The 55,930-nt window shown below is 66.9% G+C and carries 55 protein-coding genes and 2 tRNA genes (1 of these 57 running past the window's edge); 20 read left to right on the forward strand and 37 right to left on the reverse strand.

From position 1 onward, the window contains the following. Positions 1-97: 97 nt before the first annotated feature. The 5 genes from gltX to folC form a co-directional block, all read right to left on the reverse strand. Positions 98-1,522 (reverse strand): glutamate--tRNA ligase, encoded by a 1,425-nt coding sequence (gltX, locus tag ASE28_RS06995; RefSeq protein WP_057265780.1) that lies wholly within the window; start codon positions 1,520-1,522, stop codon positions 98-100. A 215-nt stretch (positions 1,523-1,737) separates the two neighbouring features. Further along, positions 1,738-3,243, reverse strand: a complete 1,506-nt coding sequence (gene purF / locus ASE28_RS07000) for an amidophosphoribosyltransferase (RefSeq protein ID WP_057265782.1) — start codon at positions 3,241-3,243, stop codon at positions 1,738-1,740. A 72-nt stretch (positions 3,244-3,315) separates the two neighbouring features. Then, entirely contained in the window at positions 3,316-3,804 is a 489-nt protein-coding gene (locus ASE28_RS07005) for a CvpA family protein (protein WP_057203839.1), read from the reverse strand. A gap of 23 nt (positions 3,805-3,827) precedes the next feature. After that, the gene (locus tag ASE28_RS07010; RefSeq protein ID WP_057265784.1) at positions 3,828-4,727 is read right to left on the reverse strand and encodes an SPOR domain-containing protein; all 900 of its coding nucleotides are present in this window, start codon (positions 4,725-4,727) and stop codon (positions 3,828-3,830) included. Positions 4,728-4,751: 24 nt separating this feature from the next. Further along, on the reverse strand, positions 4,752-6,080 hold the full coding sequence (gene folC, locus ASE28_RS07015) for a bifunctional tetrahydrofolate synthase/dihydrofolate synthase (protein WP_057265786.1): 1,329 nt from the start codon (positions 6,078-6,080) through the stop codon (positions 4,752-4,754). Positions 6,081-6,137: 57 nt separating this feature from the next. Here folC and ASE28_RS07020 point away from each other — a divergent pair, with 57 nt between their 5' ends. From ASE28_RS07020 to argG, 4 genes are all read left to right on the forward strand, one after another. After that, the gene (locus ASE28_RS07020; RefSeq protein ID WP_057265788.1) at positions 6,138-6,527 is read left to right on the forward strand and encodes an arsenate reductase; all 390 of its coding nucleotides are present in this window, start codon (positions 6,138-6,140) and stop codon (positions 6,525-6,527) included. A 146-nt stretch (positions 6,528-6,673) separates the two neighbouring features. Continuing rightward, positions 6,674-7,297 (forward strand): glycine zipper 2TM domain-containing protein, encoded by a 624-nt coding sequence (locus ASE28_RS07025; RefSeq protein WP_057265790.1) that lies wholly within the window; start codon positions 6,674-6,676, stop codon positions 7,295-7,297. A gap of 212 nt (positions 7,298-7,509) precedes the next feature. After that, the gene (locus tag ASE28_RS07030) at positions 7,510-7,827 is read left to right on the forward strand and encodes a pyrimidine/purine nucleoside phosphorylase (RefSeq protein WP_057203602.1); all 318 of its coding nucleotides are present in this window, start codon (positions 7,510-7,512) and stop codon (positions 7,825-7,827) included. A 23-nt stretch (positions 7,828-7,850) separates the two neighbouring features. Beyond that, complete coding sequence (argG, locus tag ASE28_RS07035; protein WP_057265792.1) at positions 7,851-9,191, forward strand: argininosuccinate synthase; 1,341 nt, start codon at positions 7,851-7,853, stop codon at positions 9,189-9,191. A gap of 71 nt (positions 9,192-9,262) precedes the next feature. Here argG and murB read toward each other — a convergent pair whose 3' ends face one another. Beyond that, positions 9,263-10,336, reverse strand: coding sequence for a UDP-N-acetylmuramate dehydrogenase (gene murB, locus ASE28_RS07040; protein ID WP_057265794.1), 1,074 nt, complete (start codon positions 10,334-10,336; stop codon positions 9,263-9,265). Between the two features lie 73 nt (positions 10,337-10,409). Here murB and ASE28_RS07045 point away from each other — a divergent pair, with 73 nt between their 5' ends. From ASE28_RS07045 to ASE28_RS07055, 3 genes are read left to right on the forward strand one after another with little or no spacing between them, the layout of a single operon-like run. After that, complete coding sequence (locus ASE28_RS07045; RefSeq protein ID WP_008906652.1) at positions 10,410-10,895, forward strand: YajQ family cyclic di-GMP-binding protein; 486 nt, start codon at positions 10,410-10,412, stop codon at positions 10,893-10,895. Positions 10,896-10,920: 25 nt separating this feature from the next. Next, positions 10,921-11,574 (forward strand): TIGR02281 family clan AA aspartic protease, encoded by a 654-nt coding sequence (locus ASE28_RS07050; RefSeq protein WP_057265796.1) that lies wholly within the window; start codon positions 10,921-10,923, stop codon positions 11,572-11,574. Between the two features lie 26 nt (positions 11,575-11,600). Beyond that, complete coding sequence (locus tag ASE28_RS07055) at positions 11,601-12,635, forward strand: HD-GYP domain-containing protein (protein WP_057203606.1); 1,035 nt, start codon at positions 11,601-11,603, stop codon at positions 12,633-12,635. A gap of 50 nt (positions 12,636-12,685) precedes the next feature. On the opposite strand, the gene plsY is transcribed toward ASE28_RS07055, so the two are convergent. Genes plsY through ASE28_RS07070 form a run of 3 tightly spaced genes read right to left on the reverse strand, consistent with a single transcriptional unit; the run spans position 12,686 to position 14,843 of the window. Next, entirely contained in the window at positions 12,686-13,339 is a 654-nt protein-coding gene (gene plsY / locus ASE28_RS07060; RefSeq protein WP_057203607.1) for a glycerol-3-phosphate 1-O-acyltransferase PlsY, read from the reverse strand. A 48-nt stretch (positions 13,340-13,387) separates the two neighbouring features. Next, on the reverse strand, positions 13,388-13,879 hold the full coding sequence (locus tag ASE28_RS07065; protein WP_057265799.1) for an aminoacyl-tRNA deacylase: 492 nt from the start codon (positions 13,877-13,879) through the stop codon (positions 13,388-13,390). 25 nt (positions 13,880-13,904) lie between these two features. After that, positions 13,905-14,843 (reverse strand): LysR family transcriptional regulator, encoded by a 939-nt coding sequence (locus ASE28_RS07070; RefSeq protein WP_057265801.1) that lies wholly within the window; start codon positions 14,841-14,843, stop codon positions 13,905-13,907. 167 nt (positions 14,844-15,010) lie between these two features. Between ASE28_RS07070 and ASE28_RS07075 the strand changes: the two genes are divergently transcribed. Both ASE28_RS07075 and ASE28_RS07080 read left to right on the forward strand, forming a co-directional pair. Next, the gene (locus ASE28_RS07075) at positions 15,011-16,003 is read left to right on the forward strand and encodes a tripartite tricarboxylate transporter substrate binding protein (RefSeq protein WP_057265803.1); all 993 of its coding nucleotides are present in this window, start codon (positions 15,011-15,013) and stop codon (positions 16,001-16,003) included. A gap of 22 nt (positions 16,004-16,025) precedes the next feature. Next, positions 16,026-17,459 (forward strand): M20 family metallopeptidase, encoded by a 1,434-nt coding sequence (locus ASE28_RS07080; RefSeq protein WP_057265805.1) that lies wholly within the window; start codon positions 16,026-16,028, stop codon positions 17,457-17,459. A gap of 33 nt (positions 17,460-17,492) precedes the next feature. Here the strand turns inward: ASE28_RS07080 and ASE28_RS07085 are convergent, their stop codons facing one another. The 8 genes from ASE28_RS07085 to ASE28_RS07120 form a co-directional block, all read right to left on the reverse strand. Continuing rightward, complete coding sequence (locus tag ASE28_RS07085) at positions 17,493-18,554, reverse strand: aldo/keto reductase (RefSeq protein WP_057265807.1); 1,062 nt, start codon at positions 18,552-18,554, stop codon at positions 17,493-17,495. 78 nt (positions 18,555-18,632) lie between these two features. Beyond that, the gene (locus ASE28_RS07090) at positions 18,633-19,517 is read right to left on the reverse strand and encodes a LysR family transcriptional regulator (RefSeq protein WP_057265809.1); all 885 of its coding nucleotides are present in this window, start codon (positions 19,515-19,517) and stop codon (positions 18,633-18,635) included. A gap of 77 nt (positions 19,518-19,594) precedes the next feature. After that, positions 19,595-20,680, reverse strand: coding sequence for an ABC transporter ATP-binding protein (locus ASE28_RS07095; RefSeq protein WP_200963917.1), 1,086 nt, complete (start codon positions 20,678-20,680; stop codon positions 19,595-19,597). Between the two features lie 13 nt (positions 20,681-20,693). After that, positions 20,694-22,439: an iron ABC transporter permease gene (locus ASE28_RS07100; RefSeq protein WP_057265813.1), complete on the reverse strand. Its 1,746-nt coding sequence runs from the start codon at positions 22,437-22,439 to the stop codon at positions 20,694-20,696. A gap of 80 nt (positions 22,440-22,519) precedes the next feature. Then, positions 22,520-23,845 (reverse strand): ABC transporter substrate-binding protein, encoded by a 1,326-nt coding sequence (locus tag ASE28_RS07105; RefSeq protein WP_057265815.1) that lies wholly within the window; start codon positions 23,843-23,845, stop codon positions 22,520-22,522. A gap of 133 nt (positions 23,846-23,978) precedes the next feature. Continuing rightward, the gene (locus ASE28_RS07110) at positions 23,979-25,199 is read right to left on the reverse strand and encodes a dienelactone hydrolase family protein (protein WP_057265817.1); all 1,221 of its coding nucleotides are present in this window, start codon (positions 25,197-25,199) and stop codon (positions 23,979-23,981) included. 36 nt (positions 25,200-25,235) lie between these two features. Next, positions 25,236-26,780 carry an NAD(P)/FAD-dependent oxidoreductase gene (locus tag ASE28_RS07115; protein WP_057265819.1) on the reverse strand — a complete coding sequence of 515 codons (1,545 nt, stop codon included), beginning with the start codon at positions 26,778-26,780 and terminating at the stop codon, positions 25,236-25,238. 12 nt (positions 26,781-26,792) lie between these two features. Beyond that, positions 26,793-27,593 carry an SDR family oxidoreductase gene (locus tag ASE28_RS07120; RefSeq protein ID WP_200961145.1) on the reverse strand — a complete coding sequence of 267 codons (801 nt, stop codon included), beginning with the start codon at positions 27,591-27,593 and terminating at the stop codon, positions 26,793-26,795. Between the two features lie 246 nt (positions 27,594-27,839). On the opposite strand from ASE28_RS07120, the gene ASE28_RS07125 reads away from it, so the two are divergent. Continuing rightward, positions 27,840-28,883, forward strand: a complete 1,044-nt coding sequence (locus ASE28_RS07125; RefSeq protein WP_057265821.1) for an AraC family transcriptional regulator — start codon at positions 27,840-27,842, stop codon at positions 28,881-28,883. Between the two features lie 7 nt (positions 28,884-28,890). On the opposite strand, the gene ASE28_RS07130 is transcribed toward ASE28_RS07125, so the two are convergent. From ASE28_RS07130 to ASE28_RS07175, 10 genes are all read right to left on the reverse strand, one after another. After that, positions 28,891-29,961 carry a CDP-6-deoxy-delta-3,4-glucoseen reductase gene (locus ASE28_RS07130; protein WP_235514705.1) on the reverse strand — a complete coding sequence of 357 codons (1,071 nt, stop codon included), beginning with the start codon at positions 29,959-29,961 and terminating at the stop codon, positions 28,891-28,893. Between the two features lie 17 nt (positions 29,962-29,978). Next, positions 29,979-30,698 (reverse strand): ABC transporter ATP-binding protein, encoded by a 720-nt coding sequence (locus ASE28_RS07135; protein WP_057265823.1) that lies wholly within the window; start codon positions 30,696-30,698, stop codon positions 29,979-29,981. Next, positions 30,695-31,453 (reverse strand): ABC transporter ATP-binding protein, encoded by a 759-nt coding sequence (locus ASE28_RS07140; protein WP_057265825.1) that lies wholly within the window; start codon positions 31,451-31,453, stop codon positions 30,695-30,697. The genes ASE28_RS07135 and ASE28_RS07140 overlap by 4 nt, the downstream gene beginning before the upstream one ends. Then, on the reverse strand, positions 31,450-32,439 hold the full coding sequence (locus tag ASE28_RS07145) for a branched-chain amino acid ABC transporter permease (protein WP_057265827.1): 990 nt from the start codon (positions 32,437-32,439) through the stop codon (positions 31,450-31,452). The genes ASE28_RS07140 and ASE28_RS07145 overlap by 4 nt, the downstream gene beginning before the upstream one ends. Positions 32,440-32,445: 6 nt before the next feature. Further along, positions 32,446-33,366, reverse strand: coding sequence for a branched-chain amino acid ABC transporter permease (locus ASE28_RS07150; protein WP_057265829.1), 921 nt, complete (start codon positions 33,364-33,366; stop codon positions 32,446-32,448). Positions 33,367-33,403: 37 nt separating this feature from the next. Further along, entirely contained in the window at positions 33,404-34,618 is a 1,215-nt protein-coding gene (locus ASE28_RS07155; protein ID WP_157412596.1) for an ABC transporter substrate-binding protein, read from the reverse strand. Between the two features lie 63 nt (positions 34,619-34,681). Then, positions 34,682-35,044, reverse strand: coding sequence for an anthranilate 1,2-dioxygenase ferredoxin subunit AndAb (andAb, locus tag ASE28_RS07160; RefSeq protein ID WP_057203623.1), 363 nt, complete (start codon positions 35,042-35,044; stop codon positions 34,682-34,684). A 9-nt stretch (positions 35,045-35,053) separates the two neighbouring features. Continuing rightward, entirely contained in the window at positions 35,054-35,572 is a 519-nt protein-coding gene (andAd, locus tag ASE28_RS07165) for an anthranilate 1,2-dioxygenase small subunit AndAd (protein ID WP_057203624.1), read from the reverse strand. A gap of 13 nt (positions 35,573-35,585) precedes the next feature. Beyond that, the gene (gene andAc / locus ASE28_RS07170) at positions 35,586-36,866 is read right to left on the reverse strand and encodes an anthranilate 1,2-dioxygenase large subunit AndAc (RefSeq protein WP_057265831.1); all 1,281 of its coding nucleotides are present in this window, start codon (positions 36,864-36,866) and stop codon (positions 35,586-35,588) included. 207 nt (positions 36,867-37,073) lie between these two features. Further along, entirely contained in the window at positions 37,074-38,078 is a 1,005-nt protein-coding gene (locus ASE28_RS07175) for an AraC family transcriptional regulator (RefSeq protein WP_082607969.1), read from the reverse strand. Between the two features lie 198 nt (positions 38,079-38,276). Between ASE28_RS07175 and ASE28_RS07180 the strand changes: the two genes are divergently transcribed. The 9 genes from ASE28_RS07180 (at position 38,277) to ASE28_RS07220 (ending at position 47,744) form a co-directional block, all read left to right on the forward strand. Then, positions 38,277-39,203 carry an alpha/beta fold hydrolase gene (locus ASE28_RS07180; RefSeq protein ID WP_057203627.1) on the forward strand — a complete coding sequence of 309 codons (927 nt, stop codon included), beginning with the start codon at positions 38,277-38,279 and terminating at the stop codon, positions 39,201-39,203. A gap of 221 nt (positions 39,204-39,424) precedes the next feature. Further along, positions 39,425-40,529 (forward strand): peptide chain release factor 2 gene (prfB, locus tag ASE28_RS07185; protein ID WP_157412597.1). Its coding sequence is split into 2 segments (ribosomal slippage): positions 39,425-39,505 and positions 39,507-40,529, totalling 1,104 coding nucleotides; the frame shifts between segments, so codons are not numbered across the junction. Next, on the forward strand, positions 40,529-41,263 hold the full coding sequence (locus tag ASE28_RS07190) for an HAD family phosphatase (protein WP_082607963.1): 735 nt from the start codon (positions 40,529-40,531) through the stop codon (positions 41,261-41,263). The genes prfB and ASE28_RS07190 overlap by 1 nt, the downstream gene beginning before the upstream one ends. After that, positions 41,247-43,961 carry an aminopeptidase N gene (gene pepN, locus ASE28_RS07195; RefSeq protein WP_057265835.1) on the forward strand — a complete coding sequence of 905 codons (2,715 nt, stop codon included), beginning with the start codon at positions 41,247-41,249 and terminating at the stop codon, positions 43,959-43,961. Before ASE28_RS07190 ends, pepN begins: the two co-directional genes overlap by 17 nt. Positions 43,962-43,976: 15 nt before the next feature. Further along, positions 43,977-44,819 carry a tetratricopeptide repeat protein gene (locus tag ASE28_RS07200; protein ID WP_057265837.1) on the forward strand — a complete coding sequence of 281 codons (843 nt, stop codon included), beginning with the start codon at positions 43,977-43,979 and terminating at the stop codon, positions 44,817-44,819. 36 nt (positions 44,820-44,855) lie between these two features. Continuing rightward, a complete protein-coding gene (locus ASE28_RS07205) occupies positions 44,856-45,863 on the forward strand; it encodes a class 1 fructose-bisphosphatase (RefSeq protein ID WP_057203631.1) in 1,008 nt (335 codons plus the stop codon). Positions 45,864-45,875: 12 nt separating this feature from the next. Further along, a tRNA-Thr gene (locus tag ASE28_RS07210) sits at positions 45,876-45,951 on the forward strand. Between the two features lie 461 nt (positions 45,952-46,412). Then, positions 46,413-47,336 (forward strand): proline dehydrogenase family protein, encoded by a 924-nt coding sequence (locus tag ASE28_RS07215; protein ID WP_057265839.1) that lies wholly within the window; start codon positions 46,413-46,415, stop codon positions 47,334-47,336. A gap of 201 nt (positions 47,337-47,537) precedes the next feature. Further along, positions 47,538-47,744: a hypothetical protein gene (locus ASE28_RS07220; RefSeq protein ID WP_057265841.1), complete on the forward strand. Its 207-nt coding sequence runs from the start codon at positions 47,538-47,540 to the stop codon at positions 47,742-47,744. Positions 47,745-47,828: 84 nt separating this feature from the next. Here the strand turns inward: ASE28_RS07220 and ASE28_RS07225 are convergent, their stop codons facing one another. Then, positions 47,829-48,146: a single-stranded DNA-binding protein gene (locus ASE28_RS07225; RefSeq protein ID WP_057203633.1), complete on the reverse strand. Its 318-nt coding sequence runs from the start codon at positions 48,144-48,146 to the stop codon at positions 47,829-47,831. 568 nt (positions 48,147-48,714) lie between these two features. Here ASE28_RS07225 and ASE28_RS07230 point away from each other — a divergent pair. Next, on the forward strand, positions 48,715-48,933 hold the full coding sequence (locus tag ASE28_RS07230) for a hypothetical protein (RefSeq protein WP_057265843.1): 219 nt from the start codon (positions 48,715-48,717) through the stop codon (positions 48,931-48,933). Between the two features lie 36 nt (positions 48,934-48,969). On the opposite strand, the gene ASE28_RS07235 is transcribed toward ASE28_RS07230, so the two are convergent. The 9 genes from ASE28_RS07235 to infC form a co-directional block, all read right to left on the reverse strand. After that, positions 48,970-49,737, reverse strand: coding sequence for a hypothetical protein (locus tag ASE28_RS07235; RefSeq protein WP_157421908.1), 768 nt, complete (start codon positions 49,735-49,737; stop codon positions 48,970-48,972). 404 nt (positions 49,738-50,141) lie between these two features. Continuing rightward, positions 50,142-50,218 (reverse strand) — tRNA-Pro (locus ASE28_RS07240). 31 nt (positions 50,219-50,249) lie between these two features. After that, complete coding sequence (locus ASE28_RS07245) at positions 50,250-50,669, reverse strand: MerR family transcriptional regulator (protein ID WP_057265847.1); 420 nt, start codon at positions 50,667-50,669, stop codon at positions 50,250-50,252. A gap of 98 nt (positions 50,670-50,767) precedes the next feature. Further along, entirely contained in the window at positions 50,768-51,121 is a 354-nt protein-coding gene (locus tag ASE28_RS07250) for an integration host factor subunit alpha (protein WP_057265849.1), read from the reverse strand. A gap of 40 nt (positions 51,122-51,161) precedes the next feature. After that, positions 51,162-53,609, reverse strand: a complete 2,448-nt coding sequence (pheT, locus tag ASE28_RS07255) for a phenylalanine--tRNA ligase subunit beta (RefSeq protein WP_057265851.1) — start codon at positions 53,607-53,609, stop codon at positions 51,162-51,164. 107 nt (positions 53,610-53,716) lie between these two features. Further along, the gene (pheS, locus tag ASE28_RS07260; protein WP_057265853.1) at positions 53,717-54,769 is read right to left on the reverse strand and encodes a phenylalanine--tRNA ligase subunit alpha; all 1,053 of its coding nucleotides are present in this window, start codon (positions 54,767-54,769) and stop codon (positions 53,717-53,719) included. 104 nt (positions 54,770-54,873) lie between these two features. Further along, positions 54,874-55,233 carry a 50S ribosomal protein L20 gene (rplT, locus tag ASE28_RS07265; protein WP_057203639.1) on the reverse strand — a complete coding sequence of 120 codons (360 nt, stop codon included), beginning with the start codon at positions 55,231-55,233 and terminating at the stop codon, positions 54,874-54,876. Between the two features lie 24 nt (positions 55,234-55,257). Next, a complete protein-coding gene (gene rpmI / locus ASE28_RS31225; protein WP_082604278.1) occupies positions 55,258-55,461 on the reverse strand; it encodes a 50S ribosomal protein L35 in 204 nt (67 codons plus the stop codon). Positions 55,462-55,650: 189 nt separating this feature from the next. After that, positions 55,651-55,930: the 3' portion of a translation initiation factor IF-3 gene (gene infC, locus ASE28_RS07270; protein ID WP_057203640.1), read on the reverse strand. It continues 257 nt past the right edge of the window; the window shows 280 of its 537 coding nt (coding positions 258-537); the start codon falls outside the window, past its right edge; its stop codon occupies positions 55,651-55,653.

Below are 55,930 nucleotides of genomic sequence, written 5' to 3' on the forward strand. Positions count from 1 at the left end.
TTGAAGTGGCCGAAAATCTCTTTTCAACCACCCTTTTCAGACTTCATTCACACTGTGTATGTCGTCATCATCAGAGCCTTGAATTATAGACAGGTTTTTAGCGGTTTTGCAAACGAACGCCAACTTTTTCGCGTCCAACCAATTCCAGCACCGCATCGACCGACGGAGTATGCGCCGTTCCGACCGTCAGCACACGCACGGGCATGGCCAGTTGGGGCATCTTCAGGCCCTGTGCAGCCAGCACCTGCTTGAAGGCGGCGCTGATCGCGGCCTTGTTCCACTCGCAAGTGGCCAGTGCTGCAGCCAACGCATCGATGGCGGGGGCGATGGCCTCGGTCACATGCTGGGTGCGCTCGGCTTCGTTGGGGGTCACGTCGCCATAGAACACCTGGGCCCAGTCGGCCAGGGCCACCGTGGTGTCGCAGCGGTCCTTGAACAGTGCGCAGATGCGGGGCAGGCGGCCATCGGCCAGCTCGGCCGCGGCCACACCGCGCTTTTGCAGCAGGGCCGACACCAGGGCGGCCAGGGCCTCGTCGTCCATGGCCTTGAGGTGCTGGGCGTTCACCCAGCGCAGCTTGGCCTCGTCGAACTGGGCGGCGCTGCGGCCCAGGTGGTCGAGGTTGAACCATTCCAGAAACTGCTGGCGGCTGAAGATCTCGTCGTCGCCGTGGCTCCAGCCCAGGCGGGCCAGGTAGTTGACCATGGCGTCGGGCAGGTAGCCTTCGTCGCGGTACTGGGTGACGGGCTTGGCGCCGTTGCGCTTGCTCATCTTCTCGCCCTGCTCGTTCAGGACGGTGGGCAGGTGGGCATAGACCGGCGGCTCCTTGCCCAGCGCGCGGAAGATGTTGATCTGGCGCGGTGTGTTGTTCACATGGTCGTCGCCACGGATCACATGGGTGATGGCCATGTCGATATCGTCCACCACCACGCAGAAGTTGTAGGTGGGCGTACCGTCGGGGCGCGCGATCACCAGGTCGTCGAGCTCATCGTTGCTGATCTCGATGCGGCCCTTGACCTTGTCGTCCCAGGCGACCACGCCGCCCTGCGGGTTCTTGAAGCGCAGCACGGGCTGCACGCCTTCGGGGATGGCCGGCAAGGTCTTGCCGGGCTCGGGGCGCCAGGTGCCGTCGTAGCGCGGCTTTTCCTTGGCGGCCATCTGCGCCTCGCGCAGGGCGTCGAGCTCGGCGATGCCCATGTAGCAGGGGTACACGAGGCCGGTGGCCTTGAGGTCTTCGAGCACCGCGCGGTAGCGGTCCATGCGCTGCATCTGGTAGAACGGCCCCTCATCGGGCTGCATGCTCAGCCATTCCATGCTTTCCAGGATCACGTCCACCGCAATCTGGCTGGAGCGCTCCACGTCCGTGTCTTCGATGCGCAGGATGAAGTCGCCGCCCATGGCGCGCGCGAAGGCCCAGGGGTACAGGGCCGAACGGATGTTGCCCAGGTGGATGAAGCCCGTGGGCGATGGCGCAAAGCGCGTGCGCACGCGGCCGGTGGCGAGGGTGTTGTTCTGGTCGGTCATAGGTCTTGCTGTGTGGACCGCCCTGCCCTGCCGCGGTAAAGGCAGGCACGAGGGCGGCGGTCAATGCCGGTAATGATAAGTGCCGCGCCACAGGCTCCGGGGTTGCGCCCCGGTTCCGCGCTCCTCAAACGGCATGGGCGCCCCGTTTGATCGGTGCGCCCACGAATGGCTGCCAAGCAGGGATGCAGCCTCGCCCGAGGCTGCATTCAGCGCGCTCAGGCGTCTTGAGCGTTGGGGAGCGCCAGGCGCGAAGTGTCTTCCTCGTTCTCTTCCACACCCACGCGGCCTTCGTTCAGGCGCGCGATGTCTTCGGCGGTGATGTCGCCCGTCACATAGGTGCCGTCGAAGCACGATGCGTCGAAACCGACGATGGCCTTGTTGAGCGAGCCGATGGCGCGCTTCATGCCGTCCACGTCCTGGTAGATCAGGGCGTCGCAGCCGATGACCTGGCGGATCTCTTCCACCGTGCGGCCATGGGCCACCAGCTCGCTGCTGGTGGGCATGTCGATGCCGTACACGTTGGGGTAGCGCACTGGCGGCGCGGCGCTGGCCAGGTAGACGTTGCGGGCACCGGCGTCGCGCGCCATCTGCACGATCTCGCGAGAGGTGGTGCCGCGCACGATGGAATCGTCCACCAGCAGCACGTTGCGGCCCTTGAACTCGCTGGCGATCACGTTGAGCTTCTGGCGCACGGACTTCTTGCGCACGCCCTGTCCCGGCATTATGAAGGTGCGGCCCACGTAGCGGTTCTTCACGAAACCCTCGCGGTACGGCACGCCCAGCAGGTGCGCCAGTTGCGTGGCGCTGGGGCGACTCGATTCGGGGATCGGGATGATCACATCGATCTCGTTGGGTGGCACGGTGGAGACCACGCGCTTGGCCAGGGCCTCGCCCAGGTTCAGGCGGGCCTGGTAGACCGAGATGCCGTCGAGCACCGAATCGGGGCGTGCCAGGTACACGAACTCGAAGATGCAGGGGTTGAGCTGCGGGTTCTCGGCGCACTGGGCCGAATGCACGGTGCCGTCGAGCGTGATGAACACGGCCTCGCCGGGTTCGACATTGCGCTCGAACACGTGCGATGTGCCTTCCAGCGCCACCGATTCGCTGCCCACCATGACGTTGCCGTCCGCACTGCGGCCGATGGCCAGCGGGCGGATGCCATGCGGGTCGCGGAAGGCCAGCAGGCCGTGGCCGGCGATCATGGCGATCACGGCATACGAGCCCTTGATGCGCTTGTGCACGGCACGCACGGCGTCGAACACATTTTCGGGCCGCAGCGGTACGCCTGCGGTGGCGCGCTCGAGTTCGTGCGCGAACACGTTGAGCAGCACTTCCGAGTCGCTGTCGGTGTTGGTGTGGCGGTGGTCGGTCTGGAACAGCTCCGTGCGCAGCGTTTGGGCATTGGTCAGGTTGCCGTTGTGCACCAGCACCAGGCCGAAAGGCGCGTTCACGTAGAAGGGCTGTGCCTCTTCTTCGCTGTACGCGTTGCCGGCGGTAGGGTAGCGCACCTGGCCCAGGCCCACACTGCCGGGCAAGGCCCGCATGTTGCGCGTGCGGAACACGTCGCGCACCATGCCCTTGGCCTTGTGCATGAAGAACTTGCGGCCCTGCTGGGTCACGATGCCGGCGGCATCCTGGCCCCGGTGCTGCAGCAGCAGCAACGCGTCATAGATCAACTGATTGACGGGCGCGGTACTGACGACGCCGACGATTCCACACATAGTTCGTTTCCATCCGTTTGCGGGAACATCCCCGCTGCAAACCCACGACAACCGCTTCTGGCCGTTGCCGCCTCACGAAGGCAAGTGCCTTGTAAATTCTTCCGGAAGCGCCGGTTTCAACCCTTCGAGCACCTGGGTCAATACCGGTGCACCCCGCGATTCCTGCCACCACGCAGCCTCGTGCAGGGGCGTGAGCCCCGCCACCACGGCCACGGCCAGCAGCAGCACCATGCCCCGCAGCACCCCGAAGGCCGCACCCAGCGTGCGGTCCACCGGGCGCAGGCCGATGGACTCCACCAGCTTCTTGACCAGCCACGCCACGAATCCGCACGCAAACACCGCACCGATGAACACCAGGGCAAAGCCCGCCGCATAGCGCAGGCCCGCAGCCGATTCGCCCATGGGCAGCAAGGCCGCCATATCGTCGGCCAGCCACTGCGCCACAAAAAACGCCACCACCCATCCCACCAGGGACAGCACTTCATACACCAGGCCACGCCAGGCCCCCATCAGCATGGAGGCCAGGAGCACGGCCACGAAAACCCAGTCCAGCGCGGCCATCACCGGCGCAGCCTGCTCCGGCATCAGAGCGTCAGCACCGACGCCGACAGTTCCAGCGCGCGGATCTTGCCTGCCGCCTTGTCCGCATCGGCGCGGTTGTTGAAGGGGCCCACGCGCACCCGGGTGCGCTTGCCGTCCTTGGTATCCACCACCTGCACAAAGGTCTTGAGGCCGGAGCGCTCCACCTTGGTGCGCGCCTCGCGGGCCTTGTCCGCGTCGGCGAACGCGCCCACCTGCACGATGAAACGGGCATCCTCGGAGCTGGCCGAAGCCACGGCGGCAGCGGCCGGTGCAGCGGTGCGGCCCTCCAGCAGGGCACGGGCGCGGGCGGCTTCGTCGTTGGCGCGGGCAGGTGGCGCCGCAGGCGTGGGGGCCGGGGCGGGCGCTGCAGCCACAGGCCTGGGCTCCGGCTTCGGCTCGGGCTTGTGCTCGGGTTTGGGGGCCGGCTCGGGCTTGGGCGCGGCGGCCACCACCGGCGGCTTGGGCACCATCGCGGGCTTGGGGCTGGCGATGATCTCCTCGCCCTCGCTCAGGCCATTGCCTGCGCTGGCCTGGCCCACCGCAGCGCGGTTGCCGGAGGGCGTGGCCGGCGCCGCTTGGCGTGCCACGGCCGCAGAGGCTGGCGCAGGCGATGGGGCCTGCGCGGCAGCGGGTGCGGGCACCACCACGGGCGCGGTCTTGTTGCGGTCGGGGATCTCGATGGGAATGTCCACCGCAATGGGGCGCGGCTGGGTGTCGAACAGCAGCGGAAACCCCACCACCCCCAGGGCCACCAGCACCGCCGCACCAATGAGGCGGTGGCGCGCACGCCGGCGCATCGCTTCGATGCTTTCGGCGGGGGGCGCTGCGCGCGAGCGCTTGGCCGGCTTGTCGGCCGGTGCGGGTTCACTCTGACCGGGCCACCGAAACTTGAAAAATGCCATGGAGTTGAGACTCGTGCGGGGTGCTTACGCGCCCAGATGTTTGGCGTGCAGGCGGGGGGTGCCGTTGATCAATACCCCGCCCACCGTGTAGAACGAGCCAAAGACCACGATTCTATCAGCGGGCCCTGCCGCCGCCACGGCGGCCTGCAGTGCCTGCATGGGGTCTTGGTGCACGCTGGTGGCCACCTCGCGGCGCCCGCCGGCCACCATCTGCAGGGCGTTCCACTTCTGCTGCACCGCCGCCCCCGTCTCGGCCCGCGCCGTGGGCAGGCTGGTGAAGTACCAGCGGTCCACCAGCGGGCCCACCTTGGCCAGCATGGTGGCCAGGTCTTTGTCCGCCATGGCGCCGAACACGGCGTGCGTGGTGGGGAAGAAGCCCATCGCATCCAGGTTGGCCGTGAGGGCCGCCACCGAATGCGGGTTGTGCGCCACGTCCAGCACCAGCGTGGGCTCGCCCGGCACGATCTGGAAGCGCCCGGGCAGCTCCACCATGGCCATGCCGGTGCGCACGGCCTGGGCCGTGACGGGAATGCGGTCGCGCAGCGCCTCGAAGGCGGCCAGCACGCCGGCGGCATTCACCAGTTGGTTGGCGCCGCGCAACGAGGGGTAGGCCAGGCCTGCGTAGCGGCGCCCGCGCCCGGCCCAACTCCACTGCTGCTTGTCGCCCGAGACATTGAAGTCGCGGCCCGAGCGCCACAGGTCGGCGCCGATCTCGGTGGCATGGTCCACCACGCTCTGCGGGGCCATGGGGTCGCTCACGATCACCGGGCGGCCGGTGCGCATGATGCCGGCCTTCTCGCGACCGATGCTTTCGCGGTCCTTGCCCAGAAATTCGGTATGGTCGATGTCGATGCTGGTGATGATGGCGCAGTCGGCGTCGATGATGTTGGTGGCGTCGAGCCGCCCGCCCAGGCCCACCTCCAGGATCGCCAGGTCCAGGCGCGCCTGGCTCATGAGCCGCAGGATGGCCAGCGTGCTGAACTCGAAGTAGGTCAGCGAGATGGCCTCGCCGCCCTGCACCCGGGCGGCCTCCACCGCCGCGAAGTGCGGCACCAGGTCGGCGGCGGCCACGATCTCGCCATGCACGCGGCAGCGCTCTTCGAAATGCACCAGGTGCGGCGAGGTGTAGACCCCCGTGCGGTAGCCCGATTGCAGGCCCACGGCCTCCAGCATGGCGCAGGTGGATCCCTTGCCATTGGTGCCCGCCACGGTGATCACCGGGCAGTCGAAGCGCAGCGCCATGCGGCGGGCCACTTCGCTGACCCGGTCCAGGCCCATGTCGATGTTGTGGGGGTGCAGCTGCTCGCAGTGCTGCAGCCAGCCTTCCAGGGTGTCGATATTATTGGTGTGCATACAGCCCGCGATTGTCGCCGAGCCCACGGTCACACACATCCTCAAGCCCTATTTCCCATGACAACTGCACCCACTATCACCGTCTACGGCATTCCCAACTGCGATACCGTCAAGAAGTCGCGCACCTGGTTCACCGACCAGGGCCTGGCCCACGTGTTCCACGATTTCAAGAAGCAAGGCGTGCCGGCCGACCGCCTGCCCGGCTGGCTGGCAGCTGCGGGGCGTGACAAGCTCGTCAACCGCCAAGGCACCACCTGGCGCAAGCTCGACGCAGACACCCAGGCCGCCGTGACCGACGACGCCAGCGCCAGCGCCCTGCTGCAGGCCCAGCCCAGCGTGGTCAAACGCCCTGTGGTGGAGTGGGTGCAGGGCGGCACCACCCGTATTTCGGTCGGCTTTGTGCCCGAAACCTGGAACGAATGGGATTCAGCGGGCTCCAACAGCTGACATCGCAGAGATTGCGTGCACTGAAACCGGAGATATTGCACAAATCTTTACGCAGTTTTACGGCCTGCCCACCCGGTATTGACGGGTTGCGCCTAAACTTTTCAACAGTCTGGTGCGTTATGTACCGACCTGAAAGGAGTTTCTCCATGAAAAAGATCGTCATTTTTTCCGCCATGGCAGCCATTGCCTCCCTGGCCGCGGCCCAGGAACAGGGCCGCGTGCTCTCAACCACCCCCATCGTCCAGCAGGTGGCCGTGCCCCAGCAGGTATGCAACAACGAAACCGTGTACAGCGGCAACCGCACCACGGGTGGCGGCGCAGTGATTGGCGCCATTGCCGGCGGTGCCGTCGGCAACCAGATCGGCAAGGGCAGTGGCCGCGCGGCGGCTACGGCACTGGGCCTGATCGGTGGTGCCGTGCTGGGCAACAACATCGAGGGCGGCCAGCCGCAGTACGAGAACGTGCAGCGCTGCCAGAACCAGACCTACTACGAGAACCGCACCGTGGGCTACAACGTGACCTACGAATACGCAGGCCGCCAGTACACCACCCGCACCCAGTACGACCCGGGCCGCTGGATCCCCGTGAGCGTGCAGCCGGGCCAGACCTACTCCACGGAGCCCTCGTACCAGCAGGGCTACGCCCAGCCCGGCGTGGTCACCTCAACCTACCCGGCACCGCCCCCCACCTATGTGACGCCCCCGGTCACGGTGATCGAGTACGGCTACGACCGCTCGTACCACCACCCGCGCAATCCCTACTGGCGCTAAAAACCGCTGAGTTCGGGCGGGCAGCCCAGGCAGCCGGCGGTATGAACACGCTGCCGGCCCAGTGACCATTGCCGTTGACGGCTGCCCTCCCCTGGCGTCCAGTCCTCCAAAGAGCCCTTCGGGGCTCTTTTTTTTGCCCTGCGCCGTATCGAAAGCTTCCATGCGGCATGGTGGCCTAAAATCAGGGGTTTCCCTCTAACCAACGCGCATCCATGACCACCGAAAAAATCGACGGCGTGTCCGTCACCACCCAGGCCAATGTGTACTTCGACGGCAAGTGCGTGAGCCACAACATCACCTTCCCCGATGGCACGAAGAAGTCGGTGGGCGTGGTGCTGCCCGCCTCGCTGACCTTCAACACCGGCGCGCCCGAGATCATGGAATGCGTGGGCGGCGAGTGCGAATACAAGCTCGACGGCACTGACGCCTGGGTCAAGTCCGCCGCAGGCGAGAAGTTCAGCGTGCCCGGCAACTCCAAGTTCGAGATCCGCGTCGCCAGCGCCTACCACTACATCTGCCACTTCGGCTGAGCCGCCAGAAAGCACTGAACGACATGGCCACCATCCTCCAGAACCTGCCCCTCAACGAGAAGGTCGGCATCGCCTTCTCCGGCGGCCTCGACACCAGCGCCGCGCTGCGCTGGATGAAGAACAAGGGCGCCGTGCCCTACGCCTACACAGCCAACCTGGGCCAGCCCGACGAGCCCGACTACGACGCCATCCCCGCCAAGGCCATGGAATACGGCGCCGAAAAGGCCCGCCTGGTGGACTGCCGCACGCAGCTGGCGCACGAGGGCATTGCCGCCCTTCAGGCCGGCGCCTTCCACATCAGCACCGCCGGTGTCACCTACTTCAACACCACGCCGCTGGGCCGTGCCGTCACCGGCACCATGCTGGTGGCCGCCATGAAGGAAGACGACGTCCACATCTGGGGCGATGGCTCGACCTTCAAGGGCAATGACATCGAGCGCTTTTACCGCTACGGCCTGCTGACCAACCCCTCGCTCAAGATCTACAAGCCCTGGCTGGACCAGCTGTTCATCGACGAGCTCGGTGGCCGTGCCGAGATGTCGGCCTTCATGACCAAGGAAGGTTTCGGCTACAAGATGAGCGCCGAGAAGGCCTACAGCACCGATAGCAACATGCTGGGTGCCACGCACGAAGCCAAGGACCTGGAGTTCCTGAACAGCGGCATCCGCATCGTGAACCCCATCATGGGCGTCGCGTTCTGGAAGGACGACGTGCAGGTCCAATCCGAGGAAGTCTCGGTGCGCTTCGAGGAAGGCCAGCCCGTGGCCCTGAACGGCGTGGAGTTCAGCGACCCCGTGGCCCTGATCCTGGAAGCCAACCGCATCGGCGGCCGCCATGGCCTGGGCATGAGCGACCAGATCGAGAACCGCATCATCGAGGCCAAGAGCCGCGGCATCTACGAGGCCCCGGGCCTGGCGCTGCTGCACATCGCCTACGAGCGCCTGGTGACGGGCATCCACAACGAGGACACGATCGAGCAGTACCGCCTGAACGGCCTCAAGCTCGGCCGTCTGCTCTACCAGGGCCGCTGGTTCGACCCCCAGGCCATCATGCTGCGCGACACGGCCCAGCGCTGGGTGGCCCGCGCCATCACCGGCACCGTGACGCTGGAACTGCGCCGCGGCAACGACTACTCGCTGCTGAACACCGAGTCGCCCAACCTGACCTACGCGCCCGAGCGCCTGAGCATGGAAAAGGTCGAAGACGCGCCGTTCTCGCCCGCCGACCGCATCGGCCAATTGACCATGCGCAACCTGGACATCATCGACACGCGTGCCAAGCTGGGCGTGTACGCGCGCAGCGGCCTGCTGTCGCTGGACGGCAATGCCGCATTGGCGCAGCTGAACAACGAGCGCGGCGAGTAACACCGCTCCCGCACCATTAAGAAAGCCACCCTCGGGTGGCTTTCTTGCATTGGGGGGCGAACAGAAGCGGCCTATACAACCACCGGCTCAGGCTCCAGCCGGATGCCAAAGCGCTCGTACACGCTGGTTTGGATGGCCTTGGCCAGGGTCATCACCTCGCCGCCGGTCACGCTGTGGGCACCGCGCCCGCGGTTGACCAGCACCAGGGCCTGCTTTTCGTACACGCCGGCCTTGCCGATGGACTTACCCTTCCAGCCGCAGGCATCGATGAGCCAGCCGGCGGCCAGCTTGATGCTGCCATCGGGCATGGGGTAGTGCACGATCTTGGGCTCGCGCGCGATGATGTCGGCGCACTGCTCGGGCGATACCGTGGGGTTCTTGAAGAAACTGCCGGCATTGCCCACCACGGCGGGGTCGGGCAGCTTGGCGCGGCGGATATCGCACACCCAGTCGAACATCTGCTGCGCCGTGGGATGGTCGATGCCAGCCTCGGCCCTGCGGCGCTCCAGCTCCACGTAGCCCAGCACCGGCTTCCAGGGGCGCGGCAGTCGGAACCGCACATGCGTGATCACCGCGCGCCCGGCCAGGCCCATGCCGCGCGGCAGGCCACCGGCCACCTCGGGTTGCGAAGGGGCGTGCTTGAACACCGAGTCGCGGTAGCCGAAGGCGCACTGTGCGGCGTTGAGCGTAAAGCGCTCGCCAGTGGCCAGGTCCATCGCGTCCAGCGACTCGAAGCGGTCCTGCAGTTCCACGCCATAGGCGCCGATGTTCTGCACTGGCGATGCCCCCACGGTGCCGGGGATCAGCGCCAGGTTTTCCAGGCCCGGATAGCCCTGCGCGAGGGTCCAGGCCACGCAGTCGTGCCAGACCTCGCCGGCACCGGCCTCGACGATGAAGGCCTTGGGGGTTTCCTCGACCAGGCGCAGGCCCTTGATCTCCATCTTGAGCACCACGGGGCGCACGTCACCGGTCAGAATGATGTTGCTGCCGCCGCCCAGCACAAAGACCGGGCTGCCAGACAGTTCTCTATCGGCCAGGAAGGCCGAAATATCATCGGCCGAGCGCACGCGCACCAGGGTTTGGGCGCGTGCCGCAATGCCGAAGGTGTTGAAGGGCTGCAAAGGGGCGTTTTTCTCGACTACCATTGACCCGATTGTCGCACCCGCGCATCCTGGCGCTGCGGCGAAAACCGTATTCCCGAGAGAGAGAACCACCACCATGCCATCTTTTGACACCGTCTGCGAAGCCAACCTGGTCGAAGTGAAGAACGCGGTCGAGAACACCGCCAAGGAAATCGGCACCCGTTTCGACTTCAAAGGCACGTCGGCCAGCATCGAGATCAAGGACAAGGACATCACGCTGATCGGCGATGCGGACTTCCAGCTCACCCAGATCGAAGACGTGCTGCGCAACAAGCTCACCAAGCGCAATGTGGACGTGCGCTTTCTGGACATGGGCGACGTGCAGAAAATGGGCGGCGACAAGGTCAAGCAGGTCATCAAAGTGCGCAACGGCATCGAAAGCGAGCTGGCCAAGAAGATCCAGAAGCTCATGAAGGAAAGCAAGCTCAAGGTGCAGGCCGCCATCCAGGAGGACAAGGTGCGCATCACCGGCGCCAAGCGCGACGACCTGCAGGCCGCCATGGCACTGATCCGCAAGGACGTGACCGACGTGCCCCTGTCGTTCGACAATTTCCGCGACTGAACGGACCTGAGCGGCCTCGACCTCCATGCAAGCCCTTCGCACTGCGATCTCCCTGGCCCTGGCGGCCGGCCTGGCCATTGCGCTGCCTGCGGTGGCCGCCGACCAGTCCATCGCCCTGGCCGGCGTGCTCGGCAGCAAGGCGCTGCTGGTGGTCGATGGCAGCGCACCGCGCGCCGTCGGACCGGGCGAGACGCACCAGGGCGTGAAGGTGCTGTCCGTGACGCGCGATGAGGCCACGGTGGAAGTCCAGGGCGCCCGCCGGATGCTGAGGCTGGGTGAGTCCCCCGTGGCGCTGGGTTCCAGCGGCAGCGGCAAGCGCATCGTGCTGATGGCCGACAGCCAGGGCCACTTCGTCAACACCGGCACCATCAACGGCAAGCAGATGAAGTACATGGTGGACACCGGCGCGTCCGTGGTGGCCATCGGCAGGCCCGACGCGGAGCGCATGGGCATCCCGTTCCAGCAAGGCCAGGCTGTATTCATGAGCACTGCCAATGGCATGGCCCAGGGCTGGCGTGTGCGACTCGACTCCATGCGTCTGGGCGACGTGGAAGTGCTGGGCGTGGACGCAGTCATCATGCCCGAGGGCATGCCCTTCGTGCTGCTGGGCAACAGCTTTCTGACGCAGTTCCAGATGACCCGCACCAACGACCAGATGGTGCTGGAAAAGCGCCACTGAGCAGGCGCGGCCCCACCAACCCCGCCATGAACGCCACCCCCCACCTGCCCAGCAACAGCAGCCCCCATGAGGGCGAGTACGAGGACTTGCTCGGCCTGTGGTCGGACCTGGAGTCGGCCCTGTCAGTGCTGCTGTCCAAGCCGCTGCAGGTGCAGGATTTTCCGGGCAAGGTGCGCAGTTTCGACCTGTGGCTGCAGGACCTGGTGGCGCACGACATCGATGCGGCGCTGTACCTGATGTTTCAGTTGGCGTCCACCTCGTCGGTGGGCTACAGCGCAGCGCACGCGCTGGTCTGCGGCACCTTGTGCCACATCATGGCGCAGGACCTGCGCCTGGTGCAGAGCGAACGCGACAGCCTGGTGCGCGCCGCGCTCACCATGAACATCGGCATGACCGCGCTGCAGGACGAACTGGCCGAACAGCGCGAGCGCCCCAGCAACGTGCAGCAGGAAGCCATCCGCAGCCACCCTGAGGAGAGCCAGGCCCTGCTGGAGCGTTTGTTCGTGAACGACCCGCTGTGGCTCGAGGTCGTGGGCCAGCACCACACCAACATGGCCGACCAGGTTCCCCTGGCCCAGCAGAACCCCGAGGACCGCCTCACGCGCATCCTGGGCACCATCGACCGCTACGCGGCCATGATCAGCCCGCGCAAATCGCGCGCCGGGCGTAGCGCCACCGATTCGGTGCGCGCCATCGTGGGCCAGGAGGTGGACCAGCGCGACGAGGTCAGCTATACGCTGGTGCGCTCCATCGGCCTGTGCCCGCCCGGCACCTTTGTGCGGCTGGACAACGGCGAGGTGGCCATCGTGCTGCGCCGCAGCGAAAAGGCCAACTACCCGCTGGTGGCCAGCCTGCTCGACCCTGTGGGCCAGCAGCAGAACCTGCCCAACCTGTACCAGACGGCCAGCGGCAAGCCGCGCATCCAGTCGGCCGTGGCCCGCTCCGCGGTGAAGGTGGAGCTCAACCACCGCACCATGGTGCGCCTGGGCCTGTATGCGGCACAGCGCATCTCGAGCATGCGCTCGCTCATCACGGCACCCGCATCCCTCGGAACGCGCTGATTCATTGCAAGGCAGCCCACCGGGCTGCAGCCTTCGCGGTAGTGAAGGACTCAGCCCTTGGCGCCCTTGGCCTTGACCACCTTGCTGCTGCCCAGGCGCGATTCCTTGCCCTCCAGCAGGCGCTTGATGTTCTCCTTGTGGCGCCAGGCCAGCAGCAGGGCCATCACGGCCATGGCGGCCGCAATGCGCCCATCGGCATTCCAGACCACGCCATCGGCCAGCAGGTAGTACACCGGCGCGAACACCGCCGCCACCAGCGAAGCCAACGACGAATAGCGAAAGAAGAAGGCGATGATCACCCAGGTGACCGCCGTGGCCAGGCCCAGCCAGCCGCTCACGCCCAGCAGCACGCCCAGCGCCGTGGCCACGCCCTTGCCCCCTTCGAAACGGAAGAACACCGGCCACAGGTGGCCGAGGAAGGCCGCCAGCCCGACCAGCGCCATGGTGCCCTCTTCCATCCCGTAGGGCTTGCCGAACCAGACCACCAGGGCCACGGGCAGCCAGCCCTTCACGGCATCGAGCACCAGGGTGACGACGGCCGCCACCTTGCTGCCCGAGCGCAGCACGTTGGTGGCGCCGGGGTTCTTGCTGCCATAGGTGCGCGGGTCGCGCATGCCCATGGCGCGCGTCACGATCACGGCAAACGACAGCGAGCCGAGCAGGTAGGCGGCTATGGTGGCCAGAAGGGGGTACACGGCGGTCAAATCAGCTCCTTGGAATGGGGGTGCGCACGGCGGGCGTGCGCAGGCCCGCTATTCTGCCAGCGCGCAGTGCACGGTCTGCGCACCGAGCAGTTGCACGCAGACCTGCGGGTCGATCTGCACCAGGAAACCGCGCCGCCCGCCATTGATGGCGATGCGCGGCAGGTCAAGGATGCTGCCTTCGATGTACACCGGCATCTCGCGCCGCGTGCCAAAGGGCGAGGTGCCGCCCACCAGGTAGCCGCTGTGGCGGTTGGCGACCTCGGGGGCGCAGGGCTCGACCGACTTGGCGCCGATCTGGCGCGCCAGGTTCTTGGTGGAGACCTTGCGGTTGCCGTGCATCAGCACGATCAGGGGCTTGGCGCTCTGGTCCTGCATCACCAGGGTCTTGACCACGGTAAAGGGGTCGAGCCCCAGCACCTCGGCGCTGTGCAAGGCACCGCCGTGTTCCAGGTACTCGTAGGGGTGCTCGGTGAAGGCCACCTGGCGCGCCTTGAGCAACTGGGTGGCGGGGGTTTCGGAGACATGTTCTTTCTTGGCCATGGTGCACCGATGGTACCCGCCCGAATCAGGCAGAACGCCTGCGCCGCCCCACCTTGCGCTTGCCGTACTGTTCGATGGCGGCCACCAGCACCCCGGTGAATTCCTGCACCAGCGGCGGTTGCACGCGCCCATCGAGCGCCAGCACCTGCAGGCGGCGCTGCTGCAGCTGCACGTCCTCGAACGGGCGGGCTGCAAGCACACCCTCTTCGACCCAGCGCGCGGCCGTGAGGTAGCTGGCCAGCGCCACGTCACGCGGCCCCAGCAGCGGCAGCAGCGCCGACGAGAAGTTGCTCACCACGGCCGGCGTGTAGCGCAGGCCCTGCAGCGTGCACGAGAGGTCGAACAGCTGGCGCCCGGTGATGCCGGCCGTGCCCAGCAGCAGCGGGTAACGCACCACGTCGGCCACGCTCACCATGCGCTGCTGCGCCAGCGGATGGGCGACCACCGTGATGGCGAACACCGGGGCAATGGCCGAGTGCAGCACCGCAAGGCCCTTCTCGGGCGCCACGCTGTACTTGAGGGCCAGGTCCGCGTCGCCACGCGCCACCTGCGCCGAGACCTCCTCGGGCACGCCCACATGCAACTGCAGTTCGACCTCGGGGTGAGCACCGCGGAACGCCGCCATCACCAGTGGCATGAAGCCCGCCGCAAAGCCCTCCGTGCAGGCCAGCCGCACGCGCCGCGCCTCCTGCGCGGCCAGGCCCTGCAGCTGCTCCACCAACTGGGCCGACTCCTGCGCATGCGCGCCCGCATGCGCCAGCAGGCGCTCGCCCGCCGCCGTCAGGCGCATGCCGCGCGGCTGCCGCTCGAACAGCGACACACCCAGCGAATCCTCCAGCTTGCCCAGTTGGCGGCTCACGGCTGAAGCGGCCACATGCAGGCGCTGCGCGGCCTGGTTGACCGAGCCGGTGCGGGCCACTTCGAGGAAGTAGCGCAGGGGCAGGCTCAGCAGGGACAGGGACATGAGGCGCTCTTGTATTGCCTTCAAGGCAATGGTTAGTTGCTTATTCTCTATGAATAGCAATGGTAAACCAGCATCGATCTTGCGTGCATCGAGGCTCCAATCAACCGATAGCCACGCGGGTGCTGCGCCTTGCGCTGCAAAGCCCGGCGCCCTACTCTGGAGCTTCCATGAACCACCGCCTTCGAATCCCCCTGCTTCTTGCCGTGCTTGCCACCACGTTGACAGCGGCACATGCCCAAACCACCACTGCCGCCAAAGACCCTTGGCCCGAGCAGAGCGTGCGCCTGATCGTGCCCTTTCCGCCTGGCGGCGGCACCGATGCGGTGGCCCGCGCCCTGGGGCAGAAACTCGGCATCCGGTTGGGCACGCCCGTGGTGGTGGACAACAAGCCCGGTGCCTCGACCATCATCGGCACCGAGGCCGTTGTGCGTGCCAAGCCCGACGGCTACACCCTGCTGGTCTCGGGCTCCACCAGCTACTCGGTGAACCCCGCGCTGCGCAGCAAGCTGCCCTATGACCCTGCGACGGACCTGATCCCCGTGGCCACCGTGGCCCGCGCGCCGCTGGTGATGGTGGTCAGCGCCAGTGCGCCCTACAAGGACCTCAACGCCCTGATCGCAGCCGCCAAGGCCGCACCCAAGACCATCCACTACGCCACCTTCGGCTCCGGCTCAGGCCCGCACCTGGCGGGCGCGCTGCTGGAGCAGGCCGCTGGCATCCAGTTGCAGGACGTGCCCTATCGCGGCAGCAGCCAGTCGCTGATGGCGCTGATCGGCGGTGAAATCCAACTCGGCATCGACACCGTGGCCGCCGCTGCCCCGCAGATCCGCGCGGGCAAGCTGCGTGCCCTGGCGATTGCGGGCAAGAGCCGCTCCAGCATGCTGCCCGGCGTGCCCACGGTGGCCGAACTCCAGCTGCCCGACGCGGCGTTCGACGCCTGGTACGCCATCGCCGCGCCGGCACGCACGCCGCTGCCCATCATCCGCCGGCTGGTGACCGAGGTCGAGGCCGTCACGCGCGACCCCGCCATTCAGGAACAGATGCGAGCCCAGGGCATGGAGCCCGTGCACCTGGGGCCCGTGGCCACGCGTGCCGTGATCGACGACGAGATCGGGCGCTACCGCGCCCTGGCACACCGCGCCAAAATCATTGTGGAGTGATGACAGCATGACGACAACGACGATGAACCCATCCCGCGAACAACTGCTGGCCAGCGTCCAGCACCACTTCGACGGCGGCAGCTTCGAGGCCGACCTGCGCCGCCGCGTGGGCTGGCGCACCGAGAGCGACACCGGCCAGCCTGGCGCCCCCGCCCTGCGCCAGTACCTGACCGACGAGATCGTGCCCGGCCTCGAACCGCTGGGCTTTGCCTGCGAGGTGCTGGACAACCCCGACGCACGCGGTGGCCCGGTGCTGCTGGCGCGCCGCGTGGAGTCGCCCGATCTGCCCACGCTGCTCACCTACGGCCATGGCGACGTGGTCAACGGGCAGGACGCCAACTGGCGCGAAGGCCTGTCGCCCTGGGAACTGAAGATCGAAGGGGACCGCTGGTACGGCCGCGGCACGGCCGACAACAAGGGCCAGCACACGGTGGTGCTCGCGGCCCTGGCACAGACCATCGCCGCCCGCCAGGGGCGCCTGGGCTACAACGTGACCCTGCTCATGGAGATGGGCGAGGAGGCCGGCTCACCGGGCCTGGCGGCCTTCTGCCAGCAGCAGCGCGAGGCCCTCAGGGCCGATCTCTTCATCGCCAGCGACGGCCCGCGCGTGAACGCGGCCCGGCCCACGCTGTTTCTGGGCTCGCGAGGCGCCATCAATTTCTCGCTCAAGATGAGCAGCCGGCCCAAGGCCTACCATTCGGGCAACTGGGGCGGCGTGCTCTCCAACCCCGCCACGGTACTGGCCCATGCAGTGGCCAGCATGGTGGACGCCCGTGGCCGCATGCTCGTGCCCGGCCTGCTGCCCCCACCGCTGCCCGAGAAGCTGCGCACCGCCCTGAAAGACGTGGTGATCGGCGGCGGCGCCGACGACCCAGCCCTGACGCCGGGCTGGGGCGAACCGGGCCTGACCTCGGCCGAGCAGCTCGTGGGCTGGAACACGCTGGAGGTGCTGGCCCTGGGCGCAGGCTTGCCCGCGCGCCCCGTCAATGCGATTCCCTCCAGCGCCGTGGCGCACTGCCAGTTGCGCTTCGTGGTCGGCACGAACTGGAGAAACCTCAAGGACATCGTGCGCGCCCACCTGGACGCACACGGCTTTGCCGACGTGGAGATCGAACTCGGGATGCAGTGCGGCGCCACGCGCCTGGACCTGCACAACCCCTGGGTGGACTGGGCGTTGGCGTCCATGCAGACCAGCGCAGGCAGCCCGGCCACGCTGTTGCCCAACCTGGCGGGCTCTTTGCCCAACGACATCTTCGCGGACGACCTGGGATTGCCCACGCTGTGGGTGCCCCACTCGTACCCGGCCTGTGCCCAGCATGCGCCCAACGAGCACCTGCTGGCCAGCGTGGCCCGCGAAGGCCTGGCCGTGATGGCGGGCCTGTTCTGGGACCTGGGCGAGCCCGGTGGCGTGCCCTGGAAGGAAGGCGCGCTGACCGCCGAAACCACCGCACCTTGAAGGCATGGTGACGGCCGGACCGTCACCATGCCATCACAATGCCGGGTCGCGCAGCTCCAGGCGAATGGCGTCGATGGCCTTGAGCAGCTCGGGGGAGAGTTCCGTGCCCCAGGCGTTCAGGTCTTCCTCCAGCTGCGCCACCGAGGTCACGCCGATGATGGTGCTGGCCACCTGCCACTTGGTGTAGCAGAACGCCAGCGCCAGTTGCGTGGGAGTGAGGCCGTTGTCGCGCGCAAGCGCGTTGTAGCGGCGCGCGGCCACCAGCGACTCGGGTCGGCCCCAGCGCTGCTTGCGCACCGATTCGTAGGACGAGATGCGCGCGCCCTTGGGAGCGTCGGGGCCGGTGGTGCCGCTGTCGTCGTACTTGCCTGTGAGCAGGCCGAAGGCCAGAGGCGAGTACGCCAGCAGCGACACATTCAGGCGGTGGCAGGTCTCGTCCAGCGCGTTTTCCCAGGTGCGGTTGACCAGGCAGTAGGGGTTCTGCACGGTGGCCACGCGCGGCAGGCCATGCTGCTCGGCCAGGCGCACGAATTCGTGCACGCCATAGGCGGTCTCGTTGGAGAGGCCGACATAGCGCACCTTGCCCGCCTTGACCAGGCCCGCCAGGGCTTCCAGCTGGGCGTGAATCGGCGTCTCCGAGGTTTCCTTGGCCGGGTCGTAGTACATGGTGCCGAAAGCCGGCACATGGCGCTCGGGCCAGTGGATCTGGTAGAGGTCGATCACGTCGGTCTGCAGGCGGCGCAGGCTGCCTTCGCAAGATGCAACGATGTCTTGAGGCGTCAGGCCCTTGCCTTCACGCACCCAGGGCATGCCGCGCGAGGGGCCGGCCACCTTGGTGGCGACCACCAGCTTCTCACGCGCGCCCGGGTTCTTCGCGAACCAGTTGCCGATGATGGTCTCGGTGGCACCAAAGGTCTCGGCCTTGGCGGGCACCGCGTACATCTCGGCGGTGTCGATGAAGTTCACGCCCCGGGCCAGCGAACGGGCGAGGATGTCGTGGGAATCGGATTCGTTGACCTGTTCACCAAAGGTCATGGTGCCCAGGCAAATGGGGGTGACGTGCAGATCGCTCTGACCGAGCTGGATGGTTTTCATGCGGACTCCGTTGGCAAGCTGCGCAGTTTACGGGTTGCCGGCAAAGTCTGCAGGCCAGGGCCTGACCACCCACAGCCCTTACCCCGACAGACCCCAGACGCTGCGCAGCAACTGCAGCGTGGCCACGATGGCCGGGTCGTGCTCGGCCGCGCGCGGATAGATGAAGCTCAGAAGCGCCCCCACCCGGGCATGCGGCCAGATCACCACCTCGCCGCGCTCGCTGGCGGGCAGCGCCACGTCCTCGCGCAGCAGCGACAGGCCCACGCCGGCGCGCACCAGGCTTTGCGGCAAAGAGACCTCGTCGGACTCGATCACCTGGTGCGGCGTGAGCCCCTGGCGCGCGAACATGTCGCGCATCAGCGTCTGCACATGGTGCAGCGGCGGCGCACCGATCCAGGGCATGTCAGCGATGTCGCGCCAGCCCGCATGCAGCACCTGCGGCGCCTGGCTGGCCGGTCCGGCAATGCGGTAGTGGATGGTCTGTAGCGCCAGCCCCATCACCTCGCGCGGGATGTTGGGGCCGATGTAGAAGGCACCCTGCAGCAGCCCCGCCGCGACCTGCTCGCGCAGTTCTTCGGCCGGGCCATTGCGCGTGCGTATTTCCAGCAACGGCAAGGTGCGCACCAGCGCGCCGAGCAGCGAGCCCAGGCGCAGGGTGTCGGGGTCGGCCACCGTGCCCAGGGTCAGCGAGCCGGTGACCTCGCCCTGCAGGTCGCGCGCCTTGCCCAGCAGGTGCCCGGCGGCCGTGAGCACGTTCTCGGCATCGGACAGCAAGGCCTCGCCGGCCCGCGTGAGGCTGATACGGCCCGGCCGCCGGTCGAACAGGGCCACGCCCAGTTCCTCTTCCAGAGCCTTGATCTGGGCGGTGATGGCCGGCTGGGTCAGGTGCAGCGCTTCGGCGGTGCGCGTCACATGGCCGAGCTTGGCCGCCGTGACGAAGGCACGCAGTTGGTAGATCTCCATGCCTGTCAGGCCACGGAGAAGCAGAAGAAGAAGAAAGGTTCAGGCATCGGGCTGCATTGTGGCGTGGTCACACCTTCTTACTGGTCCAGAAAGCGCACCTGCGTGGGCTCGATGCCCAGGCGTACCTCCGAGCCGGGCGCGAACATGGCCAGCCCGGCATAGTGCGGCTGGTCGGTGACCATGGCCACCTCCCCCACGCGCACCCGGTAGCGCGAGAACTCGCCCAGGAACTCGGCGCTCTCCACCAGACCGTTGAGCCACAGGCGCGAGGCATCGACCTGCTCGTCGCGCACGCGGATGCTCACCTGGTGCGGGCGGAAGGCCATGGCCGCAGCGCCCACGGCCGGCGGGTCGGCCGGCCGGGGCAGCGTGAGGTTTCCGAGGCCATCGACGCGGAACACCAGCGTCTCGCCGCCCACGGAAACCACCTGCCCCTCGAGCAGGTTGGCCGTGCCCACGAAGCCCGCCACGAAGCGGTTGATGGGAAAGTCGTACAGCCCCGTGGCGGCCCCCACCTGCTGCAGGATGCCCTTGTCCAGCACGGCCATGCGGTCGGCCGTGGTCATGGCCTCCTCCTGGTCGTGGGTGACGAAGATCGTGGTCAGCCCGAGCTTGCGCTGCAGGTTCTTGAGCTCCTCGCGCATCTGCACACGCAACTGCTTGTCCAGGTTGGACAGGGGTTCGTCGAGCAGCAGCAGCTTGGGCTCGATCACCACGGTGCGCGCCAGCGCCACGCGCTGCTGCTGCCCACCCGAGAGCTGCCCGGGCCGGCGCTGCGCGTAGTCACCCAGGCCCACCAGCTCCAGCACCGCGCCCACCTTGCGGCGGATGGCATCCTTGGTCTCGCGCCGCTCCACCAGGCCGAAGGCCACGTTGTCCCACACCGTCATGTGGGGCCACAGCGCGTAGTTCTGGAACACCATGCCCACGTTGCGCGCGTGTGGCGGCGTGCCGGTGATGTCCTGCCCGTCCACCAGCAGCTCGCCGCGCTGGTGCTGGTTGAAGCCTGCGATCAGGCGCAGCAGGGTCGACTTGCCCGAGCCCGAAGGGCCCAGCAGGGCGAAGAACTCGCCGGGTTCGATGCGCAGGTTGACGTCGCGCAGAACCTCGGTGCTGCCATAGCTCAGGCTGATGTGCCGGGCGTCGAGAGAGACTTTGTTCAGATGCATGGAATGTTCACCCCTGTTTGGCCTGCACCGTGGTGCGCGAGCGCTCCACGAAGCGGTGCGAGAAATAGGTACCCAGCCCCACCACCACGACGGCCAGCACACCCAGCGCCGCGCCCGGGCCGCGGCCCGAGATGCTCTGCATGTACAGGTAGATGCCGTAGCTCATGGGCGCCTGGCTTTGTGCCGACGAGAGAAGGATGGTGGCCGAAAGCTCCACCGCCGCCGTGATGAAGCTGGTGACGAAGCCCGCGAGAATGCCGCCCATCATCAACGGCACCATGACGCGGCGGATGGTGGACAGGCGCGACGCCCCCAGGCTCTGCGCCGCCTCTTCCAGCGACACATGCACCTGCTGCAGCGCCGCCATGCACGAGCGCAGCGCATACGGCAGGCGCCGCACGGCATAGGCCAGCATGATCAGCACCCAGGTGGTGACCATCGGCGTGTCGGTGAAGGGCAGGTTCACACCCTTGAACATGCGCAGGTAGCCAATGGCCAGCACCAGCCCCGGGATGGCCAGCGCAGCCGACGCCAGGTAGTCGAGCCAGCGGCGGGCCGGAAGCTGCGTGCGCAGGATCAGGTAGGCGATCGAGGTGCCGATCACCACGTCCAGCCCCGCCGCGATGAAGCAGTACAGCAGCGTGTTGCCTATCATCTGCTTGGAGTCGGTGAACACCGTGGCGTAGTGCTCCAGCGTGTAGGAATCGGGCAGCACCGAGAAGCTCCACACCTTGGAGAACGACATCAGCAAAATGCCGATGTGCGGCGCCAGCGTGACCAGCAGGATGAGCCCTATCCAGCCATAGGCCAGCACCGACTCCCAGGCCGACAGCCGCCTGCGCTGCAGCGAGCTGCCGCCCTTTTGCAGGGTGGCGTAATCCTTGCCCTTCATCACGCGCGCCGCCATCCACAACGCGAGGATGGAGAACGCGATCATGATCACGCTGATCACATAGCCCAGCGGGTCGTCGATGCCCACCGAGGTGATGCGCAGGTAGGCCTGGGGCGCGAGCATGTTGGTCACGCCCATCACCAGCGGCGTGCCCAGGTCGTCGAACACCTTCACGAAGACCAGGGCCGCACCGGCCAGGTAGCCGGGCATGGCCAGCGGAAAGATCACCCGGCGGAACAGCCGCCAGCCGCGCGCGCCCAGGTTCAGGGCCGACTCTTCCATGGCCCCGTCGATGTTGCGCATGGACGCCACCAGGTTCAGCAGAATGAACGGAAAGTAGTGGATGCTCTCGACGAAGGTCACGCCCACCAGGCCATCCATGATGGGAATGGTGAAGCCCAAATACTCATTGAGCAGCAGGTTGAGGGACCCATTGCGCCCGAAGATCAGCTGCAGCGCCACCGCCCCGACGAAGGGCGGCATGATCAGCGGCAGCACGCCCAGCGTCTGGATCAAGAGTGCCCCGCGGAACTCGAAGCGCACCGTGAGGTAGGCCAGTGGTACGGCGATCAGGCTGGCAAAGAACACGCTGGCCAGCGAGACCACGAGGCTGTTGAAGAACGACTCGCGGAACACCGACTGCTCGAAGAAGTTGGCGAAGTGCCCCAGCGTGAGCGCGCCCGTCTCGTTGATGAAGGCGGTATAGACCACCAGCCCCACGGGGATCAGCAAGAACAGCAAGAGGAAGGCCAGGATCAGCCCGAAGGCGATCCAGGGGCCCACGCCCGTGAGGGCATGCAACAGGCGCGGGCGGGCCGCACCGGGCCCGGCGGCGCCGGGTTCGGAGTAGACAGCAGACATGGTGGTGGCTTCCCGGCGCCCCTGCAGGGCGCCTTGGGCGCGATTGCGCCGGGTTGTGGTGTGGAGTGCGTGCCGTCTTCTTACTTGGCCATGCCCTGTGCTTGCTGGGCCAGCGTGCGCGCGCGGTCATAGTTCTCGCGCGCCTTGGTGGCCCACAGCTGCTCCAGCCCCGTGAGCTGCTTGGACACCGCCACATCGCGCCGGTTCTTGCGGAACAGTTCGAGGAACTCTTCGTTCTTCACATTGGCCTCGCCCACCAGCGAGGTGAAGGCCAGGCTGCGCGCCTGCTGCAGCAATTCGGCGCCCTTGGCGTTGGGCTTGGCCTTCAAGGCCTTGTCCGCATCATGGATGGCGCGGGTGGCGGCCTGCAGCTCCTTCAGGCGAAAGGTCACCATCTGGTCGAACAGGCTGGTCACCACCTGGTAGCGGTTCTCGGACAGCACGGCATCGAACTGCACCTTGGCGCGCTGCGCCACCTCCTGCGGCACGGGGTAGCCTGCGGGTGCCTTGAGGCTGCTGTAGGGCAGGATGGGCAGGCGGCTGATCTTGGGATCGAACAGCAGTTGCTGCCCTTCGGTGGACATGCTGAAGGCCATGAACTTCTTGGCCTCGTCCGTGTTCTTGCCGCCCGCGATCAACGCGATGTTGGCTGGCACCACGGCCGTCATGGCCGGGTAGACGAAATCCACCGGAAAGCCCGAGTACTTGCCCGCCAGGCCAAAGAAGTCGATCACGATGCCGATGCCGTACTGGCCGTTGTTCACGCCATCGGGCACGGCAAAGCTGCGGTCGGTCACGGCGGCGGCATTGCCCATCATGGCCAGCAACTGGGCCCAGCCCTTGTCCCAGCCCTCGCCCTGCAAAATCGTCTCCACCGTGAGCTGCGTGGTGCCCGAGCGCGATGGCGAGGAGATGGCCACGTGGCCGAAGTATTCAGGGCGCGTGAGGTCGGCCCACGCCTTGGGCGCAGGCAGCTTGTTGGCCTGCAGGTAGCGGGTGTTCCACATGATGCCGTAGCCCGCCAGCGCCTGGCCGTAGTACAGGCCCTGCGGGTCGTTGAGCGGGTAGTTGCCGATCTTGGCCGGCGCGGCGGGGTTCTTGGTGTCCGGTGCAGCCTGCAGCAGCTTGTTGCGGGCCAGCACCTCGAACGCATCGGGGGCCGAGGCCCACATGATGTCGGGCCGCTGGCCCTCGGGCAGCTCACGCACATAGGCAATCGCCGCCGTGGTGTTCTTGTTCAGGATCTCGATCTTGATGCCCGGGTTCTTGGCCTCGAAGGCTTTCTGGTACGCGGTGGTGAGTTCCTTGGGAAAGGACGTGAGCACCGTCACGGTGCCCGCCTGGGCGCCCTGCACGGCACACAACAAACCGGCGGCCAGGGCCCCCGCACAAAGAATGCGCTGCATGGATGTCTCCTCTATGTTCTAGTGGCCCCAATGTAGGCGGCCCGGTCACCGGCCGCCAATCATTGTTTCTGATGCGGTACATCAGTCGCACGGCCTGTCGGGTTATCACCTAGAACGAGAAGACCCCCTGCATTCAACGCTCCATCAGCCCATTCGACGGCAGCGTTTCATCGAGCAGCTTGCGCCCCGCCTCCACCCCCGCCACGGGCAGACCCTTGGGGTCCAGCAGCCCCACCTGCACCAGCACGCTGGCCTGGTCCCAGTAGATGTGCTCGTGGTAGAGCTTGTCGCCGCGAAACTTCACCACCGCCAGCAGCGGTATCTCCACACGCCGGCCCGTGGGCGCCACGCCGGGCAGCATCCACGGGATCTCGGTGGTGTGGGTGAAGCAAAACAGCATCTCATCGACCACCTGCGTGGCGCCCACCGTGCGCGAGATGGGGGTCAGGCTGGTGTCGGGCGGGTTGCTGTTGACGAAGTGGCGCGTGTAGAAGTCGTGCAGGTGGCGGTAGCCCACGCCGCCCGTCATGGTGGGGATGTGGTTCACATAGGGCTCGGCCACCATGGTGGACATGGTGGCGTCCACGTCGCGCGTGGCGAACTCGTATTCGCAGTGCTTGTCCCACAGGGCTGACAGATCGTAGTGCGGGCCCATTGCGCGCCGCAACGCGGCCACGCTGCGCTGGTGCGCCATGAGGGCCGATGGCTTGTGGAAATGGTCGCCGCCCACCCGCGCAAATGCGTGGTCGGTGCCGGGGTAGACGTACAGCTCCACGTTCTCGCGGCCCGACAGGGCCTGCACGATGGCTTCGCGCGCGGGCGGCGGGCAAAAGCCGTCGAGCTCGGCGATGTGCAGCACCAGGCGGCACTGGATGTCCGTGGCCTCGGCCAGCGCGGCCTCGATGCCCACGCCGTAGTAGCCCACGGCCACGTCGGCATCGGTGCGGCACGCCGCGAGGTAGGCCAGCTTGCCGCCCAGGCAGAAGCCCAGCACACCCACCTTGCCGCCCTGCGCGCGGACCTCGGGGCGGGCACGCAGCACCGTGATGGCCGTCTGCAGGTCCTGCACGCCCTTGGCCTCATCAAAGCCCTGGTAGAGACCAAAGGCGCGCGGCATGTCGCTGGCAGCATCGAGCTCCACGGCCGGCTCCTGGCGCCAGAACAGGTCGGGCACCAGCACCACGTAGCCTTCCTCGGCGTAGTAGTCGGCCACATCGCGCATGGTGGCGTTCACGCCGAAGATCTCCTGCGCGAGCACCAGCCCCGGGCCGCTGCCGCTGGCGGGGGTGGCAAGGTAGGCGCGAAAGCTGCCGCTGCCGTCTGCGGCGTCGAGCGTGGTCCATTGTCCTGGCATGGTAGGGTTCCTTGTGGTCTTGGGTTCGAGGGAGTTTCAGGAAGCGGTAGCACCGGGCACGGCCTGCGACGCACCAGCCGCAGGGGATGCGCCGGCATGCCGCGCCAGCAGTTGCCGCGTGACCACAGCATAGTCCGCCGGGTCCACCGGCCCCAGCCACTGCTTGAAGCGGGTGAGCACGCGCAGGGGCAAACCCATGTCCTGCAGCAACTCGTCGATGTTGTGCACCGAGAACGGGATGATGTTGGTGCCCTTGGAATGCTTGCCGTCGGTGCGCTCCTCCATCCAGGCCAGGCGCCGGTCGATCTGCGCGTTCATCTGGTCTGGGGGTGGCAGCTGCAGCCCGCCGCGCAGGTGGTTGGCCAGCCATAGCGCACCGATCTCGCAGTTGAGCTGGCTGAAGAACGAGGAGTTGTAGCCGTTGAACGCCAGGCGCGGCATGCCCACGGGCAAAATGGAGCGGTACAGCCGGAAGTTGCCGCGCGCATCGGTCACGCGCTGCAGCACGCTGCTGTCCAGAAACGGCACCTGCTGGTGCCAGCCCGTGCCGCAGACCACGAGGTCGGCGGGCACCGTCTCGCCCGTGCTCAGCACGGCCTGGCGGGGCTGCAGCGTACGGATGCTCACGCCCTTGCGCACACCCAATTCGCCGGCAGCCACCTTCTCGTAGAAGCCGTCGGTCACCAGGCTCACGGTGCTGCGGGCGATGGTTTCGAGCGGCGTTCCCGGGTGCAGGCCGATCTCGCGCAATTTGAGCTGGCGCGTGACCACCGACTCCACGCTGCCCAGCATGGAGTTGCGCACCGGCAAGCCCGGGCCGTGCAGGAATTTCTCGAACCCCTTGGGCTCGATGTACTTGAACAGCGCCTCGCCCATGCGCGTGAGCAGCAGGAACTTGAAGTTCAGCACGTTCATGAACTTCTTCGGGATCTTCCAGATCAGTTGGCGCGCGAGCACCGTGGTGCTGGCGCTGTCGGCCGCGATGGCATTGGCCACGTCGCACGACGATTTGCCGTAGCCCACCACCAGCACATGCTTGCCGCGCGCCTCGTTCGCGTCGTTGAACTGGCTGGTATGGCACACGCGCCCGCCAGCAGCCACGAATGCATCCGCGCCCGGGTACTGCGGCACGGCCGGCTCGCTGAAGATGCCGTTGCACACCACCAGGTAGTCGAAGCGGTGCACCTCGGCCGGCAAGGCGCCGCCCTGGCCGGTTGCTGCTCGGCGCGCCTTCAGGGTCCACACGCCGGCCTCTTCGTCCAGCACGGCGCTCTCCACCGTGGTGGACATGCGCAGGTGCGGCACCAGTCCGAAGTGCTCGGCATACGACTGCAGGTAGGCCTGCACCTGCTGGCCCGAAGGCCACTCGGGGTAGCTGGCCGGCATCGGAAAATCCGACAGCGCATAGGTAGTGCGCGGGTTCTGCGTGGTCAGGCCCGGGTAGCGGCGCGAAGCAGCCCAGACGCCGCCCACGTCGGGCTCCTTCTCGAACACCGTCACCTCGAAGCTGAAGGCGCGCAGCACCTTGGCGGTGGAAAGGCCGGCAAAGCCGGCACCGATGATGCCTACGGTTCTGGTCATGGTGGCGCTCCTTCAGGACATGAGTTTGGGAATGGCGGGCTCGTGCGACTCGGGCCCCATGGCGGAGTAGCCGCCGTCGCATGCATAGTCGGCACCGGTCACGAAGCTGGCCAGGTCCGAGCACAGGAAGAGCACCACATTGGCCACCTCGGCCGGGTCGCCGACTCGGCGCAGCAGGTGGAAGGGCGCGGCCACGCGGTCGGTCTTGGCGCGGTCGCCGCCGGTGAGCTGGTCCATGATGGCCGACCAGGTCCAGCCGGGCGAGACGCTGTTCACGCGCACGCCCTCGGCCGCCAGGTCCATGGCCATGCTGCGCGTGAGCTGCACCATAGCCGCCTTGCCCACCGGGTACAGCCAGCGCCCGGTCTGCGCCACGCCCGAGGAGATGCTGGTGAAGTTGACCACCGCCCCGCCCCCGGCCTGTTGGAAATGCGGGCGCACGGCCTTGAGCACCATCACCGCACTGACCAGGTTGACGTTGAGCGAGGCCAGCCAGTCCTCGCGCGGCGAGGCGATGCCATCGTCCAGGTACGAGCAGGCCAGGTTCACCAGGTAGTTCACCCCGCCGTGGCGCTCGGCGGCCAGGGCCACGCAGGCGGCCACCTGGGCGTCATCGGTGATGTCGGTACGGCTGAACAGCACCCCGACCCCCAGCTCGTCCGCCAGCGCCTGCCCGGCCTCGGCGTTGATGTCGGCCACCACCACCCGCACCCCAGCCTGGTGCAGGGCACGCACCACCCCGGCGCCGATGAGGGTGGCGCCCCCGGTCACGATCGCGCTCTTGCCGCGCATGCTGTCGAATCCCTGGACCATGCTGACTCCTGTGTTGTCCGAAACATGTTGCAGTGCATCAGCGGTAACACGCCGTCACATCCGCCCTGTGCACCCGGGTGCTAACGCTCTTGCGCAGCACCCGGGGCCTGCACAAGAATAGAAAGGCAGCCCGCGCATCCGCATCCCGAAAGCGCAGGGCGTATCCCGCAAACGCATGTTTTCGCGCCCCCTGCCGTGGCGTGTTTCGTGCTTGCCCAAGAACCAACACCCCACCGGCCGAACCGCATGCACACCGCCCAGCAGAGCAGCACCGCGCACCCGCTACCGCTGGAGCGCTTTCGCCTGTTCGACAGCCACGACCTGGACGAGGCGCGCGAGTTCGTTGGCCGCGTGTTCTGCCCGCACGAGCTGGCGACCCTGCACCGGGGCGCGCAGCTCGATGCCTGCCACCACAGCGTGCCCCTGCACCGCGATGCCAGCCTGAACTACGTGCAGTACGGCCCGGCCGTGCGCATCGAGCCGGGCCACCTGGGCGGCTTCTACCTGCTGCAGATACCGCTGCGCGGTGGCGCCACGGTGCGTTGCGGCGGCCAGGCGGTGGAATCGCATGCGCTCATGGCCTCGCTGCCCTCGCCCACCGAGCCGCTGTCCATGCGTTGGCACGAGGACAGCCCGCAGTTCATCGTCAAGATCGACCGCGAGGCCTTGCATACCCGCCTGTCGGCCCTGCTGCAGGCACCGGTGCAGCAGCCTCTGGTGTTCGAGCTCGGGGTGGACCTGGCCCAGCCCGCGCTCATGGGCATGGCCAGCTTCATCGCCTACCTGCGATCGGCGGTGGAGACCAATGCCTTCCTGCTGGGCCACCCGGTGCTGGCCGAACAGGCCGAAAACCATCTGCTCACCAGCCTGCTGCTGTCCACGCAGCACAACTATTCACAGGCCCTGGCGGCCGGCACGGCCATGCCGGGCAGCGCACCCGTGGTGCTGCCGCGCGTGGTCAAGCGCGCGCAGGAGTTCATGCACAGCCGGCTGGAGCTGCCCATCACCCTGGCCGAGGTGTGCGCGCATGTAGGCGTCAGCGCCCGGTCGCTGCAGCAGACGTTTGCCCAGTGCACAGGCAAGAGCCCCATGGCCTTCCTGCGCGAGTTGCGGCTCGATGCGGCGCGCGCGGCACTGCAACAGCCCTCTCTGGCAGAGCGTGCGCCGCAGGTCTCGGACATCGCGGCGCGCTACGGCTTCTTTCACCTGGGCCACTTTGCCGAGGGCTACCGCAGGCGCTTTGGCGAGACCCCGTCGGACACCCGCCAGCGCAACGGCCAGCCCCACTGAATCCGGCTCACCCCGGCTGCGCCACGAAGGCATCGGCAAAGAACGCCATGGGCCGCATGCCCGCCAGCGCGGCGAAGTCGTGCCGGGCAGCATCCACCATGGCCGGGGCACCACAGGCATACACCTCGTGCTGCGACAGGTCCGCATGGTCCTGCAGCACGGCCTGGTGCACCCAGCCGGTGCGGCCGGCCCAGGCATCGGCCTCGGGCGCATCCGACAGCACGGGCACATAGCTCAGGCGGCCCTGCAGGGCCTGCTCCCACTCCAGGCACAGGCCGTGCAGGTACAGATCGGCCCGCGCACGGCCGCCCCAGTAGAGGTGCACGCGGCGTTCGCTGCCGGCTGCAAGCAATTGCTCCACCAGCGCTTTCACGGGCGCGAAGCCGGTCCCGCTGGCCAGCAGGATGGCCGGCGCCTGCGATGCGCCATCGTGCATGCCGAAGGTTCCGAACGGTCCCTCGATGCGCAGCACGTCACGCACCTTGAGCTTGCCGAACACCTGGTCGGTGAACAGGCCGCCCGGCAGGTGGCGGATATGCAGTTCCAGCAGCTCCTGCCCGTCACGGGCCGGCGTGGCCAGCGAGTAGCTGCGCCGGCGGTTGCCAGGCAGCAGCACGTCCACATACTGCCCGGCGGCATAGTGCAGGCGCTGGCCTGCCGGGGGCTGCAGCTGCACGCGCATGACATCGGGCGCCAGGCGCTCCATGGCCACCACGCGCACCGGCAGCTTGCGCACGGCGATGCCGGGGATGTGGGGAATCTCGGCGCATTCGATGCGCAGGTCGCTTTTCGCCTGCGTGCAGCACAGCAGGTATACGCCCTGCCCGGCTTCGTCCGGCGCCAGGGCAGCAGGCTGCGCGCCGGGCAGGCACGCCGCCTTGCCACCGACCACCCGGGCACGGCAGGCGCCGCAGGTGCCGGTCTTGCACTGGTGGGGCAGCAAGATGCCCTGGCGCAGGGCGGCATCGAGCACGCTTTCGCCCGCCTGGCTGGTGAAGGCCTTGCCCGAAGGTAACAGGGTGATGGCATGCACAGGCACTTCGGCCACGGCTGCGCCGACCTCTTCGATCATCTGCATGGGAAACCCTTGGTGGCTTAGACGGTGAGGTAGCGCGACCACAGGCTGCGGTCGGCATTGAGCGCGGCGGAATCGCCCTGCCAGACCACGCGCCCGCGTTCCAGGATCACATGGCGGTCGGCCAGTCCCACCAGGCGGTGCACGTACTTGTCGACCACCAGAATGGTCTGCCCGGCGGCCTTGAGCGTGGCCAGGCAGCGCCAGATCTCCTCGCGGATGACCGGGGCCAGGCCCTCGGTGGCCTCGTCCAGGATGAGCAGGCGCGGGTTGGTCGACAGCGCCCGGCCGATGGCCAGCATCTGCTGCTCGCCACCCGAGAGCTGGTTGCCCAGGTGGTTCTGGCGCTCCTTGAGGCGCGGGAACACCCCATAGATGCGCTCCATATCCCAGGCATCGCGCAGGCCGTTGCGGTGGTCGGCAAAGGCCAGCAGATGCTCGCGCACCGTGAGGTTGGGGAACACGTGGCGCCCCTCGGGCACGATGGCCAGGCCCAGGCGGGCGATGGCGTCGCTTTTCATCGCCCCGGTAGCCTGCCCCGCGAAGCGGATGCCGCCGGCCGTGGGGCGCAAGGCCCCTACCAGGGTCTTGATGGTGGTGCTCTTGCCCATGCCGTTGCGACCGAGCAGGGACACCACCTCGCCTGCGGCGATATCGAGGTCAATGCCGAAGAGCACCTGGCTCACGCCGTAGCCGGCCTCCAGGCCCTGGCAGCTCAGCAGTGGCTCGGGGGCGCTCATGGGGTCGTCTCCAGGGTTTCGGTGCCCAGATACACGGCCTGCACCTCGGCGTTGTTGCGGATCTCGTCGGGCGTTCCGGCGGTGAGCACCCGGCCATAGACCAGCACCGAGATACGGTCGGCCAGGCGGAACACGGCCTCCATGTCGTGCTCGATCAGCAGCACCGCCATGTCCTTGCGCAGGGTTTCGATGAGCTGCACCATCTGCAGCGATTCGTCAGGCCCCATGCCGGCCATGGGCTCGTCCAGCAGCAGCAGCTTGGGGGCCGAGGCCAGCGCCAGCGCCACATCCAGCGTGCGCTGCGCGCCGTGCGGCAGGGCACCCGCCACCTCGCCCATGCTGGACTGCAGCCCCACGCGCTCGGCCAGGCGGTCGGCGGCCTCGTACAGGTCGCGCGCCTGCGAGCGCGGCTGCACAAAGCGAAAGCTCGACCCGCTGTGCGCCTGCACGGCCAGCAGCAGGTTGTCGCGCACGGTCTGCTGCGGAAAGATGCGCGTCACCTGGAAGCAGCGCGACAGCCCCTTGGCCACGCGGCGGTGCATGGGCAGCGCGGTGATGTCGGCGCCATCGAGCAGCACCCGGCCCTCGTCCGGCGCCAGCAGGCCCGAGATCTGGTTGACCAGCGTGGTCTTGCCGGCGCCGTTGGGGCCGATGAGGGCATGCACCTCGCCGTGCGCCACCGAGAGGTCCACATGGTCGGTGGCCAGCAGGCCGCCAAAGCGCTTGACCAGGCCCTGCACTTGAAAGAGGCTCATCGCGGGCTCCTTGTGCGCAGGTCTGCCAGCGCGGCCAGGCCCTTGGGCGCATACAGCGCGGTGGCGATCAACAACACGCCCAGCGGCATGTGCCAGTAGTCGGTGTTGAGCTTGAGCACCTCTTCGAGCGTGAGCCACACGGCGGCCCCCACCGGGCCGCCCCAGCGCCGGCCCAGGCCGCCGATGACGACCATCACGATCAGCGTGGCCGATTGCGTCCAGTGCATCATCGACGGGCTCACGAAGCTGTTGCCCGTGGCCAGCAGCGCGCCCGCCAGGCCGGCAATGGCACCGGCCAGCGTGAAGGCCGCCAGCTGCAGCAGGTACACCGGGTAGCCCAGGGCGCGCATGCGGGTTTCGTTGTCGCGGATGCCCGCGAGCGCCGCGCCGAAGCGCGAGGCCGTGGCCCGGTCCAGCCACCACAGCACCAGCGCCACCAGGGCCAGCACCACCCAGTACAGCGTGGGCTCGTGCATCACATCGAGGCCCAGGCCCAGCGTGGGCCGCATGGGCAGGCTGTAGCCGTCGTCGCCGCCATAGCTGCGCAGCGAGACGAACACGAAGTACAGCATCTGCGCAAAGGCCAGCGTGATCATGATGAAGTACACGCCCTTGGTGCGCAGCGAGATGGCGCCCACCAGCGCCGCCACCAGCGCGGCAGCAGCCATGGCAGCGCCCCAGACGACCCAGGCCGAGGTGGCGCCCGCATCGCTGAGCACCACCACCGCATAGGCGCCCACGCCCACGAAGCCCGCATGCCCCAGCGCCACCATGCCGCCAAAGCCCATGATGAAGTTCAGGCTGGCGGCGGCCAGCGCCACCACCAGCACCCGGCGCACGAAGCCGATATAGAAATCCAGGCCCAGGGCCGAAGCCACCAGCGGGAACAGCGCCAGCGCCACCAGCAAGGCCAGCGGCAGCACTGCGCCGCGCCAGCGCGACACGGCGGAGTCCGCAGGCAGGTAAGAAGTCAGGGAAGCGGACATGGTGGCTCAGGCCTTGGCAGAAAACAGCCCCGCAGGGCGAAAGCTCAGCACCGCCGCCATCAGGGCGTACATGGCCACCTCGGCGCACAGCGGGCCCAGGTCGGCGGCCACGGCGGGTGGCAGGGTGGCGCGCAGCAGCAGCGGCAAGAAGGCGCGGCCGATGGTGTCCACCAGCCCCACCAGCAGCGCAGCCACGAAGGCCCCGCGCACCGAGCCGATGCCCCCGATGACGATGACCACCAGCGCCGGGATCAGAATGGCCTCGCCCATGCCCACCTGCACCGCCATCAGCGGGCCCATGAGAGCCCCCGCCAGGGCGGCCAGCGCCGCCCCGAGCACGAAGATGCCGCTGAACACGCGCTTGACGCGCACGCCCATCAGCTCGGCCATCCAGCGGTCCGATGCCCCCGCACGCACCAGCATGCCCACGCGGCTGTGGTTGACCAGCAAGTACAACAGGCCCGCCACCAGCACCCCGGCCGCCAGCACCACCAGCCGGTACGAGGGGTAAGGCAGCCCGGCGAACAGCTCCACCGGCCCCGACAGCAGGGCGGGCGTGGGCGCCATTACCGGCGATGGGCCCCATATCATCTTCACCGCATCGTCGGCCACGAGGATCACGCCGAAGGTGGCCAGCACCTGGGCCAGGTGATCGCGCCCGTAGAGGCGGCGCATCAGCGTCACCTCCAACAGCACGGCCACCAGCACCGTGGCGGCCATCGCCACCAGCACCGCCCCCGCGAACGAACCGCTGTGCACATGCACGGTGGCCGCCACGTAGGCGCCCACCATGAACAGCGAGCCGTGCGAGAGGTTCATCACGTCCATGATCCCGAAGACCAGGGTCAGGCCCGCTGCGATCAGGAAGAGCATGAGCCCATAGCCGGCTCCGTTGAGCAACTGCTCGATGACGAGGATCGGATTCATGGCGTGAAGGGGCTGCGCAGGGGCAATCGTGGCAAGGTCACTTCAGCGGGCACTGGGCGGAGAAAGCGTCGCCGTAGTTCTCCAGCACCGTCTTGATGGTCTTGTTGGTCACGCGGCCTTCGGCGTTCTTGCCGATGGTGCGCAGGTAGAAGTTCTGCACCGGGTAGTGGTTGTTGGCATAGCGGAAGCTGCCGCGCACCGAGGGGAACTGCGCCTTGGCCAGGGCCTTGACCAGGGCCTCGCGGTCGGCCACCTTGCCGCCCACGGCCTTGACGGCCGAGTCCATGGCGCTGATCACGTCGAAGGCCTGCGCAGCGTAGATCGACGGGTAGCGCCCGCCGTATTCCTTGCGGAAGGCGGCCACGAAGGCCTTGTTGGCCGCGTTGTCCAGGTCATGCGCCCAGTGCGAGGTGTTGAACAGGCCCAGCATGGGCTCGCCCACCGCGCCGATGATGTCCTCGTCGGCTGAGAAGCCGCTGGTCACCAGCATGATGTCCTTGGACAGCCCCGCACCCACGAACTGCTTGATGAAGTTGATGCCCATGGCACCGGGCAAAAAGAAGTACACCGCCTCGGGCTTGGCGGCGCGCAGTTGCGCCAGCTCCGTTGCATAGTCGATCTGGCCGACCTTGGTGTACATCTCGTCGGCCACCGTGCCCTTGAACTTGCGCTTGAAGCCCGTGAGCCCGTCCTTGCCGGCAGGGTAGTTGGGAGCGATCAGCACCATGCGGCCAAAGCCGCGGTCGGCCGCGAACTGGCCCGCGGCCTCGTGGTACTGGTCGTTCTGGTAGGCGGTGCCGAAGAAGTAGGCATTGCACTGCGCACCGGCCAACTGGCTCGGGCCGGCGTTGTTCGACAGGTAGGGCACCTTGGCCGCGAACAGCGTGGGTGCCACGGCCAGCGCGACATTGGAGGCGATGGGGCCGGTGAACAGGTCGATCTTCTCGCGCTGCACGAAGCGGTCCACCAGCTGCTTGGCCTGGTCGGGGCTGCCGGCCATGTCGGTCTGCACGAACTCCACCGGCTGGCCACCGAGCTTGCCGCCCAGTTTCTTGATGGCCAGGTTGAAGCCGTCGCGCGCATCGGCGCCGGGGCCGGCGAACGGGCCCGAGATGTCGAGCGCCATGCCGACCTTGATGGGGCCCTGCTGCGCCGTTGCTGTGAAGCTTGCGCAGGCCGCCAAAGTGGCCAGTGCGGCCAGAGCGACTACTTCGAGCCGGTTGCGAAGCGAGGTGCGGGAGAGTTGTGCCATCTTCAATCCTTATCCATCAACAAAAGGAAAACCAAAAAACCGGGAGCGCTGCGGATGCGGGTGTCAAAGCCCCACTTCGACACGCCCTGCCACCACGCGCACCGGGAATGTGCGCACCGCTTCGGTGACCGGTGCCCTGCAAGGCGCCCCCGTGCGGATGTCGAAGGTGCCCTGATGCAAGGGGCATTCCACACAGCCGTCTTCCACCCAGCCATCCGACAATTTGGCGGCGCCATGGGTGCACAGGTCGTACAGGGCAAAGAGCCCTTCCCCGTCGCGGAACACCGCCACGGGCAGGCCATCCACCACCACGGGCCATACGGCACCGTCGGGAAAATCCTCGGGTTCGCCCACGTCGTGCCACGCGGCTATGCCATCGGCGAGCGCTGCGCTCCGATCAGGTGCGTTTTCGGTGCTTGTTTGCATGGCAGGGCCTCAGATGGGGGTGGCGAGCAAGGTGGCCACGCGCGAGGTGTCGTAGACCACGCGCTTGCTGCGGTAGCGCCACTCGCCCTGGTGCTGCACCACCTCGTCAAGGTAGGTGCCGGCCTGGTAGACGCTGGACTCGCCGGCCGTGCCGGTGATCACCACCACGTAGCTCGACTGGGTGTGCACCACGCCGTCCTTCACCGCCGTGATCACCAGCCCCGAGGTGCCGTGGCGGTAGACGTGGTCCTCGAAGATGTTGGCATTGCGCAGCGAAAGCACGCGGTCGCGCAGCATGCCGGCGTTGCGGCAGTACATGATGGGCGCGGGAAAGCCTGCGTCGAAGTTCTCCTTGGGAATGATCTCGTAGCGGCCCTCTTCGACGAAAAATCCCGGCCACTCTTCAAGGCGGTTGTTGTCCAGCGCGCTCACGTAGCGGTGCTGCAGCTCCAAGAGCTCGGTCCACAGCTGCAGGCGCTCCTGGCGGCTGATCTCGATGGGGGCGGTAGGGGTGGTCATCGTGGTCATGGCGTGCGGTCCTTCAGTAACCCATCAGTCCCTGGTAGCCCACCCAGAAGCGGCGGATCAGGTTCTCGGTGATCACGGTGTCCATCTGCTCGGGCGCCTCGCGCGCCATGGCGATGTAGGAGTGCTTGTCGCCGTCGCGCACCGTGCCGCGCTGCACCAGCTCGGTGGCCTCGGTGTCTTCCATCGAGATGTAGCCCGCGGGCCCCACCAGGTTGGCCTGCAGCATGCGCAGTTCGCGCAGCTCGGGCGTGTCGTCGGCGTAGCCGAAGAAATGGAACACCAGCTCGAAGTTGCCCGGCCCCTTGGGCAGCAGCTGGCGCGCCACCAGCGTGTTGTGGATCTGCTGCACCACCAGTTGCGGAAAGATGGGCTGGATGTGGTTGGTGGTCATCTCGTCGAACTCCTGGATCTGGCCGAGCAGTGCAGGCTCTTCAAGTTCGAAGCCTTCGTCCATGGAGCGGATGTTCTGCGCGCTGTAGGCGGCGGCGGTGTCCGTCTCCACCTCAGGCTTGGTCACGGTAATGATGCTGTGCAGGCCATGGTTCGCATCGGGGATGGAGCGCGCCTTCATCCCCACGCGGAAGATGTTGAAGGTGGTGTGGAACAGGTGCAGCAGGCTGGCGTGGTAGGGGTCCTTGACGTTCTCGAAGTACAGCTTCCAGTTCGACTTGGAATACTGGCGCGTGCAGCCCAAGTACTCGATGGGCTTGTGGAAGATGCGGTCGATCCACGGGCGCATCTGCTCGCCCAGGTATTCAGGCAGCGGCGGCGTGTCCTCGCTGAAGGTGGCGAACAGCAGGCCCTTGTAGCTGTCCACGCGCAGCTTCTGCAGGCCGTGCTCTTCGGTCTTGAAATCCTTGGGCATGCCGACCATGCCCTTCTGGCCGCGGCGAAACGGCACACCCTGCAGGTCGCCGTTGGCCGCAAAGCTCCACTGGTGGTACACGCAGGTGTGGCTGGCGGCGTTGCCGCGCTTTTCACGGCACACCATGGCGCCCCTGTGGGCGCAGCGGTTGACCCAGCAGGCCAGCCCCTCGGCCGTGCGCGTGACCACCACGGGGGTATCACCGACGAAGGTGGACTTGAAATCGCCCACGTTCGGAATCTCGGCCTCCAGCCCCAGAAAGCTCCACACCGGGCCGCGGAAGATGCGCTCCTGCTCGCGGTCGTACACCTCCTGCGAGCTGAACACCCGGTAGGGCACGCTGGAGCCATCGGGCTGCGGAAAATGCACCTGCCGCTGCGCCTTGAGCGAGATGGGCGGCGCAACAGCGACAACGGTGGTTTCGGACATGGGCAAGACCTCTTCGATTGGTATGCCTCCATGCTAGAAACGACCGCCCTGAGCCGCTATCCAGTATCGGCACGCAAGGCGCCAACGCTGTCCGGTTCTTGCAAATGTGGAGGATACGGAACGGATCGGAGGCAGATGGCGCACGCATCTGCGCACACAGGGGCTGCGCAGATCGCAGTCCACGCGGGCCGTGGCAGGCGGAAGGCGTCAGCTACCGGCCGTCTGGCTCGGCAGCTCGCCAAAGCGCTCGCGGTAGTAGCTCGAAAAACGGCCCAGGTGGCCGAAGCCGAACTCCAGCGCCGCATCGGTCACGCAGTGCCCGGGGCGCTCCTGCAACCGTGCACGCACGGCATCAAGCCGCATGTTGCGCAGCAGCGCCATGGGTGATTCGCCATGGTGGCGCTGGCACAGCATGTTCAGGCCGCGCACGCTGACACCGGCGGCACGCGCCAGGTCTTCCAGCGCCACGGGCGCGCACAGGCGGCTGCGCATGTAAGCGTCGAGCCGGTCGAGCCGGCGCACATCGCCATGCGCGCCTGGCAAGGGGTTGCCGGCACCCGCGTCCAGCAAGGGCACCATGGGCGCCGCAGGCACCGGCACGCTCTGCGCGCAGGAGGCCAGGAACAGCGCCACGTTGCTTTCCATGTGGTCCACCCAGCGCGCATGCGCGGTGCTCTCCACCGCCTGCTGGCTCACGTGCAGCAGCGATTGCATGAGAAAGTGCCACTGCTGGCCCTGCCCCGCACTCAGCGGCAGCAGCGGGTGCACGAAGGTCGAATCACCCACCAGCGACTCGGGCGCCCAGGCGCGCAGCAACTGGCACGGCACCTTGAGGATGAGCTGGCGCGCACCCTGCTGCCAGCGCATGTGCAGGTTGTGGCGCGGCGCGATGAGCGCGGCGGCGCCTGCGGGCAGGCGGATGGGAACGCCATCGGACACCATCTCGGCCGTGCCCGAGAGCGACAGATGCACCAGCACGAAGTCGTCGAAGGGGCGTGGGCGGATTTCCACCTCCGCACCGTATTGCAGCATGAACAGCTGCAGCTGGCGCACCCGCACCTTGGACAGCGAGGTGGCCACCGGCCCGCCGCACCATTTCAGCCCATGGTCCGAGAACTCGCGCGCCACCAGGTCATGGGAGTCCACCCGCAGGTCCGACGTGAACAGCGGGCGCTGCTGCAGCGCCGACAGATCCAGGGACAGGGCAGACATGGGAACCATCAGGCAGGACCTCGGCGTGGGTGGGGGCGCAGCACGCATCGGAGCGCACCGCTTTGATTTGCGTCAACCTCAGCAATTTCCATACCCATGGCTCGGCAGGCGCCAATGCGACAACCCCGCAGCCACCACCGCCAGGCTGCCGACGTACCATAGCCGCAACGCCTGTTCACCCTTTCACATCGCTCGTCCATGTATTCCACCGTCCGCACCTCGCGCAGCGAGTTCGTCCCCATCCGCACCCTGAACTACCACGTCCGCCACTGGGGCGAGGCATCGAGCGACAAGGTCAGGCCCCCGCTGGTTCTGGTGCACGGCTGGATGGACGTGGGCGCCTCCTACCAGTTCGTTGTGGATGCGTTCTCGGCCGCGTTCGCCGATGGCCGGCACATCATCGCCCCCGACTGGCGCGGCTTCGGCCTGAGCAAAGTGCCCACGCCCTGCGACCACTACACCTTTCCCGACTACCTGGCCGACCTGGACCTGCTGCTCGACCACTACGTGGGCGACCAGCCGGTGGACCTGGTGGGCCACAGCATGGGCGGCAACATCGCCATGATGTATGCGGGCGTGCGGCCCGAGCGCATCCGCCGCCTGGTCAACCTGGAGGGCTTCGGCATGCCCGCCACCAAGCCCGAGCAGGCGCCCAAGCGCTATGCCCAGTGGATCGACGAGATCAAGAAGCTGCAGACGGGCGACATGGCCCTCAAGGCCTACGGGGGCGTGGACGGCGTGGCCCAGCGCCTGATGAAGACCAACCCGCGCCTGTCACAGGACAAGGCCGACTGGCTGGCCCAGCACTGGGCAGAGCCCAATGCACAAGGCCGGTGGGAGATACTGGGCGACCCGGCGCACAAGATCACAAGCTCGCAGCTGTACCGGCTCGACGAAGCCCTGGCCCTGTACGAGCGCATCTCCGCGCCGGTGCTGGCTGTGGAGGCCAGCGACGACAGCCTGGGCCAGTGGTGGAAGGGCCGCTACGACTTGGGCGAATACCACCAGCGCCTGACCCACGTGCGCAATTGCCGCACGGCCGTGGTGCAGGACGCCGCCCACATGCTGCACCATGACCAGCCCGAAGCGGTGGCGCGGCTGATCGAAGGGCACCTGTCTTGCTGAGAGGCTGAGCCATCCTGCGGCCCTGTTCTGCGGCCGTTTTCACAAGGGCAAGGGGCATTGCAGGCCTCCCTGCCCATCCATGAGAAAATGGCCGATTCGGGCGATGCTGAACCACCCCGCCCCAGTGCGGGTCATCCCCTTGCGTGCGCCCACAGCGCAGTGCACCAGGGGCCTGTTCAGCCTTGTCACTCTCTACAGAACACACCTACCAGGACACCACCATGGACGCAGAACGCATCAACCTCATCGGCAACACCTTGAGCGACCTGACCGTGCGCACGCAAGAGTTACGGAGGTATCTTTGACTTCGATGCCAAATTCGAACGCCTGAGAACCGTCAACGCATCGCTCGAAGACCCCTCGGTCTGGAACGATCCGAAGAAGGCCCAGGAGCTGGGCAAGGAAAAGAAGTCGCTGGATGGCGTGGTGCTCACGCTGGAACGACTCACGCGCGAGCTGGCCGACAACACCGAGCTCTATGACATGAGCAAGGAAGACGGCGACGAAGACGGCCTGATGACCATCGAGGCCGAAACCGCCAAGCTGCAGCCCGAGATCGAGCAGCTCGAGTTCCGCCGCATGTTCCGCCACGAGGCCGACCCGCTCAACTGCTTCGTCGACATCCAGGCCGGCGCCGGCGGCACCGAGGCCTGCGACTGGGCCGGCATGCTGCTGCGCCAGTACCTCAAGTACGCCGAACGCAAGGGCTTCAAGACCACGGTCGAGGAAGAAACCCCGGGCGACATCGCCGGCCTCAAAAGCGCCACGATCAAGGTCGAGGGCGAGTACGCCTACGGCCTGCTGCGCACCGAGACCGGTGTGCACCGCCTGGTGCGCAAGTCGCCGTTCGACTCCTCGGGCGGGCGCCACACCAGCTTTGCCAGCCTGTTCGTCTACCCTGAGATCGATGACTCGATCCAGATCGACATCAACCCGGCCGACGTGCGCACCGACACTTACCGCGCATCGGGCGCGGGCGGCCAGCACATCAACAAGACCGACTCGGCCGTGCGCCTGACCCACATGCCCACCGGCATCGTGGTGCAGTGCCAGGACGGCCGCAGCCAGCACGGCAACCGCGACATCGCCTGGCAGCGCCTGCGCTCGCGCCTGTACGACCACGAGATGCGCAAGCGCCAGGAAGAGCAGCAAAAGCTCGAGGACACCAAGACCGACGTGGGCTGGGGCCACCAGATCCGCAGCTACGTGCTGGACAACAGCCGCATCAAGGACCTGCGCACCGGGGTGGAAATCTCGGCCACGCAGAAGGTGCTGGACGGCGACCTGGACGCCTTCATCGAAGCCTCGCTCAAGCAGGGCGTGTGATGCAGCGCGACGCAGCAGCCGCCACCACCGTCGAAGCCACGGCCCCGCGCGGCAGCCCGATTGCCGTAGAGGCTTTCATCTTCGACATGGACGGCACCATGATCGACTCCATGCCCTGGCACGCCAAGGCATGGGTGGAGTTCACGCGGCGCCGCGGCATGGCCATCGACGTGCCCGACCTGATGGCCCGCACCACGGGCCGCAATGGCACCGAGTGCATCCGCGAGCTGCTGCAGCGCGAGGTCGAGCAGGCCGAGGCCGACGCCCTCACACGCGAGAAGGAAGACATCTACCGCGAGCTGTTCGGCCCCGCGTTCACCGAGGTGGCGGGTTTTCGCGCTTTCGCGGCGCAGGCTTCCACCCGCGGCTACAAGCTGGCCGTGGGCACGGCAGGCGACATCCACAACGTGGCCTTCGCGATGTCGCGCCTGGGCATGGAGCCCGAGCCGCTGACCATCGTGCGCGGCGACGAGGGCCTGCCCGGCAAGCCACAGCCTGCGATTTTTCTCGAAGCGGCACGCCGCATCGGCGCTGCGCCCGAGCGCTGCATCGTGTTTGAAGACGCCCCCTTCGGCATCGAAGCCGCACGCCGCGCGGGCATGCATGCCGTGGCCGTGTGCAGCACCCACAGCGCGCAGGAACTGGCGGGCCCGCATGTGCTGGCCGCCGTGCGTGACTACCACGAACTCATGAACACCGACTTTCTGGAGCGCATCCATGTTGCCATCGCCTAACGCAGACGCAAGCGGCGCGGGACCGGCCATTGCCATCCGCCGCGAGGATTACACCGCCCCCGCCTACTGGATCGACAGCGTCGAGCTGACCTTCGACCTGGACCCGGCCAAGACGCGCGTGCTCAACCGCATGACGCTGCGCCGCAACCCCGACGTGGCCGAACAGCCACTGAAGCTCGATGGCGAGGACCTGAACCTGGCGCGCGTGCTGGTCAACGGCCAGGGCACCTCGTTCAAGATGGAGGGCTCGCGCCTGGTGCTGGAGAACCTGCCCACCGGCACCGATGCCTTCGCGCTCGAGATCTTCACCACCTGCTGCCCGGCCAAGAACACGCACCTGATGGGCCTGTACGTGAGCCAGGGCACCTTCTTCACGCAGTGCGAGGCCGAGGGTTTCCGCCGCATCACCTACTTCCTGGACCGCCCGGACGTGATGGCCAGCTACACCGTCACGCTGCGCGCCAACAAGGCCCAGTACCCGGTGCTGCTGTCCAACGGCAACCTCGTGGACAGCGGCGACCTGGAAGACGGCCGCCACTTCGCCCAATGGGTGGACCCGCACAAGAAGCCCTGCTACCTGTTCGCCCTGGTGGCGGGCAAGCTGGTGGCGCGCGAGCAGAAGATCCGCGCCCGCTCGGGCACCGACCACCTGCTGCAGGTGTACGTGCGCCCTGGCGACCTGGGCAAGACCGAGCACGCCATGAACTCGCTGATGGCCAGCGTGGCCTGGGACGAGGCGCGCTTCGGCCTGCCGCTGGACCTGGAACGCTTCATGATCGTCGCCACCAGCGACTTCAACATGGGCGCCATGGAGAACAAGGGCCTGAACATCTTCAACACCAAGTATGTTCTGGCCAGCGAATCGACCGCCACCGACGTGGACTTCGCCAACATCGAGAGCGTGGTCGGCCACGAGTACTTCCACAACTGGACGGGCAACCGCGTCACCTGCCGCGACTGGTTCCAGCTGAGCCTGAAGGAAGGCCTCACCGTGTTCCGCGACCAGGAGTTCAGCCAGGACCTGGCCGGCAGCCCCTCGGCCCGCGCCGTCAAGCGCATCGAGGACGTGCGCGTGCTGCGCACGGCGCAGTTCCCCGAGGATGCAGGCCCCATGGCCCACCCGGTGCGGCCCGACAGCTACATCGAGATCAACAACTTCTACACCGTCACCATCTACGAAAAGGGTGCCGAGGTGGTGCGCATGATGCACACCCTGGTGGGCCGCGAAGGCTTTGCCAAGGGCATGAAGCTGTATTTCGAGCGCTTTGACGGCCAGGCCGTGACCTGCGATGACTTCGCCCAGGCCATTGCCGACGCCAACCCCGCCAGCGACCTGGCGCGCCTGCTGCCCCAGTTCAAGCGCTGGTACAGCCAGGCCGGCACGCCGCGCGTGAAGGCCACGGGGATCTACGATGCCACCGCGCGCACCTACACGTTGACGCTGGCGCAAAGCTGCGCGCCCACGCCCGGCCAGGCCGAGAAGCTGCCCTTCGTGATCCCTGTCGGCCTGGGCCTGCTCACGCACGAAGGCACCGCCCTGCCCCTGCAACTGCAGGGCGAGGACACGGCCGGCGCACCATCGCGCACCGTGGTGCTGACCGAAGCCAGCCAGACGCTGGTGTTCACCGGCCTCGACGCCGAGCCCGTGCCCTCGCTGCTGCGCGACTTCACCGCCCCCGTGGTGCTGGACATCGAGTACACCGACGAACAGTTGCTCACCCTGCTGGCCAACGACACCGACGCCTTCAACCGCTGGGAAGCCGGGCAGCGCCTGGCGCTGCGCACCGCCATCCATGCCATCACCGGCAGCGGCCCCACCAGCGGCGACATCCTGCCCACCGCCGTGGTCGACGCGCTGCGCAGCGTGCTGCGCAACCCGGCGCTGGACGCGGCCTTCAAGGAACTGGTCCTGACCCTGCCGTCCGAGACCTACATCGCCGAACAGCTCGACGTGGTGGACCCGCAGCGCATCCACGCCGTGCGCGAAGGTATGCGCGAGCAGCTCGCCCTGGCCCTCAAGGCCGACTGGGAATGGGCCTGGGAGCAGAACCAGGACACCGGTGGCTACAGCCCCGACCCGCTATCGTCCGGCCGCCGTTCGCTCAGCGGCATGGCGCTGCACATGCTGTGCATCGCCGCCCAGCGTACCGGCGACGAAGTGTGGCCCGGCAAGGCCTACCAGCGCTTCAAGGTGGCCAGCAACATGACCGACCGCTTCAACGCGCTCACGGCCCTGGTGGCCAGCGGCAGCGCGCATGCGGCAGCCGCACTGGCGCGCTTTCACGCGCTGTTCAAGGACGAGCCCCTGGTCATCGACAAGTGGTTTGCGCTGCAGGCCGGCGCGCCGGACAAGGGCGGCAACGTGCTGCCGGCCGTGCGCCAGCTCATGCAGCACCCTGACTTCAGCCTGAAGAACCCGAACCGCGCTCGCAGCGTGATCTTCAGCTATTGCAGCGCCAACCCCGGCGCCTTCCACCGCAGCGATGCAGCAGGCTACGTGTTCTGGAGCGACCGCGTGATCGAGCTCGACGCCATCAACCCGCAGGTCGCCGCCCGGCTGGCGCGTGCGCTCGACCGCTGGAAGAAGCTGGCCGAACCCTGGCGCACCGCAGCCCGCGAGGCCATCGCCCGCGTGGCCACGCGCCCCGACCTGAGCAACGACGTGCGCGAGGTGGTCACCCGCGCACTGGCGGACTGACAGGCAGCGGCACCCATGGCATCCACCACCCCTGCCGAGCAGTTCGCGCAGCGCTTCAACCCGCTGCGCGACACCGTGTACGACGCCAGCGCCATGTTCAGCGGCTCGGCCATGTCGGCCGACCTGGCCGCCCTGCGCCCACTGGCGGAAGGCCTGGGCGCAGAGTCCTCCGAGCTGGCCCAGCTGCTCTGGCTGCAGTTCGTCGTCTATTCCAAGCGCCAGATGGACGACGAGGGACTGCCCCTGGGGCTGCGCGCCCTGGCCATCCGCAGCGCCCTGTCGGACCTCACGCCCACCGAGCGCTACGAGCAGCACTACGCCATCGGCGAGTCGGCCCTGCAGTCCGAAGAGTACGACACTGCCATCGAGCACCTGCGCCAGTCGGCCCACTGGGCCGACCATGCCGGCGCCACGCTGGGTGCCGAGCAGAAGCTGGGCATTCGCGAAGAGATCGGCTATGCCCTGCACGAGGCCGGGCGCTTTGACGAGGCGCTGGCGCACAACCAGCAGTTGCTGACCGATGCGCAGAGCGCCTTCGGCTCCGACACGGACGTGCGCTTGTCGGGCCTGATCAACAACCTGGCGCAAAACGCCTACGAAATGGGCGACGCGGCCCAGGCGCGGCGCTACCTGCAACAGCGCCTGGCGCTGGGCCAGGCCCTCAACGACGACGGCATCGTGCTGGACACGCTTTTTCAGCAGGGTGTGCTGGCGCACGAATCCGGCGACAGCGCACTGGCGCACAGCCTGCTTGAGCAGCGCGTGGCCATTGCCCACGCCAGCGGCGATGAAGACCTGCTCGAAGAAGCACAAGCCACGCTGGCAGAGCTGGCCGAGCGCGAGCAGCCGCAACCCTGATTTCACAAAAACCCAAAGCCCAAGGACACACCACCGATGAGCTCCCGCATCTCCCTCACCCGCTACCTGGTCGAGCAGCAACGCATCGACGGGCTCATCCCCTCGCAGCTGCGCCTGCTGCTCGAAGTGGTGGCCCGCTCGTGCAAGAGCATCAGCCAGGCCGTCAACAAGGGCGCGCTCGGCGGCGTGCTGGGCACGGCGTCCAGCGAGAACGTGCAGGGCGAAATCCAGAAGAAGCTGGACATCATCGCCAACGAGGTGCTGATCGAAGCCAACGAATGGGGCGGCCACCTGGCGGCCATGGCCTCGGAAGAAATGGACGGCATCTACCTGGTGCCCAACCGCTACCCGCAGGGCGAATACCTGCTGCTGTTCGACCCCCTCGACGGCTCGAGCAACATCGACGTGAACGTCAGCATCGGCACCATCTTCAGCGTGCTCAAGAAGCCCGATGACGACCGCGGCGTGGAGGCCGGCGACTTCCTGCAGCCCGGCACGGCGCAAGTGGCGGCCGGCTACTGCATCTACGGCCCGCAGACCACCCTGGTGCTGACCGTGGGCGACGGCGTGGCCATGTTCACGCTGGACCGCGAGCAGGGCTCGTTCATCCTCACCGAAGAGAATGTGCGCATTCCCGACGACACCAAGGAATTCGCCATCAACATGAGCAACATGCGCCACTGGGACGCCCCCGTGAAGCGCTACATCGACGAGTGCCTGCAGGGCAAGGACGGCCCGCGCGGCAAGGACTTCAACATGCGCTGGATCGCCAGCATGGTGGCCGACGTGCACCGCATCCTCACCCGCGGCGGCATCTTCCTGTACCCCTGGGACAAGCGCGAACCGAACAAGCCCGGCAAGCTGCGCCTGATGTACGAGGCCAATCCCATGTCCTGGCTCATCGAGCAGGCCGGCGGCGCCGCCACCAACGGCAAGCAGCGCATCATGGACATCGAGCCCACACAGTTGCATGAACGCGTCAGCGTGATCCTCGGATCAAAAAATGAGGTCGAACGCGTCACAAGCTACCATTCCACGCTATAATTTGAGGCTTACGCCGGTGTAGCTCAGTCGGTAGAGCAGCTCATTCGTAATGAGAAGGTCGGGTGTTCGATTCATCTCTCCGGCACCAAATGAAAAGCCCCTGATTCGCAAGAGTCAGGGGCTTTTTGCATGGGGACTGATGCGCAGATTTTGATGGCGCGCCCGGAACGACCCGGCCACCGCCACGCCTGCAGAGGCCTGAAGGCGCGGCAATTTCCCGGCTCCCACGCAGGATCTGCGCACGAAGGCTACACTGCGCCACAGCAGTAGCATTCCACCCTGCCGATCGACAACCGCAACCCCATGCACGCAGCCGCCTGGCCTCCCCTGACAAAGACACGCTGAACGCGCTCGCATGTCGCGCACGCCGCCACTGGCGCGCCTGACTGCTGCAGCTGCGTCTGAGGCACCTGCCGGATCCAGCCATCCGGCAGGCCGCTTCGCATCGCCCCACTCCCTGACACCGCACCGCGCCATGCCCTGGCGCGCTGGTGCGTGCCCGTGTGCGGGCGGCATCTTGTTCCGTTGTCATCGCCACCTGGATAGCCCATGCTTGCCTCTTTTTTCAACACCGCAGTGGCCCGAGCCATTGCCCATGTGCCCCGTCCTCTCGTGCAGAAAATCTCGCGCCGCTACATTGCCGGCGCATCCATCGCCGAGGCCGTCGTGCGCGTGCAGGCACTCAATGCACAAGGCTTCACAGCCACCATCGACGTGCTCGGCGAGGTCACCCGCGACCTTGCACAGGCACAGCAGACGGCCGATGAATACCAGGGCGTGCTGGACGCCATCCACCACCACGGCTTGCGCGCGAACATCTCCGTCAAGCCATCGGCGCTGGGCCTTCTGCTGAATGCGCAGCAGTGCGAGACCCACATCGCGGCGCTGGCCACGGCAGCCCGGCGGCACGGCAATTTCGTGCGCATGGACATGGAAGACCTGCAGTGCACCCAAGCGGAAATCGACCTGCTCCAGAGGCTCAGGGCCAATGGCCATGGGAATACCGGATTGGCCCTGCAGGCCTACCTCAAGCGCACCTACCGGGACATCGAGCCACTGCTGGGCCGCCACAACAACCTGCGCCTGTGCAAAGGCATCTATGTCGAGGACAAGGCCCACCTGGTAGAGGGCGCCCGCCACGACCGGCAAGCCATCAACAGCCACTTTCTGCACCACGTCGAGCGCTGCCTGGACACCGGCACCTTCGTCGCAGTGGCCACCCACGACGAGGCGCTGATCGAGCAGGTCATTGCGGCAGCAAGGCGCCGTGGCAATGGCGCCCCTTCTTCAGGGCTGGAATTCCAGATGCTGCTGGGCGTGTGCGAGCCCCTACGCGACCGCCTGCGCGACAGGGGCTACCCGGTGCGGATCTACGTGCCCTATGGACAGGACTGGCATGGCTACAGCATTCGTCGGCTCAAGGAAAATCCGCAATTGGCGGGGTACTTGCTCAAGGCCGCGCTGATGGGCTGATACATCCAGCCCAGAGGGTGGCAGCACCCCATCTCCAGGCATGCCCGCCGCAATCGTGAACAAGCGTTGCGGGGCGGCTTAGGCGCCCATTTCACGCCAGCAAACGGTGGCCGGTCGGGCATACTCAAATCACCCTGAGGGCAGGCACAAGCGCAGTGCCTGGCGCGCAGCGAATGCACACCAACCACTACCGACCCCACCATGGACAAGCAAATCCCCTGCGACCGCCGCAGCGGCAAGGACCGCCGCCAGACTGAAGCCGGCCCACCGGATAAGCACGAGCGGCGCCGCTCCATCGAGCCGCGCCAGCCGGAAGTGCGTGAACTGCATCTTTCGCCCGAGGAATTGGTGGCCATGGGCTTTGGCGATGCGCAGGCAGGTACCACCGCGCCGAACAAGGCATCCTGAGCGCAGCACAGGCAGCAGGGGTCGCCGCGCACAGCGAACGGCAGGGCCAAGGCGGCAACGCCCACCCCACCAGCCAGTTGCAGGTCAGTTCGTTTGCGTCTGGCAAGCGTCGCGCGCGCTCATCACGCGGTGGGCGACCATGTCGAGCGCCGGGCGCACATTGCCCTGCTTGTCGGTCCACACCTTGGGGGTGACCGAGCCGGCCACAGAGATGGACTCGCCATCGTGCAATTGCTCCATGGCCATGCACACGTCGTCATCGAACGCAATGACGTTGACGAACAGCATCTCGCCCTCCGCACTCGGCGCCCGCACCTTGGCCACCATGTAGGGCTTTCCTACCTTGTCCAGACGCCGCTCTGGGCCCCCGTAGAGACGGCCCGAAATCAGTCCATCGATCATGCAATCCCCATCCAGCACTTGTTGTCGGTTTGTTCTCGCCGGGGCCATCGCCCCACCCACCCAGCCGGAACACAGCAGTCTCGAAAAACCCGCCACCCCTGCCCACAAAAAAAGCCCAGGACCAACGGCTCTGGGCTTTCGCTGTGAATGATGGGGTCGCCGCCAGCACGGGCTGCTTCAAGGAGTGCCAGGCCGCAGCAGCATCGCCAGACCGTGGCGATCACCCCACCCCGCTCCCCTGAAACCATGGCCCGCCCCGGAGCCGAACTGCCCCGTCGCATCGGACCAACCCGCATGGCGCCTTGTCTTGACCTGCACAGCAACCACCACGGGCGCCGCGCACATCCATCCAAAAGCCAGTACGTATTGTAACCACCGGCCCTTCAAACAGGGCGCATTGACCACACGGTGCGGCATGCACGCGACACTGCCGGCGGACTGGGGCGGCGCTCCATCGAGGCCCCTCGCTCCGGCGGACAAACCACCATTGGCGCACACCGGCAAACCGGTCACAATGGTCCGGCAAGCTCCACCAGTTCGCACCCACCATCTTTCGAGAGGGGCCACCATGACTGTTCTGGACGACGCCAGCATCGAACTGCCCTGCCCGCACTGCCAGCAGGCCGTCAAGGAGCGGCTGGGCAAGCTCAAGCTCAGCCCGCGCATCACCTGCCCCCGGTGCCGCCGCACCAGCGAGGTCACGCCCGAGGCGTTGCAGCGCGCCACCCACAAGCTCACCCAGGCCTTTGCCAACATCCAGCAATCGCTGGCCAGGCTGGGGCGCTGACGCACCGCGCCGTCGGGGCGCCTGGATGGCAGCCGCTCAAAGCACGGGCTTGGCAGGAGGTGAATTCACAGGCCCAGGCGCCGCATTGGCAGGGGCCAGGGGCACGGCATCTGCCGCCGAGGTGGCGGCCCCATCCACGGCGGGGGCTGCAGCAGCGGGCGGGGTCCATTCCACCGCGAGATAACGCTGGCGCACCGACTCCGGCGTCTGGCTGCACACATGCTGCCCCACCTGCGTGAGCTCGGGCACCCGCACGCACAGGCCCGGCGAATGCCGGAACGGGGTGGCCGTGTACTCGTCCACATAGCGCATCTCGCCATCACCCTGGCGCACGGTGTAGCGGAACTGGAAGCGCGATTGCGGCCTGCGGTCTGCGGCCGAACCAATGGCCGCGCCCAGCAAGGTGGCAGCCAGCGCGCCACCGACAGAGTAGTTACCCCCGCGCAGGCCACGGTCCAGGTAAGCCGCGCCCGCGATGGCACCGCCAAGGTGCGCGCCTGCCGTGGTGCCGGGGGTGGATCGATCGACGCCCTGCACATCCACGATGGCACCGTAGGCATCGGCGCGCAGCACCTGGGCTTCATACTGCAGCCGGAGCCGGTCGCGCTCGGCCTGCGCCAGCCCATCCCATACGCTGGAAATGATCACCGCATCGGGCCGGCGCTCCACCGGAGCCACCGCAGGAGGGAACGCAGCGCGCAAGGGCTCTGGAATGGCCCGGTTCTGCGCAGCGCGGTTGGCACAGCCCACCAAAAGAATGGCCACCCCCAGCGCGGCAGCCAACGAAGCCCTTGAACTCGCCATCGAATCCCTCCCGGAAAATGGTCGACTCTACCTGCAATCTTGTTTCAAAACATTACCAGATATGCAAAAAGAGACAAGCAAAGAATGGCGTGGACCCAAGCGACCAAGGGGCGCCACTGATGGGCGAAGAATCCCAGGCAGCACCTGCAAGGCATGCCGGCAGACGGATGCAAGAACCCGCCATTGATACGGATTTGCCTTCAACCGTCTAACTTCGTTGGTCCGCCTTGCCGTGCTACAGCACTGTNGGGCGCTGAGCCCGCCCTGCAAACATCGACCCGCCTGCCGGCCAGGCCCAAGGCAGCCGACGCATCGAGACAAGGAACAGGCGGCTTTGGCGTGCGAACGCACAAAGAAAAACGGGCTACCGCTTGTGGCGATAGCCCGTTGTTCATCGAAGAAAATGGTCGGCGTGGCGGGATTCGAACTCGCGACCCCTTGCACCCCATGCAAGTGCGCTACCAGGCTGCGCTACACGCCGACAAGACTTAGATTATATGCACAAATTCGGGTCAGTTTGGAGAAAGCAGTGCTCTGATCTCAAATAATTCCTGGCGCACCGCATTCGAGTCGAAAGCAAAGGCCGACGAGCCGATGGAAAGGTCGCCCGCATCGTCCACCAGCATGCTGGGCAGCTCGCTGTCGGCACTGTCCGCCGCATCGCTGCGCGCGGGCAGCGCCAGCTCCTGCAGGCGGTTGCGGGCACCGCTGATGGTGAAGCCCTGGTCGTACAGCAGGTCGCGGATGCGGCGGATCATGAGCACCTCGTGGTGCTGGTAGTAGCGGCGGTTGCCGCGCCGCTTCATGGGGCGCAGCTGCGTGAATTCCTGTTCCCAGTAGCGCAGCACATGCGGCTTCACACCGCACAGCTCCGCCACCTCACCGATGGTGAAGTAGCGCTTGGCAGGAATGGCTGGAAGCACAGTGCCCATGGGGTTCCGGATTCAAACAGGAAAGCCTGCAAGGGTACTGCAGGCCGGCGGGAACTGCCAGCCCACCCCTGAAATTCAGCGCGCAAACTGGCAAAAATTCACAATCCGGCAGCCGTCTGGATCTGCTCCTTGAGCTTGCTGCTGGCGTGGAAGGTCACCACACGGCGCGCCTGGATCGGAATCGCCTCGCCGGTGCGCGGATTGCGCCCCGGGCGTGGCGCCTTGGTGCGGATCTGGAAGTTGCCAAAGCCCGAGAGCTTCACGTCCTTGCCCTCCACCAGGCTCTGCGAGACGAGGTCGAAGAACGCGTCGATCATGTCCTTGGACTCGCGCTTGTTCAACCCGATCTGGTCGAACAACAGATCGGCCAGCTGCGCCTTGGTGAGCGCAGGGGTTTCCAGGCTTTCGACTGCAAATTCGATCACGGCATCTCTCCCCGTCAGCATCGTCATGTTGTTGTGTTCGTCGCTTGGGCTATTGTCGCCGCGATGGTCAGCCGCGCAGCCGCGCGCCCACGCGCTGTGTGAGCTGCGTCACAGCCGCCTGCACGGCGGCCTCGATCTCGGCTTCGGTCAGGGTGGCTTCGTCGCTGCCCAGGGTTAGGCGCACGGCCAGGCTCTTCTCGCCCGGGGCCAGGCCGCCGGCCGGCGTCTCTTCGCCGGCCTTGAGCGGCTTGGGACGATAGACGTCGAACAGCACGGTCGAACGCAGCATGCCGCCGGGCACGGCAGCCTGCACGGCGGCCACGACATCGGTATGTGTCACGCGCTCGGCCACGACCACCGCCAGATCGCGTTCCACGGCCTGGTGCTTGGCGACCGACTTGAACTGCGGCACCACGCGCTGCAGCACAGCATCGAGCTCCAGCTCGAACATCACCGGCGCCAGCGGCAGCTCCCATGACTGGCGCCACTGGGGATGCAGTTCGCCCACGAAGCCGATGGGCTTGCCTTGCACCAGCACGCGGGCACAGCGGCCGGGGTGCATGGCCGGGTGCTCGCCCGGCTCGAACGTGGCCTGCAGCGGTGCCAGCAGGGCCTCTACATCGCCCTTCACGTCGAAGAAGTCGATGCCCTGCTCCTTGCGGCCCCATTGCAGCATGTCGTTGGCGCCATAGGCCACACCGGCCACGCGCATGGGCTGGTGAAAGCCTTCCACCGTGGTGTCGGTGTTGCGCACGCTGGCATCGCGCAGGAACACGCGGCCCAGCTCGAACACGCGCACGCGCTCGGCGCGGCGGTCCAGGTTGAACTTGAGCACCTGCAGCAGCGAACCCAGCAAGGTCGAGCGCATCACGCTCATCTGGCTGGCAATCGGGTTGAGCAGCTTGATGGGCTGCGCATTGCCCGCCAGCTCTTGCTCCCAGCGCTCTTCCACGAAGCTGAAGTTGATGGTCTCCTGGTAGCCCAGGCCGGCCAGCGTGCGGCGCACGGCGAACGGGCTGCGCGTGGCCTCGGCCGGCAGCTTGGGGGTGATGGGGGCCAGCGGCGGCGTGGTGGGCAGGTTGTTGTAGCCCACCATGCGCGCGACCTCTTCGATCAGGTCTTCCTCGATGGTGATGTCGAAGCGGTAGGCTGGCGGCGCCACGGTGAGGGTGCCCTCACCTTCCGTGAACGGTAGGCCCAGGCGCTTGAACACGTCGGCGCACTGCGCCTGCGTGATCGGCATGCCGATGACCTTGGCCGCGCGTGCCACGCGCAGCGTGACGGGTGCTGGCACGGGCAGGTTCACGCGCTGGTCGTCCATCGGGCCGCAGGCCGTCTCGGGCGTGCCGCAGATGTCGATCACCAGTTGCGTGATGCGCTCGATGTGCTCCACCGTCAGCTCCGGATCCACACCGCGCTCGAAGCGGTGGCCCGCATCGGTCGAGAAGTTGTAGCGGCGCGAGCGCCCGGCCACGGCCTTGGGCCACCAGAAGGCGGCCTCGATGTAGATGTGCTTGGTGTCGTCCGACACGGCGGTGGCATCGCCACCCATGATGCCGGCCAGCGATTCAACCTGCTGGCCGTCGGCGATCACGCCGACCTTTTCGTCCACGGTGATGGTATTGCCGTTGAGCAGCTTGAGCTGCTCGCCGGCCTTGCCCCAGCGCACGTCCAGCCCGCCGTGGATCTTGTCCAGGTCGAAGATGTGCGAGGGGCGGCCCAGCTCGAACATCACGTAGTTAGAGATGTCCACCAGCGGCGACACGCCGCGCTGGCCGCAGCGGGCCAGGCGGTCGAGCATCCACTGCGGCGTGGTGGCGCGCGTGTTGACGTTGCGGACCACGCGGCCGCTGAAACGGCCACACAGGTCGGGGGCGCTGATCTTCACGGCCAGCATGTCAGCCACCTTGGTCGACACGGCCGGGAAGGCCGGCTGCGAGAGCGGCACGCCGGTCAGCGCCGAGACTTCGCGCGCAATGCCGTACACGCTCAGGCAGTGCGCCAGGTTGGGGGTGAGCTTGAGCGTGAACAGCGTATCGTCCAGGTTCAGGTACACGCGGATGTCCTGGCCCACGGGCGCGGAGGCATCGAGCTCGAGCAGGCCGCCATGGTCTTCCGAGAGCTTGAGTTCGCGCGCCGAGCACAGCATGCCCTGGCTTTCCACGCCGCGCAGCTTGCCGACCTTGATCAGGAAGGGCTTGCCGTCGTCACCGGGCGGCAGCTCGGCACCCACCAGGGCGCAAGGCACCTTGATGCCCACGCGCGCATTGGGCGCACCGCAGACGATGTTGAGCAGCGCGCCCTGCCCCACGTCCACCTGGCACACGCGCAGGCGGTCGGCGTCGGGGTGCTGCACGGCCTCCTTGATCTCGCCCACGACGATCTTGGCAAACGGTGGCGCCACGGGGCGCAGCTCCTCCACCTCCAGGCCAGCCATGGTCAGCGTCTCGGCCAGCTCGGCAGTCGAAAGGGGTGGGTTGCAGAACTCACGCAACCAGGATTCAGGGAATTGCATAGTCGAACTCTTGTACGGAAAGTGCCTTGCGCGGCCAGGATCTCGAAGCGCGCGCCAGGGCGAAAACGGCTGGGTGGCCCGGCCTTGCAGGCAGGGCCGGCCTTTGCTTACTGGAACTGCGACAAGAAGCGGATGTCGCCGTCGAAGAACAGGCGCAGGTCGTTCACGCCATAGCGCAGCATGGTCATGCGGTCGAGGCCCATGCCGAAGGCAAAGCCGATGTACTTTTCAGGGTCCAGGCCCATGTTGCGCACCACATCGGGGTGCACCTGGCCGGAGCCTGACACCTCCAGCCAGCGGCCGGCCAGCGGGCCGGTCTGGAACTGGATGTCGATCTCGGCGCTGGGCTCCGTGAAGGGGAAGAAGCTCGGACGGAAGCGCAGCACCAGGTCGTCGCTTTCGAAGAAGGTGCGGCAAAAGGCGGTGAAGATCACCTTCAGGTCCTTGAAGCTCACGTTCTCGCCGACCCACAGGCCTTCGCACTGGTGGAACATGGGCGAGTGCGTGGCATCGCTGTCCACGCGGTAGGTGCGGCCCGGCGCGATGACGCGGATCTCGGGCATGGGCTGGCCGGCATCCAGCGCGGCGCGGTGCTTCTTGACGTGCTGCACCGCGTGGCGGATCTGCATGGGGCTGGTGTGCGTGCGCAGCAGGTTGGGCGCCTCGGGGGTGCCGCCTTCCACATAGAAGGTGTCGTGCATGGAACGCGCGGGGTGGTCTTCCGGCGTGTTCAGTGCGGTGAAGTTGAACCAGTCGGTCTCGATCTCGGGGCCCTGGGCCACGTCGAAGCCCATGGAGCCGAAGATGCCCTCGATGCGCTCGAGCGTGAGCGACACCGGGTGCAGGCCGCCCTGGCCGCGCTGGCGCCCTGGCAGGCTCACATCCAGGGCCTCGGCCTTGAGCTGGACCCGCAGCTCCGCATCGGCCAGTGCCTGGCGGCGGGCAGTGAGTGCGGCCTCGATGGCCTGCTTGGCGACGTTGATGGCCGCGCCGCGGGACTTCTTCTCGTCCACCGACAGCTGCGCCATGCCCTTCATGAGCTCGGTCACGCGACCGGCCTTGCCCAGAAACTGCGCCTTGGCGTTTTCCAGATCAGCAGGGGTGGCGCTTTGGGCAAACAGTTGCGTCGCGCTCTCGACCAGGGAATCCAACTCGTTCATATCGACTCTTGAAAATGAACAAGGGCTAGTGCCTTCACAAGCCCTAGCCCTTGCTGTTATTGCGCAAACAGCCGTCCGGTGAGAGACGGCCGCCTGTCGTGAACTCAAGCAGCCAGCTTGGCCTTGACTTGCTCCACGATGCTGCCAAAGGCAGCCTTGTCGTGCACTGCGAGGTCGGCCAGCATCTTGCGGTCGATCTCGATGGATGCCTTCTTCAGGCCGTTGGCGAACTGGCTGTAGGTCAGGCCCAGTTCGCGCGAAGCGGCGTTGATACGGGCGATCCACAACTGGCGGAACACGCGCTTCTTGGTGCGGCGGTCACGGTAGGCATATTGCCCAGCCTTCATTACCGCCTGTTTGGCGATACGGTAGACGTTACCGCGGCGACCACGGAAGCCCTTTGCAAGGGCGAGAACTTTCTTGTGACGGGCACGGGCCGTTACACCACGTTTGACGCGAGGCATGTGAGTACTCCTTGTTCGTCGTTATTAAAGGCCAGCACCGGGCAGCATTTGTGCAATAGAGCCCATATTGGTCTCATGCACAGCAACCGAACCGCGCAGTTGGCGCTTGTTCTTGGTGGTCTTCTTCGTCAAGATGTGACGCTTGAAGGCTTGACCGCGCTTGACGGTGCCACCGGGACGAACGCGGAAACGTTTTTTCGCGCTGCTCTTGGTCTTCATTTTGGGCATGTGAATGCTCCTTTTCGTTGTGCTCGTGAGGCGTTTGCAAAGGGATCTGCAAACTTGTTGGCCCCGAGCCACTTTTTCAGCCGGTTTGCACCGGCTGTGCAGCAGCGTATGACCGCTGCCTATCACCCGGCAAGCCCCTTGCGGGGCGAGCCTGGCAAATTCTGTCTCTTCCTTGAGGACTGCCAGCCGTCAGGCTGCGCTGCCGGAAGGCGTGCTCTCGGCACTGGCCTGCTTGGCAGCGGCGGGCTTTTTCTTGCCCGGCGCAATCATCATGATCATCTGGCGGCCTTCCAGCTTGGGAAACTGCTCGATCAGGATGGTGTCGGCCAGCTCGTCGCGGATGCGGTTGAGCAGCGCCAAGCCCAGTTCCTGGTGGGTGATTTCACGACCGCGAAAACGCAGCGTGATCTTGCACTTGTCACCCTCGGCCAGGAAGCGGCGGATGTTGCGCATCTTGATGTTGTAGTCG

Origin of the sequence: Acidovorax sp. Root219, assembly GCF_001428665.1 — a bacterium.
GTDB lineage: Bacteria > Pseudomonadota > Gammaproteobacteria > Burkholderiales > Burkholderiaceae_C > Acidovorax.

Coding starts and splice junctions, on each gene's coding strand:
- gltX (WP_057265780.1), bottom strand. CDS start 1,522: ATGACCGACCAGAACAACACCCTCGCCACCGGCCGCGTGCGCACGCGC.
- purF (WP_057265782.1), bottom strand. CDS start 3,243: ATGTGTGGAATCGTCGGCGTCGTCAGTACCGCGCCCGTCAATCAGTTG.
- ASE28_RS07005 (WP_057203839.1), bottom strand. CDS start 3,804: ATGGCCGCGCTGGACTGGGTTTTCGTGGCCGTGCTCCTGGCCTCCATG.
- ASE28_RS07010 (WP_057265784.1), bottom strand. CDS start 4,727: ATGGCATTTTTCAAGTTTCGGTGGCCCGGTCAGAGTGAACCCGCACCG.
- folC (WP_057265786.1), bottom strand. CDS start 6,080: ATGCACACCAATAATATCGACACCCTGGAAGGCTGGCTGCAGCACTGC.
- ASE28_RS07020 (WP_057265788.1), top strand. CDS start 6,138: ATGACAACTGCACCCACTATCACCGTCTACGGCATTCCCAACTGCGAT.
- ASE28_RS07025 (WP_057265790.1), top strand. CDS start 6,674: ATGAAAAAGATCGTCATTTTTTCCGCCATGGCAGCCATTGCCTCCCTG.
- ASE28_RS07030 (WP_057203602.1), top strand. CDS start 7,510: ATGACCACCGAAAAAATCGACGGCGTGTCCGTCACCACCCAGGCCAAT.
- argG (WP_057265792.1), top strand. CDS start 7,851: ATGGCCACCATCCTCCAGAACCTGCCCCTCAACGAGAAGGTCGGCATC.
- murB (WP_057265794.1), bottom strand. CDS start 10,336: ATGGTAGTCGAGAAAAACGCCCCTTTGCAGCCCTTCAACACCTTCGGC.
- ASE28_RS07045 (WP_008906652.1), top strand. CDS start 10,410: ATGCCATCTTTTGACACCGTCTGCGAAGCCAACCTGGTCGAAGTGAAG.
- ASE28_RS07050 (WP_057265796.1), top strand. CDS start 10,921: ATGCAAGCCCTTCGCACTGCGATCTCCCTGGCCCTGGCGGCCGGCCTG.
- ASE28_RS07055 (WP_057203606.1), top strand. CDS start 11,601: ATGAACGCCACCCCCCACCTGCCCAGCAACAGCAGCCCCCATGAGGGC.
- ASE28_RS07065 (WP_057265799.1), bottom strand. CDS start 13,879: ATGGCCAAGAAAGAACATGTCTCCGAAACCCCCGCCACCCAGTTGCTC.
- ASE28_RS07070 (WP_057265801.1), bottom strand. CDS start 14,843: ATGTCCCTGTCCCTGCTGAGCCTGCCCCTGCGCTACTTCCTCGAAGTG.
- ASE28_RS07075 (WP_057265803.1), top strand. CDS start 15,011: ATGAACCACCGCCTTCGAATCCCCCTGCTTCTTGCCGTGCTTGCCACC.
- ASE28_RS07080 (WP_057265805.1), top strand. CDS start 16,026: ATGAACCCATCCCGCGAACAACTGCTGGCCAGCGTCCAGCACCACTTC.
- ASE28_RS07085 (WP_057265807.1), bottom strand. CDS start 18,554: ATGAAAACCATCCAGCTCGGTCAGAGCGATCTGCACGTCACCCCCATT.
- ASE28_RS07090 (WP_057265809.1), bottom strand. CDS start 19,517: ATGGAGATCTACCAACTGCGTGCCTTCGTCACGGCGGCCAAGCTCGGC.
- ASE28_RS07100 (WP_057265813.1), bottom strand. CDS start 22,439: ATGTCTGCTGTCTACTCCGAACCCGGCGCCGCCGGGCCCGGTGCGGCC.
- ASE28_RS07105 (WP_057265815.1), bottom strand. CDS start 23,845: ATGCAGCGCATTCTTTGTGCGGGGGCCCTGGCCGCCGGTTTGTTGTGT.
- ASE28_RS07110 (WP_057265817.1), bottom strand. CDS start 25,199: ATGCCAGGACAATGGACCACGCTCGACGCCGCAGACGGCAGCGGCAGC.
- ASE28_RS07115 (WP_057265819.1), bottom strand. CDS start 26,780: ATGACCAGAACCGTAGGCATCATCGGTGCCGGCTTTGCCGGCCTTTCC.
- ASE28_RS07120 (WP_200961145.1), bottom strand. CDS start 27,593: ATGGTCCAGGGATTCGACAGCATGCGCGGCAAGAGCGCGATCGTGACC.
- ASE28_RS07125 (WP_057265821.1), top strand. CDS start 27,840: ATGCACACCGCCCAGCAGAGCAGCACCGCGCACCCGCTACCGCTGGAG.
- ASE28_RS07130 (WP_235514705.1), bottom strand. CDS start 29,961: ATGCAGATGATCGAAGAGGTCGGCGCAGCCGTGGCCGAAGTGCCTGTG.
- ASE28_RS07135 (WP_057265823.1), bottom strand. CDS start 30,698: ATGAGCGCCCCCGAGCCACTGCTGAGCTGCCAGGGCCTGGAGGCCGGC.
- ASE28_RS07140 (WP_057265825.1), bottom strand. CDS start 31,453: ATGAGCCTCTTTCAAGTGCAGGGCCTGGTCAAGCGCTTTGGCGGCCTG.
- ASE28_RS07145 (WP_057265827.1), bottom strand. CDS start 32,439: ATGTCCGCTTCCCTGACTTCTTACCTGCCTGCGGACTCCGCCGTGTCG.
- ASE28_RS07150 (WP_057265829.1), bottom strand. CDS start 33,366: ATGAATCCGATCCTCGTCATCGAGCAGTTGCTCAACGGAGCCGGCTAT.
- ASE28_RS07155 (WP_157412596.1), bottom strand. CDS start 34,618: ATGGCACAACTCTCCCGCACCTCGCTTCGCAACCGGCTCGAAGTAGTC.
- andAb (WP_057203623.1), bottom strand. CDS start 35,044: ATGCAAACAAGCACCGAAAACGCACCTGATCGGAGCGCAGCGCTCGCC.
- andAd (WP_057203624.1), bottom strand. CDS start 35,572: ATGACCACGATGACCACCCCTACCGCCCCCATCGAGATCAGCCGCCAG.
- andAc (WP_057265831.1), bottom strand. CDS start 36,866: ATGTCCGAAACCACCGTTGTCGCTGTTGCGCCGCCCATCTCGCTCAAG.
- ASE28_RS07175 (WP_082607969.1), bottom strand. CDS start 38,078: ATGTCTGCCCTGTCCCTGGATCTGTCGGCGCTGCAGCAGCGCCCGCTG.
- ASE28_RS07180 (WP_057203627.1), top strand. CDS start 38,277: ATGTATTCCACCGTCCGCACCTCGCGCAGCGAGTTCGTCCCCATCCGC.
- ASE28_RS07190 (WP_082607963.1), top strand. CDS start 40,529: ATGCAGCGCGACGCAGCAGCCGCCACCACCGTCGAAGCCACGGCCCCG.
- pepN (WP_057265835.1), top strand. CDS start 41,247: ATGTTGCCATCGCCTAACGCAGACGCAAGCGGCGCGGGACCGGCCATT.
- ASE28_RS07200 (WP_057265837.1), top strand. CDS start 43,977: ATGGCATCCACCACCCCTGCCGAGCAGTTCGCGCAGCGCTTCAACCCG.
- ASE28_RS07205 (WP_057203631.1), top strand. CDS start 44,856: ATGAGCTCCCGCATCTCCCTCACCCGCTACCTGGTCGAGCAGCAACGC.
- ASE28_RS07215 (WP_057265839.1), top strand. CDS start 46,413: ATGCTTGCCTCTTTTTTCAACACCGCAGTGGCCCGAGCCATTGCCCAT.
- ASE28_RS07220 (WP_057265841.1), top strand. CDS start 47,538: ATGGACAAGCAAATCCCCTGCGACCGCCGCAGCGGCAAGGACCGCCGC.
- ASE28_RS07225 (WP_057203633.1), bottom strand. CDS start 48,146: ATGATCGATGGACTGATTTCGGGCCGTCTCTACGGGGGCCCAGAGCGG.
- ASE28_RS07230 (WP_057265843.1), top strand. CDS start 48,715: ATGACTGTTCTGGACGACGCCAGCATCGAACTGCCCTGCCCGCACTGC.
- ASE28_RS07235 (WP_157421908.1), bottom strand. CDS start 49,737: ATGGCGAGTTCAAGGGCTTCGTTGGCTGCCGCGCTGGGGGTGGCCATT.
- ASE28_RS07245 (WP_057265847.1), bottom strand. CDS start 50,669: ATGGGCACTGTGCTTCCAGCCATTCCTGCCAAGCGCTACTTCACCATC.
- ASE28_RS07250 (WP_057265849.1), bottom strand. CDS start 51,121: ATGACGATGCTGACGGGGAGAGATGCCGTGATCGAATTTGCAGTCGAA.
- pheT (WP_057265851.1), bottom strand. CDS start 53,609: ATGCAATTCCCTGAATCCTGGTTGCGTGAGTTCTGCAACCCACCCCTT.
- pheS (WP_057265853.1), bottom strand. CDS start 54,769: ATGAACGAGTTGGATTCCCTGGTCGAGAGCGCGACGCAACTGTTTGCC.
- rplT (WP_057203639.1), bottom strand. CDS start 55,233: ATGCCTCGCGTCAAACGTGGTGTAACGGCCCGTGCCCGTCACAAGAAA.
- rpmI (WP_082604278.1), bottom strand. CDS start 55,461: ATGCCCAAAATGAAGACCAAGAGCAGCGCGAAAAAACGTTTCCGCGTT.